Source organism: Pseudomonas sp. HLMP (genome assembly GCF_046365545.1).
Lineage (GTDB): Bacteria > Pseudomonadota > Gammaproteobacteria > Pseudomonadales > Pseudomonadaceae > Aquipseudomonas > Aquipseudomonas guariconensis_B.
Window position 1 is genome coordinate 4,872,267 of the sequence record NZ_JBDLLR010000001.1, and the last position, 56,420, is coordinate 4,928,686.

Annotated in this window: 47 protein-coding genes and 1 pseudogene (1 of these 48 only partly in view); 12 read left to right on the plus strand and 36 right to left on the minus strand. The window is 66.8% G+C overall.

Annotation, left to right across the window (positions count from 1 at the left end):
• Window positions 1-50 precede the first annotated feature (50 nt).
• From ABFA30_RS22580 to ABFA30_RS22610, 7 genes and pseudogenes are all read right to left on the minus strand, one after another.
• Window positions 51-893: a hypothetical protein gene (locus ABFA30_RS22580; protein WP_410045974.1), complete on the minus strand. Its 843-nt coding sequence runs from the start codon at window positions 891-893 to the stop codon at window positions 51-53.
• Complete coding sequence (locus ABFA30_RS22585) at window positions 890-1,465, minus strand: DUF4123 domain-containing protein (protein WP_410045975.1); 576 nt, start codon at window positions 1,463-1,465, stop codon at window positions 890-892. The genes ABFA30_RS22580 and ABFA30_RS22585 overlap by 4 nt, the downstream gene beginning before the upstream one ends.
• Window positions 1,462-2,355 (minus strand): type VI secretion system Vgr family protein, encoded by an 894-nt coding sequence (locus ABFA30_RS22590; protein WP_410046067.1) that lies wholly within the window; start codon window positions 2,353-2,355, stop codon window positions 1,462-1,464. Before ABFA30_RS22590 ends, ABFA30_RS22585 begins: the two co-directional genes overlap by 4 nt.
• Before the next feature lie 14 nt (window positions 2,356-2,369).
• Window positions 2,370-3,272, minus strand: a pseudogene (locus tag ABFA30_RS22595) (type VI secretion system Vgr family protein); the annotation flags it as partial.
• A gap of 494 nt (window positions 3,273-3,766) precedes the next feature.
• Window positions 3,767-4,954: a hypothetical protein gene (locus ABFA30_RS22600; RefSeq protein WP_225787964.1), complete on the minus strand. Its 1,188-nt coding sequence runs from the start codon at window positions 4,952-4,954 to the stop codon at window positions 3,767-3,769.
• Between the two features lie 84 nt (window positions 4,955-5,038).
• A complete protein-coding gene (locus tag ABFA30_RS22605) occupies window positions 5,039-5,506 on the minus strand; it encodes a VOC family protein (protein ID WP_253081378.1) in 468 nt (155 codons plus the stop codon).
• 184 nt (window positions 5,507-5,690) lie between these two features.
• Entirely contained in the window at window positions 5,691-7,310 is a 1,620-nt protein-coding gene (locus ABFA30_RS22610; protein ID WP_410045976.1) for an NADP-dependent glyceraldehyde-3-phosphate dehydrogenase, read from the minus strand.
• 138 nt (window positions 7,311-7,448) lie between these two features.
• Between ABFA30_RS22610 and ABFA30_RS22615 the strand changes: the two genes are divergently transcribed.
• On the plus strand, window positions 7,449-9,668 hold the full coding sequence (locus ABFA30_RS22615; RefSeq protein WP_410045977.1) for a putative bifunctional diguanylate cyclase/phosphodiesterase: 2,220 nt from the start codon (window positions 7,449-7,451) through the stop codon (window positions 9,666-9,668).
• Here ABFA30_RS22615 and ABFA30_RS22620 read toward each other — a convergent pair.
• The 19 genes from ABFA30_RS22620 to ABFA30_RS22710 all read right to left on the minus strand — a co-directional run bounded on the left by ABFA30_RS22620 (window position 9,656) and on the right by ABFA30_RS22710 (window position 31,662).
• Entirely contained in the window at window positions 9,656-12,082 is a 2,427-nt protein-coding gene (locus tag ABFA30_RS22620) for a TonB-dependent siderophore receptor (RefSeq protein WP_410045978.1), read from the minus strand. The genes ABFA30_RS22615 and ABFA30_RS22620 overlap by 13 nt on opposite strands.
• Before the next feature lie 106 nt (window positions 12,083-12,188).
• Window positions 12,189-13,124: a DUF4880 domain-containing protein gene (locus tag ABFA30_RS22625; RefSeq protein ID WP_410045979.1), complete on the minus strand. Its 936-nt coding sequence runs from the start codon at window positions 13,122-13,124 to the stop codon at window positions 12,189-12,191.
• Window positions 13,121-13,636, minus strand: coding sequence for a sigma-70 family RNA polymerase sigma factor (locus tag ABFA30_RS22630; RefSeq protein ID WP_225787957.1), 516 nt, complete (start codon window positions 13,634-13,636; stop codon window positions 13,121-13,123). The genes ABFA30_RS22625 and ABFA30_RS22630 overlap by 4 nt, the downstream gene beginning before the upstream one ends.
• A gap of 109 nt (window positions 13,637-13,745) precedes the next feature.
• Window positions 13,746-14,546 (minus strand): ChbG/HpnK family deacetylase, encoded by an 801-nt coding sequence (locus ABFA30_RS22635; protein WP_410045980.1) that lies wholly within the window; start codon window positions 14,544-14,546, stop codon window positions 13,746-13,748.
• A complete protein-coding gene (locus tag ABFA30_RS22640) occupies window positions 14,518-15,684 on the minus strand; it encodes a GNAT family N-acetyltransferase (RefSeq protein WP_410045981.1) in 1,167 nt (388 codons plus the stop codon). The genes ABFA30_RS22635 and ABFA30_RS22640 overlap by 29 nt, the downstream gene beginning before the upstream one ends.
• A 3-nt stretch (window positions 15,685-15,687) precedes the next feature.
• Complete coding sequence (locus ABFA30_RS22645) at window positions 15,688-16,377, minus strand: GNAT family N-acetyltransferase (protein ID WP_253081382.1); 690 nt, start codon at window positions 16,375-16,377, stop codon at window positions 15,688-15,690.
• A 34-nt stretch (window positions 16,378-16,411) separates the two neighbouring features.
• Window positions 16,412-18,346, minus strand: a complete 1,935-nt coding sequence (locus ABFA30_RS22650) for a hypothetical protein (RefSeq protein WP_410045982.1) — start codon at window positions 18,344-18,346, stop codon at window positions 16,412-16,414.
• Window positions 18,343-19,647 carry an oligosaccharide flippase family protein gene (locus tag ABFA30_RS22655; protein ID WP_253081383.1) on the minus strand — a complete coding sequence of 435 codons (1,305 nt, stop codon included), beginning with the start codon at window positions 19,645-19,647 and terminating at the stop codon, window positions 18,343-18,345. The genes ABFA30_RS22650 and ABFA30_RS22655 overlap by 4 nt, the downstream gene beginning before the upstream one ends.
• Window positions 19,644-20,654, minus strand: coding sequence for a polysaccharide deacetylase family protein (locus ABFA30_RS22660; RefSeq protein WP_225787951.1), 1,011 nt, complete (start codon window positions 20,652-20,654; stop codon window positions 19,644-19,646). Before ABFA30_RS22660 ends, ABFA30_RS22655 begins: the two co-directional genes overlap by 4 nt.
• Before the next feature lie 9 nt (window positions 20,655-20,663).
• Window positions 20,664-21,800, minus strand: coding sequence for a glycosyltransferase (locus tag ABFA30_RS22665; RefSeq protein ID WP_410045983.1), 1,137 nt, complete (start codon window positions 21,798-21,800; stop codon window positions 20,664-20,666).
• Window positions 21,793-22,758 (minus strand): glycosyltransferase family 2 protein, encoded by a 966-nt coding sequence (locus tag ABFA30_RS22670; RefSeq protein ID WP_225787949.1) that lies wholly within the window; start codon window positions 22,756-22,758, stop codon window positions 21,793-21,795. The genes ABFA30_RS22665 and ABFA30_RS22670 overlap by 8 nt, the downstream gene beginning before the upstream one ends.
• Complete coding sequence (locus ABFA30_RS22675) at window positions 22,755-24,125, minus strand: O-antigen ligase family protein (RefSeq protein WP_410045984.1); 1,371 nt, start codon at window positions 24,123-24,125, stop codon at window positions 22,755-22,757. Before ABFA30_RS22675 ends, ABFA30_RS22670 begins: the two co-directional genes overlap by 4 nt.
• On the minus strand, window positions 24,122-25,225 hold the full coding sequence (locus ABFA30_RS22680; protein ID WP_410046068.1) for a glycosyltransferase family 4 protein: 1,104 nt from the start codon (window positions 25,223-25,225) through the stop codon (window positions 24,122-24,124). The genes ABFA30_RS22675 and ABFA30_RS22680 overlap by 4 nt, the downstream gene beginning before the upstream one ends.
• Complete coding sequence (locus tag ABFA30_RS22685) at window positions 25,210-26,784, minus strand: GumC family protein (protein ID WP_225787947.1); 1,575 nt, start codon at window positions 26,782-26,784, stop codon at window positions 25,210-25,212. Before ABFA30_RS22685 ends, ABFA30_RS22680 begins: the two co-directional genes overlap by 16 nt.
• Window positions 26,785-26,797: 13 nt before the next feature.
• Window positions 26,798-27,835 (minus strand): polysaccharide biosynthesis/export family protein, encoded by a 1,038-nt coding sequence (locus ABFA30_RS22690; RefSeq protein WP_253090836.1) that lies wholly within the window; start codon window positions 27,833-27,835, stop codon window positions 26,798-26,800.
• 21 nt (window positions 27,836-27,856) lie between these two features.
• Complete coding sequence (locus tag ABFA30_RS22695; protein ID WP_253081388.1) at window positions 27,857-28,504, minus strand: CpsD/CapB family tyrosine-protein kinase; 648 nt, start codon at window positions 28,502-28,504, stop codon at window positions 27,857-27,859.
• A gap of 1 nt (window position 28,505) precedes the next feature.
• Window positions 28,506-29,252: a sugar transferase gene (locus tag ABFA30_RS22700; protein ID WP_225787944.1), complete on the minus strand. Its 747-nt coding sequence runs from the start codon at window positions 29,250-29,252 to the stop codon at window positions 28,506-28,508.
• Window positions 29,249-30,313 carry an NAD-dependent epimerase gene (locus ABFA30_RS22705; protein ID WP_225787943.1) on the minus strand — a complete coding sequence of 355 codons (1,065 nt, stop codon included), beginning with the start codon at window positions 30,311-30,313 and terminating at the stop codon, window positions 29,249-29,251. Before ABFA30_RS22705 ends, ABFA30_RS22700 begins: the two co-directional genes overlap by 4 nt.
• Window positions 30,310-31,662 carry a UDP-glucose dehydrogenase family protein gene (locus ABFA30_RS22710; RefSeq protein WP_225787942.1) on the minus strand — a complete coding sequence of 451 codons (1,353 nt, stop codon included), beginning with the start codon at window positions 31,660-31,662 and terminating at the stop codon, window positions 30,310-30,312. The genes ABFA30_RS22705 and ABFA30_RS22710 overlap by 4 nt, the downstream gene beginning before the upstream one ends.
• 384 nt (window positions 31,663-32,046) lie before the next feature.
• Between ABFA30_RS22710 and ABFA30_RS22715 the strand changes: the two genes are divergently transcribed.
• Entirely contained in the window at window positions 32,047-33,738 is a 1,692-nt protein-coding gene (locus ABFA30_RS22715; RefSeq protein WP_253081389.1) for a sulfatase-like hydrolase/transferase, read from the plus strand.
• A 71-nt stretch (window positions 33,739-33,809) separates the two neighbouring features.
• Here ABFA30_RS22715 and ABFA30_RS22720 read toward each other — a convergent pair whose 3' ends face one another.
• Window positions 33,810-34,751: a LysR substrate-binding domain-containing protein gene (locus tag ABFA30_RS22720; RefSeq protein ID WP_225787940.1), complete on the minus strand. Its 942-nt coding sequence runs from the start codon at window positions 34,749-34,751 to the stop codon at window positions 33,810-33,812.
• A gap of 146 nt (window positions 34,752-34,897) precedes the next feature.
• Here ABFA30_RS22720 and ABFA30_RS22725 point away from each other — a divergent pair, with 146 nt between their 5' ends.
• The 3 genes from ABFA30_RS22725 to ABFA30_RS22735 all read left to right on the plus strand — a co-directional run bounded on the left by ABFA30_RS22725 (window position 34,898) and on the right by ABFA30_RS22735 (window position 38,840).
• Entirely contained in the window at window positions 34,898-36,274 is a 1,377-nt protein-coding gene (locus tag ABFA30_RS22725) for an L-serine ammonia-lyase (protein ID WP_410045985.1), read from the plus strand.
• Between the two features lie 176 nt (window positions 36,275-36,450).
• Window positions 36,451-38,352 (plus strand): acyltransferase family protein, encoded by a 1,902-nt coding sequence (locus tag ABFA30_RS22730; protein ID WP_410045986.1) that lies wholly within the window; start codon window positions 36,451-36,453, stop codon window positions 38,350-38,352.
• Between the two features lie 182 nt (window positions 38,353-38,534).
• Window positions 38,535-38,840, plus strand: coding sequence for a helix-turn-helix domain-containing protein (locus ABFA30_RS22735; RefSeq protein ID WP_410045987.1), 306 nt, complete (start codon window positions 38,535-38,537; stop codon window positions 38,838-38,840).
• Window positions 38,841-38,946: 106 nt separating this feature from the next.
• Here the strand turns inward: ABFA30_RS22735 and ABFA30_RS22740 are convergent, their stop codons facing one another.
• The 3 genes from ABFA30_RS22740 to ABFA30_RS22750 form a co-directional block, all read right to left on the minus strand.
• Window positions 38,947-40,242 carry an NAD(P)/FAD-dependent oxidoreductase gene (locus ABFA30_RS22740; protein ID WP_253090835.1) on the minus strand — a complete coding sequence of 432 codons (1,296 nt, stop codon included), beginning with the start codon at window positions 40,240-40,242 and terminating at the stop codon, window positions 38,947-38,949.
• 14 nt (window positions 40,243-40,256) lie between these two features.
• On the minus strand, window positions 40,257-41,345 hold the full coding sequence (locus ABFA30_RS22745) for a polyamine ABC transporter substrate-binding protein (protein WP_368815952.1): 1,089 nt from the start codon (window positions 41,343-41,345) through the stop codon (window positions 40,257-40,259).
• A gap of 131 nt (window positions 41,346-41,476) precedes the next feature.
• On the minus strand, window positions 41,477-42,835 hold the full coding sequence (locus tag ABFA30_RS22750; RefSeq protein WP_225787934.1) for a glutamine synthetase family protein: 1,359 nt from the start codon (window positions 42,833-42,835) through the stop codon (window positions 41,477-41,479).
• Between the two features lie 148 nt (window positions 42,836-42,983).
• On the opposite strand from ABFA30_RS22750, the gene ABFA30_RS22755 reads away from it, so the two are divergent.
• Window positions 42,984-43,886 (plus strand): helix-turn-helix domain-containing protein, encoded by a 903-nt coding sequence (locus ABFA30_RS22755; RefSeq protein ID WP_410045988.1) that lies wholly within the window; start codon window positions 42,984-42,986, stop codon window positions 43,884-43,886.
• 43 nt (window positions 43,887-43,929) lie between these two features.
• Here ABFA30_RS22755 and ABFA30_RS22760 read toward each other — a convergent pair whose 3' ends face one another.
• Window positions 43,930-45,315 (minus strand): aldehyde dehydrogenase family protein, encoded by a 1,386-nt coding sequence (locus ABFA30_RS22760; RefSeq protein WP_410045989.1) that lies wholly within the window; start codon window positions 45,313-45,315, stop codon window positions 43,930-43,932.
• Window positions 45,316-45,421: 106 nt separating this feature from the next.
• Here ABFA30_RS22760 and ptrR point away from each other — a divergent pair, with 106 nt between their 5' ends.
• The 3 genes from ptrR (at window position 45,422) to ABFA30_RS22775 (ending at window position 47,890) form a co-directional block, all read left to right on the plus strand.
• Complete coding sequence (gene ptrR / locus ABFA30_RS22765; protein ID WP_225787931.1) at window positions 45,422-46,288, plus strand: putrescine utilization regulator PtrR; 867 nt, start codon at window positions 45,422-45,424, stop codon at window positions 46,286-46,288.
• Window positions 46,289-46,367: 79 nt separating this feature from the next.
• The gene (locus ABFA30_RS22770) at window positions 46,368-47,114 is read left to right on the plus strand and encodes a phytanoyl-CoA dioxygenase family protein (protein ID WP_368815950.1); all 747 of its coding nucleotides are present in this window, start codon (window positions 46,368-46,370) and stop codon (window positions 47,112-47,114) included.
• 254 nt (window positions 47,115-47,368) lie between these two features.
• Window positions 47,369-47,890: an acyloxyacyl hydrolase gene (locus ABFA30_RS22775; protein WP_410045990.1), complete on the plus strand. Its 522-nt coding sequence runs from the start codon at window positions 47,369-47,371 to the stop codon at window positions 47,888-47,890.
• Window positions 47,891-48,064: 174 nt separating this feature from the next.
• Here the strand turns inward: ABFA30_RS22775 and ABFA30_RS22780 are convergent, their stop codons facing one another.
• Window positions 48,065-48,955 carry a universal stress protein gene (locus ABFA30_RS22780; protein WP_225787928.1) on the minus strand — a complete coding sequence of 297 codons (891 nt, stop codon included), beginning with the start codon at window positions 48,953-48,955 and terminating at the stop codon, window positions 48,065-48,067.
• 78 nt (window positions 48,956-49,033) lie between these two features.
• Window positions 49,034-49,624 carry an NTP transferase domain-containing protein gene (locus ABFA30_RS22785; RefSeq protein WP_253167760.1) on the minus strand — a complete coding sequence of 197 codons (591 nt, stop codon included), beginning with the start codon at window positions 49,622-49,624 and terminating at the stop codon, window positions 49,034-49,036.
• A gap of 238 nt (window positions 49,625-49,862) precedes the next feature.
• Here ABFA30_RS22785 and ABFA30_RS22790 point away from each other — a divergent pair, with 238 nt between their 5' ends.
• Window positions 49,863-50,327 carry a (2Fe-2S)-binding protein gene (locus ABFA30_RS22790; protein WP_225787926.1) on the plus strand — a complete coding sequence of 155 codons (465 nt, stop codon included), beginning with the start codon at window positions 49,863-49,865 and terminating at the stop codon, window positions 50,325-50,327.
• A 1-nt stretch (window position 50,328) separates the two neighbouring features.
• Window positions 50,329-52,491 (plus strand): molybdopterin cofactor-binding domain-containing protein, encoded by a 2,163-nt coding sequence (locus ABFA30_RS22795; RefSeq protein ID WP_410045991.1) that lies wholly within the window; start codon window positions 50,329-50,331, stop codon window positions 52,489-52,491.
• A 3-nt stretch (window positions 52,492-52,494) separates the two neighbouring features.
• On the opposite strand, the gene ABFA30_RS22800 is transcribed toward ABFA30_RS22795, so the two are convergent.
• The 3 genes from ABFA30_RS22800 to ABFA30_RS22810 all read right to left on the minus strand — a co-directional run bounded on the left by ABFA30_RS22800 (window position 52,495) and on the right by ABFA30_RS22810 (window position 55,739).
• Window positions 52,495-53,634 carry an XdhC family protein gene (locus tag ABFA30_RS22800; RefSeq protein WP_410045992.1) on the minus strand — a complete coding sequence of 380 codons (1,140 nt, stop codon included), beginning with the start codon at window positions 53,632-53,634 and terminating at the stop codon, window positions 52,495-52,497.
• A 167-nt stretch (window positions 53,635-53,801) separates the two neighbouring features.
• On the minus strand, window positions 53,802-54,728 hold the full coding sequence (locus ABFA30_RS22805) for a LysR family transcriptional regulator (protein WP_253101384.1): 927 nt from the start codon (window positions 54,726-54,728) through the stop codon (window positions 53,802-53,804).
• A 108-nt stretch (window positions 54,729-54,836) separates the two neighbouring features.
• Window positions 54,837-55,739 carry a LysR family transcriptional regulator gene (locus ABFA30_RS22810; RefSeq protein WP_410045993.1) on the minus strand — a complete coding sequence of 301 codons (903 nt, stop codon included), beginning with the start codon at window positions 55,737-55,739 and terminating at the stop codon, window positions 54,837-54,839.
• Window positions 55,740-55,866: 127 nt separating this feature from the next.
• On the opposite strand from ABFA30_RS22810, the gene ABFA30_RS22815 reads away from it, so the two are divergent.
• On the plus strand, window positions 55,867-56,420 hold the 5' portion of the coding sequence (locus ABFA30_RS22815) for an oxidoreductase (RefSeq protein WP_225787921.1). Its footprint extends 277 nt past the window's final position; the window shows 554 of its 831 coding nt (coding positions 1-554); it begins with the start codon at window positions 55,867-55,869; the stop codon falls past the right edge of the window.

A 56,420-nucleotide genomic window follows, 5' to 3' on the forward strand; every position in this document is an offset into this window, starting at 1 on the left:
CGTTGCGCACGCCCTGGCGCAGCCTTTCCAGGCCGGGGGGTAAAAGGGGGTCAGACATGCGAAGGTGTGTCCTTGAGTGCGCGTTGGTGAGCGGCCAGTTGCTTGCCCAGCACCTGCCACCTCTGGCGTGCGGAGCCCTGTTCGTCCAGCGACGTGACCCAGGTGGCGAACAGCGGATTGAGGTAGAAATGGCGTCCGAAAGCGATCGCCAGCAGGACGTGCAGCAGCACTTGGTTGCGGGGGAGTGCCGGGAGGTGTTTCAGGTCATCGGAAGGCTGTGGCAGGCGCTTGCCGTAATGCCGATAGGCCAGGATCTCATTGCCATTGAGTTCCTTGTGTTGCAGAGGGCGGAGCCCATAACGCTCGCAGGCATCCGACTCATATTGGCAGTAGCAGTCCTCGTGCGTGTCCGAAGGTAGGCCGCGCAGGGCCATCAGCTGGGTGATCGAATGCCAGAGCCTGTCGTCGTCCTTGGCATCTTCACGCCAGCCCGACATGGCCAGGATGATGTCGTGCATGTGGGGCAACTGGGTTTCGAGCTGCTGACGGTGGGCGATCGCCTGCTCGGCCAGCAAGCCGAGCCGCTCATCCTGGGCCAGCCCGCCAGCTTGGGTGCCAGGCCACAGCGGTTGGCAGGCGAGGTCGTTCCACCAGCCCAGCCCGAGGAGGAAATGAGTAAGGACCAGCACGCTGTATTCCCGGGTGCTGCTGTACCCCTCGTGGCAGACCAGGTTGCCCGCCTGGGCGACCAGCGCGTGGATGTGTGCGTGGCGGGTATGCAGGCGGGGTAGCGTGGGGCCAAGGGTATCGAGTAGATACTGGGCCAACTGGCGGTTCGTGGCGTGCAGCGCGGCCTTGTGGAGCGCATCGAGGTCCAGGGGTGGCAATTTCATTGGCCGCCCTCCCGCTCAGGGCGCAGCCAGGCCAGGTAGCCCTCTTGCTCGCAGGCGTCTTCCGCTTGCTCGAACAATGGCTGGACGCCGAGTGCCAGGTCTGTTGCGGGGTCATGGAAATAGAGCCTGAGTACGCGCCCATGGTCGAACAGCCTGGCCAAGGTATCGGCGTGCTGTGCCAGTGATCCCACATACAGGCTCAACGACCGCGGGTCGCCAAGGCGTAGAAAGTACCGTTGCTTGCCTTGCTGCACCTTGCCGAAGCGGCGTAGGTGCTGCGCCAGTGCCTCCAGTGGCAAGGTGGCCTCGAACGCGGTGAAGGCGAGCGAGCCGTCCAGTGTGCCGAGCCACGTGTCCAGGTCACTACCGGGTTTCAGCGGGAAGAGTATCGGCGCATGCTTTTCCAGCCCGGGATTCTGCTCCAGGTACCAAAGGCACTGGTGTTCGATGGCATGGAACTCCAGGCGGCCGAGCAAGCCTGGGGTGGTAGAGGCTTCGGCCAGCAGGAACAGGCTGTCGCGACCTGCATCACCTATTGCTGCATGATCGCTCAATCGCTGATGCAGGCTCATGCGTCGTCCCTATCGGCAAAGGGGCATTCTTCGATCAGGGGAGAGCCTTCACGGATGGCCGCTTCAATCGCTTCGAGCTGCTCTTGCACCGGCGTCAGGTAGGTGACGTTGCCTTTGAAGCGGATGTTGGGCGCTTCCAGGGTAATGCCGTCGGCATCGAGGATGATCTTGCCGCTGGGGCCGCGGATATGGATGCGCTCGGTACCCTGAAGCATGTAGGACGGTGTCAGCAGGCGTTGGGCTGTCCGGGCTTCCACGCTGCGTGCGCCTTCGACGATGAGTGACTGGTTACCGCCGATGCTCAGGGAATGATCGGTTCCGATCGTGTCGTGGCTCGCGTTGCCGATGGAACGCACTTCATTGCGGTCGATCGTGGTGAAGAGGTCTTGCTGGACATGGTCGCGCCGGTCTCGCCCCGTCGTGGTCGATTCGTCACGGGCAACGCTCGAGCTGCAGTCGCGGCCGGTGGCAATCTTGCGGTCGTTGCCGACGGTGAGGGTTTCATCGTGCTGCACCTTGGTGTTCAGGTCTTTTTGCGCATGGATGAACACTTCCTCCTGCCCCAGCTCATCCTCGAAGCGCAGTTCATTGAACCCCTTGCCCTTGTGGGTCTGGCTCTTGATCGTCATGCGCGTCTTGTGCTTGGGCAGTTCGTAGGGCGGTAGCTGGTTGCCGCAATAGGTGCGCCCGATGATCATCGGTTGGTCGGGGTCGGCGTTGACGTACTGGACGATCACCTCTTGCCCGATGCGCGGGATGGCCATCGAGCCCCAGCTACCCCCGGCCCAGGCTTGCGACACCCGCACCCAGCAGGAGCTGAACTCGTTGTCCTTGCTTTCCCGGTCCCAGGGGAAGCTGACCTTGACCCGGCCCCACTCATCGCAATAGATCTCTTCACCGGGCGGGCCGTGAGGCGGGTTTCGGTGAAGGGCTTGCCGACCGCATCGCGTTTGTAGCGGCCGGGGTAGTCGAAGCGTTCATACGCCAGCGCCGGGTGAACGACCTCAGGGGCGTTCGCGGCATGTTCCTGGCGGTAGCCAGGGTTGGTGAAGGTGTAGTCGCGCTGCACCTGGCGTGTGCTGCGCACCTGTTCGCTGTAGCGCAGGCGTCGCAGGCAGGGCCTGGGTTGGTCGCCGCCGCTGTTGGCCAGGTACAGCACGGTGTGGGGAGCGGTGGGTTCATCGTCCTCGAAGAAGCCGTCATCCTCGTCGTCGTGCTCGCGGGCCCCTCGGCTGATCAGCCCCAGCGACAGCAGCCGGTCGGTGATGAGCAGCTTGTGCTGCTTGGCACTGTGCTCGAAGCGGTAGACGAAGCCTTCCTCGGCGGCCAGGCGGGTGATGAACTCGAGGTCGGTCTCGCCGGCCTGGACGCAGAACTCGCGAACCTGGTGCTCGAAGCTGGTGCCCAGCTCGAACTGGGTGATGCCCTGGCGCTTGAGCATCAGTTCGAGGATCTGTGGGACGCTCTTTTGCTGGAAGATGCGCCAGTTCGAGCGCAGGCTGGCGCGGGCCAGCTGGGGTTCGACGAGGGCGTGGTAGTAGGTGCGGTGGAAACCGCTCTCGCCCTGGCTGAAGCTGCTGACCAGGCCGTGCACGTAGCGCAACGGGCGTTCACCGCGCCAGAGGGTGAACAGGGCGGGTTTGTCGAGCAGTTCGCCGAAGGCGACATCGTCGTCGAAGCTGACCAGCTCCAGGTGCAACGTGAAGGGTGTGCTGAGGGCTTCGTGGAGCTTGAACGACACCACCTCGAACAAGGCGTTGCCAACAAGGGGCTGGAAGCTGTAACGCAGATCGGATTGGTGAGACATGGAAGATCCTTATCCAGATTTACCGAGCACCCGCTGTGAAAAGAGAGCATTCGGTAACGAAACAAGGTAAGGACCGTAAGTGGTGGATAAGAAGAAGTCTTGCCAGCAGATTCCTAGGTTGTTGTGGGAGATTTCGCTATTTATGTAGGTGTGCGCCTAACTCAACGCTTGGTTGCCAAGATCGCTATATTGTTTGGCTTCACTAGGCAAAAGGAATTCGCACAACGGTGATGTTTGCCCCCCGAGTTCATTGATGGGGCGTTACTGGCGGTGTGATTGGCGAACTGGCAGGCGAACGTATTTATGACTTTACCCATGATTGATGTGAACAGCTGGTCTATAGAGATTCAACTTGCTTTTATGATCAGTCCATTCGTGATCGGACTGCTCGGCGTCGATGGCTCGAACAACAAAAACGCTTCTGGGGAACGACGAGCGTCAAATCACGCTGGATGCTCGTCTCCGCAGCCCTGAATGAGAGGCGGCCTGGCCCCTCAACGCTCACGCATGAAGAACCCCGCCACATACTTGCGAAAGGTCTCCAGGCTCTTGAAGTCGGCATAGCGCTTGAAATTCTCGGCATCCGGCTCGGGCCCGGCCGGCTGCTCCAGCAGCGACACCGACAGCACCCGGTCCTGGTCGGAGGTCAGCACCAGTTCGTCCATCACCTGGCCGCCGATCACCGGGCGGCGCATCAGCACCTTGACGCCCTTGCTCGCCATCCAGTCGACCAGCGACACCAGCGCCTTGAGTGGCTCGCGTTCCTCGTCGCGATACACCGGGAACAGGTGCCCACGGGACAGCACCGGTACGCTGGCCACATGGATCAGCTCATAGAAGTGACTGCCGGCGCTGGTCGGCGAATACAGCGCCAGGGCCAGCAAGGGGCCGGTCGCCCGGTTGCCGCCCCAGTACAGGTGGTGACCCTGGAAGTCGAAGCCATCCTCGCTGCGGGCATTGAACAGCTTGCGCCCCTTGATCTGGTCGACACAGTCGAGCAGCAGCCCGTGGCGGCGGTGGTTGCCGAATACCGTGGCCTCGCGCAGGCGGGACTTGAGCATCATCATGTGCTTCATGTCCAGGCGGGTTTCCAGGTAGTTGCTGGCCGGGACCCGCTCCAGCAGCGGATACCGGCCAGCGACGCTGCGCAGCTCGGCGAACTGAGCGGTGAGGTCTTTCTTCAGGTGGGTGGCGTAGACGTTCAAGCCACTGGCTTCGATCCAGGTCAGCAGCAGCGACAGCAGGCGCTGCTGTTCGCGCCGCTCGTTGGCCTCGGCCGAGCCGCTGGCTGTTTCGCTGGCCCGGCGGAAATCGCCGAGCAGCCGCAGCGGTGTATCGGGCGGTAGCCAGGCTGCAGGTTGCACGGTCTCGGTGACACGCTCGGTGGCCTCGCGCTCGGCCTTGCTGAACGGGCAACCAGGGGCATGTTCGGGCGTGTCCGGGTTGTTGCGCAGGAACAGCGTGCCGGTGTTGCCGTTGAGGGTGACATTGAGCACCGGCACGGCATCCTTGCGGCAATCGCAGGCCAGCCACTGGTTGGCGCTGCGCACTTTCATCAGCCATTGATTGGCCTGCAACAGACGTGGGCCGGCGAGGGTGCCGGTGACGAAACCGGCCAGCAGTTCTTCCTCGGCCGGCGTCAGTGTGCGCACCTGGGTGGCGTTCTTTTCGATGATTCGCATGAAGCAGCTCCAAGCTACAAGCCTCAAGCTTCAAGCAAAGCCGCGCGGCATTCAACTTGAAGCTCGCAGCTTGCAGCTTGCCGCTCAGTTACCGGCGAACAGCTTGGCGGCGCGGGCGCGGATTTCCTCGGGGCTGAGGTCTTCCTTGTGGGTCGAGACGAACCACAGGTTGCCGAATGGGTCCTTGAGGACACCGCTGCGGTCGCCATAGAACTGGTCCTGCAGCGGGCGCACCGCGGTGGCACCGGCGGCGACGGCCTGGGCATAGACCTTGTCGCAGTCCTCGACATACAGGTGCAGGCCGATGGCCGTACCGGAGACCGACTGGCTGGCGGCCAGGCCGTCTTCCATGTCGCACGGGTCGGCGAGCATCAGCGAGGAGTCGCCGATCTTCAGCTCGGCGTGGCCGATGCGGCCGTCGGGGCCGTCGAGACGGAACATCTCGACCGCGTCGAAGGCCTGCTTGTAGAACTCGATGGCCTTGGCTGCGCCCTGGATGCCCAGGTACGGGGTGATGCTGTGTTGCCCTTCGGGGATGGGTTTGACTGCCATTGCCAGGTCCTCCTTCTTGGGGTGGGCTCATGCATGAGACGAAACTGTATGCTTGTACAGTTTCGCCGAATACGCAAATGTCATTTCCCCATTAGTGGCGGTGCCTTCAAGGTCTTTGCGTTCTAGTCGTCAGTTACATTGTTGGAAAGAATGCTGGGGCTGCTATACGCCCCAGCTGGCCCGGCTAGAAAATGTAGTCGGTCGTCAGGAAACTCGACTGACGGTTGCGGATGATCTCGCTGATCAGTTCCTTGTTGGCGTCCTGGAACTTGGTCGCCACCAGGGTGCGGATGGAGAACACTCGCAGGGCGTCGTGCACCGACAGCGTGCCTTCGGCGCTGTTCTTGCGGCCGTTGAACGGGTAGGTGTCCGGCCCGCGCTGGCACTGGGCGTTGAGGTTGATGCGCCCGACCTGGTTGGCGAAGGTGTCCACCAGCATGCCGATGGTGTGCGGGTCGTTGCCGAACAGGCTCAACTGCTGGCCATAGTCGGAGTCGAGCACGTAATCGATCACCGTCTGCAGGTCGCGGTAGGGCACCACCGGCACGACCGGGCCGAACTGCTCCTCATGGTACACGCGCATGTCGCTGCCGACTGGGTAGAGCAGGGCCGGGTAGAAGAACGAGCCACGGCTGTGGCCGCCGCCCGGGTTGAGCACCCGCGCGCCCTTGGCGGTGGCGTCGGCCACCAGGCCGTCGAGGTAGTCGACCTTGCCAGGCTCGGGCAGCGGCGTCAGGGCCACGCCTGGCTCCCAGGGCATGCCCGGCTCGAGGGCGGCGAGCTTGCGCTGGAACTTGTCGAGGAACGGCTCGACCACATCCTCGTGGACGAACAGGATCTTCAGCGCGGTGCAGCGCTGGCCATTGAACGACAGGGCACCGGTGACCGCTTCCTCGACCGCGTTGTCCAGGTCGACCTGGGGCAGGACGATCCCCGGGTTCTTGGCATCGAGCCCCAGGGCGGCACGCAGGCGGTGCGGGCGTGGGTGCAGCTTCTTCAGGTCGCTGGCCGCCTTGTGGGTGCCGATGAAGGCGAACACGTCGATCTTGCCGCTGGCCATCAGGGCGCTCACCGTCTCGCGGCCACGGCCATAGATGACATTGATCACCCCTGGCGGGAAGCTGTCGCGGAACGCCTCCAGCAAGGGGCGGATCAGCAGCACACCGAACTTGGCTGGCTTGAACACCACGGTATTGCCCATGATCAGCGCCGGGATCAGGGTGGTGAAGGTTTCGTTGAGCGGGTAGTTGTAGGGCCCCATGCACAGCGCCACGCCCAGGGGCGCGCGGCGGATCTGGCCGAGGGTGCCCTGTTCCAGCTCGAAGCGGCTGGAGCGGCGGTCGAGGTCCTTGAGGGCGTCGATGGTGTCGACGATGTAGTCGCAGGTACGGTCGAATTCCTTCTGCGAGTCCTTGAGGTTCTTGCCGATCTCCCACATCAGCAGCTTGACCACCGCCTCGCGCTGCTCGCGCATGCGCGCCAGGAAGGCTTCGACATGCTGGATACGCTCGGCCACGCGCATCGTCGGCCAGGCGCCGCGACCCTTGTCGTAGGCCTCGACCGCGGCGTCCAGGGCGGTGAGGGCGGTCTCGGCATCGAGCAACGGAGCACTGCCGAGCACCACCTGGTGTTCGCCATCGCCGTCCTTGATCCACACTGGACTGCGTACCGTGGCCAGCGGGCCGTCCCAGCGCCTGAGCTGGCCGGCGACCAGGTAGTCGCGTTGCTCCAGGGGCTCGCCCAGGCGCCAGGCCTCGGGGATGTCACAGGCTTCGGGAAACAGCGAATCGAGCAGACGGTCCATGGGTACTGCACCTCACTTTTTCTTGGGGGTGAAACGCTTCAGCTTGCGAGCATGCACCCTGGTGAAGAAAAACACCAGTCTGGCTCAACATTGGCGCCACCGCGCCGATACAGGATGAATAGACCTCGGCCGCCGCCCATGAGAACCCTCCCTACCCCCCTCGATGAACCGGCGCCTGCAAAAGGGACATTGCGGCGTACCCTCGGTCGCCTGCTACCGGTCGGCTTCGCCCTGGTGGGCATCGGCCTGTCGGCGCTGCTCGGGCACCTGGACCAGCAGCGCCGGGAGAGCGAGCAACTGGCCAACCTCAGCGCACGCCTCTCTGGCGTGCGTGCCGCCCTGGAGGCACAACTGCGCGCGGCATTCGGCGAGGCCGAGGGCATCGCCCAGTTGATCGCCGCCGATGGCCGCATCAGCGCCGGGCACTTCCACGGCATGGCCCGTGGCGCGCTCGACTCGGTACCCTACATGCGCCATGTCGCCCTGGCACCGGCGGACGTGGTGCGCGATGTCTATCCGCTGGAGGGCAACCAGGCGATCATGGGCCTGGACTACCGCCACCTGCCGGACCAGTTCCCCCTGCTGCAGTCGGCCCGCGAACACCAGCAGGCGGTGCTGGCCGGGCCGGTCCAGCTGTACCAGGGCGGCCGGGCGCTGATCTACCGGCGCCCGGTGTTCATCACCGGCAAGCGTGGGGTGAAACTCTACTGGGGCAATGTGTCGATCGTCGCCGATACCGACCGCCTGCTGTGGGCGGCAGGGCTGGGGCCGGAGCTGGAGATCCAGCTGGCCGTGCGCGGAGGCGATGGCAAGGGCGCCGACGGGGCGCTGATCTGGGGCGATGCGCGGCTGTTCGACGACCCCTTGCTGAGCCAGACGGTCGAGGTGCCGGGCGGGCACTGGCAACTGGTGGCCGCGCCCCGCGATGGCTGGCCGACCCTGGGCCTGTTCGCTTCGCCGCTGTTCTTCTTCGCCTTGGGCTGCACCGGGCTGTTCAGCCTGTTCGTCGCCCAGCTCAGCGGCAATCATCGCCTGCTGCAACAGCGCAACCGCGAGCTGCGCCAGTCCCAGGCCCGCTTCGAACGCCTGGCCCACTACGACACCATCACCGGTTTGCCCAACCGGGTGCTGTTCCAGCAACAGCTGGCCCAGGCGATCGCCCAAGGCGAGGGCCTGGCGGTGCTGATGCTCGATATCGATGGCTTCAAGCAGGTCAACGACAGCCTTGGCCATGCCATGGGCGACCTGTTGCTGCAGCAGGCCACGGCGCGTTTCCTGCAGGAGTTGGACACCCCGGACCGGGTCTGCCGGCTGGGCGGCGACGAGTTCGTGTTCATGCTCCAGGGCAGCCAGGAGCAGGTCAGCCACCAGGTCCGTGCCCTGTTGCACTGCCTGCAACGGCCCTTCGATCTCAACGGCAATGCCGCGTTGGTCACCGGCAGCATCGGCCTGGCCTGGTGCCCGCGGCATGGCGAGGACGTCGACAGCCTGTTGCGCCATGCCGACACCGCCATGTACGTGGCCAAGGAGAGTGGGCGCAACGCCTGGCGCCCCTATCATCCCGACATGACCGAGCGTCTGCAGCAGCGCCTGGAGCTGGAACGCAACCTGCGCCGGGCCTTGCAGCACAACGAGTTCGAGCTGTGGTACCAGCCCAAGGTCGACCTGTTCAGCGGGCGCCTGGAAGGGATCGAGGCATTGCTGCGTTGGCGCGACCCGGAGCACGGTCTGGTGTCGCCGGGGGCGTTCATTCCCCTGGCCGAGCGCACCGGACTGATCATCCCCCTGGGGGAGCGGGTCCTGGAGCTGGCGTGTGCGCAACTGGCAGCCTGGCGGACCGAGGACTGCCTGCCTGGCCCGCTGGCGGTCAACGTGGCGGCCCTGCAGATCGAGCGCAGCGACTTCGTCAGCAGCCTGGCCACGGCCCTGGCGCGCCATGACCTGGCGCCGCATCTGCTGGAGGTGGAAATCACCGAGAGCCTGTTGATGGAGAGCCAGCAGCAGGCCTGCGCGGTGCTGGCCCGGTTGCAGGCGATGGGGGTGACCACGGCGGTGGACGACTTCGGCACCGGCTACTCGTCGTTGGCCTACCTGCGCGCCTTGCCCATCGACCACCTGAAGATCGACCGTGCCTTCATCAAGGACCTGCCCGATGACGACGACGCGGTAGCCGTCGCCCGGGCGATCATCGACCTGGGCCATGCCCTGGGCTTTCGTATCACCGCCGAGGGCATCGAGACCCAGGCCCAGTACGACTTCCTGCGGCATGCCGGCTGCGACCAGGGGCAGGGCTTTTTGCTGGGCCGGCCGATGCCGGCCCAGGCGTTGCAGCGCTGGCTGCTCGACTACCAGCGGTAGGTCAAGGTGGCCAGCAGTGTCCGGCGCTGGCCGTAGTAGCACTGCAGGGCGTTCTGGCAGAACGCCACGTAGCGTTTGTCGAACAGGTTGTTGGCGCTCAGGCGTAGGTCGGCGCCATCCAGGCGGCCATCGGCCTTGCCCAGGTCGTAGTGCAGGCTGGCATCGAACAGGGTGCGGCCCGGCATTTCCAGGGTGTTGGCCGCATCGCCGTAGGCCTTGCTCATGTAGCGTGCGCCGAAGCCTATCCCGGCGCCCTGCAACAGGCCGTCGCCCAGGGTGTGGTCGAGCCACAGCGAGGCCTGGTGCGCAGGTACCTGGACCAGTTCGTTGCCCTTCAGGCTGCTGCCGTCAGCTGCGGTATTGGCCTTGGTGACGCGCGAATCCATGTAGGCATAGGAGGCCAGCAGGTCCAGGCGCTCGTGCAGGCTGGCCTTGGCGTCCAGTTCCAGGCCGCGCACTCGTGCCTCGCCGGTCTGCACGTTGAAGCCGGCGTGGGTGGGGTCTGGGTCGGGCGTGGTGATGTTCTCCTGGGTCAGCTCGAAGGCCGAAAGCGTCACGAACGCGTTGCTGCCTGGCGGTTGGTACTTCACGCCCACCTCGTACTGCTCGCCGGTCATCGGCGTGAAGGGGCGCCCGGAGAAGTCGGTGCCGTCCAGCGGCTCGAACGAGGTCGAATAGCTCAGGTACGGCGCCAGGCCGTTGTCGAACAGGTAGGCCAGGCCGATGCGGCCGGTCGGCTTGTCTTCGCGCTGCTTGCTGCGGTTTTCGCCGGCCAGGCCGCTTTCGGTGCGGGTCGAGACCCAGTCCTGGCGGGCGCCGAGGGTCAACAGCCAGTTGTCCAGGCGGATCTGGTCCTGCAGGTACAGGCCGGTCTGTTCGCGCTGCTGGTGGTAGTCGATCCGGGGAATCAGCTCGGGCACCGCCTGGCCGTAGCGCGGCGCGTAGATGTCCAGCGGGGTGGTGTAGAGCCCCGAGGCGAACTGGTATTCGTCGGTCAGGGAGAGATAGTCCACGCCTGCCAGGAAGCGATGACCGAGGCGGCCGGTGGTGAAGTCGGCCTGGGCGAAGGTATCGACGGTGACGCTGCGCGCCTGGCCTTCGCCACGGGTGGCGACACGGCTGAGTTCCCGGCCGTCGGCGCTGAGCAGGTAGCCGGGGCTGGCGCTGTTGTCGATCTGCACGCGGTTGACCTGCAGGTTCTGCTGCAGGCTCCAGACGTCGTTCAGGCGGTGCTCGAGCAGGTAGCCCAGGGAGAACTGCTCGCGCTCGTAGCCGTCGAAGCCGGGCTCGCCCAGGTAGCGGTTGCGCGGCAGGCGGCCGTTGGCGCCGGCGTGCAGGCTGGCGTCGGCCGGCAAGGCGACGTAGTCGGAGATGCTGCGGTCTTTCTGGTAGTGGCTCAGCAGCGTCAGGCGGGTGTCTTCGCTGGGCTGCCAGGTGAGGGCCGGTGCGATGAACTCGCGCTTGTCGTAGCCGTGGTCGACTTCGCCCTGGCTGTCACGCAGCAGGCCGGTCAGGCGGTAGGCGAGGGTACCGTCGTCGTCCAGGCCGTCGCCGAAGTCGAAGGCGCCCTGGGTGCGGTCGTTGCTGCCGGCCTGTAGCTGGATCTCGTGCACGGGCGAGAAGGTCGGGCGCTTGCTGACCAGGTTGGCCAGCCCGCCGGGGGTGTTCTGGCCGTAGAGCACCGAGGCCGGGCCCTTGAGCACTTCGATGCGTTCCAGGCCATAGGGCTCGATGCGCATCATCGCGGCGCTGTAGGCACCGTAGGGCAGGCGCGAGCCGTTGAGGTTGTAGCGCAGGAAGAAGCCACGGCTCTGCAGGACGTCGTTGCGGCTGTCGCTGTCGCCGAAGGAGGCGACCACCCCGGGGGTGTAGCGCACGGCCTCGGTGACGTTCTGCGCGCCCTGGGCCTGCATCTGGTCACGGGTGACCACGTTGACCGTCTGCGGGACCTCGAGCAGCGCACTGTCGCTCTTGGTGCCGGTGGCGCTGCGCGTGGCCACGTAGCCGCTGACCGGCCCCCAGGCCTGTTCGGCGGCCGTGGCGTCGATCATGACTTCGCCGAGGTTGACCTGGTCGGTGCGTTGCCGGTCCAGGGTCAGGATGCCGCCGGGGGTGACCTGCAGCACCAGGCCGGTGCCGGAGAGGGCACCGGCGATGGCTTGCTCGGCGGTCATGTGGCCCTGGATGGCCGGTGCAAAGAAGCCGCGTACCCGTTCCGGCGCATAGACGATGGTGCGCCCGCTCTGCCGGGCGACCTGATCGAGGGTGGTGGCCAGCGAGGCGGCGGGCAGGTCGAATGTCCAGGTCTGCTGGCGGCTGTCGGCCTGGGGTTGGGCGCAGGCGACGCCCACCGGCAGGCAACAGGCCAGTGCCAGGCAGAGCGGGGCGAGCAGGAAGGGGTGGCGTGGGGGCATGAAGGGCTCCATAGGTCGGTCGGGTCCGCGTTTTTCGTGCGGCTTCAGGACCTATGTGTGACGAGAGCGCGAAAGCGATATAGGGAGATGAAAAAAATTGATCTGGCTAACCCCGCAACTCGATGCGGGTCCACCAGCCCAAGGTCTGTTCGATCCTCAGCGGCATGGTCTGCTCCAGGGCGCGCAGGGCGCCGTCGCTGTCATCCAGGGGGAACAGGCCCGATACCCGCAAATCAGCGGCCTGCGGGGCGATTCTCAGGATGCCCCGGCGGTAGGGCCGCAAGGCCTCGACCAGCTCGCCCAGGCTCCAGTCATCGACGCTGAGCCAGCCGCCGGTCCAACTGCTCTCGCCGCGTCGATGCTCGGCCAGGCGCTGGATACCGGCGACATCGAAGCGCACGCCATGCCCCTCGCCGAGCGTCGCCTCGGCGCTGCCCAGGGTACGAATGGCGACGCTGGAGGCCTGTACCCACACCCGGCTCGCCTGCGCCTGCAGGGCAACCGTGAAACGGGCATCCGTCGTCTGCACCTGGCCGTCCGGGGTGCGCACGGTGAACGGCCGGGCGCCCGCGACGACCTGCAACTGCAGCTTGCCCTTGCGCAGGCGGACCTCGCGGGCCTGGGCATCGAAGTGCAGGTCGGCGGCACTGCAGGCATCGAGCAGCAGCCGGCTGCCGTCGGGGAGGGTGCGGGCGAGCCGCTCGGCGGTGCCGCTGCGCAGGTCGGCAGCCAGTTCCTGCGCCAGGTCGGTCTTGCCCAGCAGGTAGCTGCCCAGGCCGAGCCCGGCCATGGCCAAGGCGCCACGCAGCAAGTGGCGGCGGTCGAGGCTGGGCGCCGACTGCAAGGTCTGGCGCAGTGCAGGCCCGCCCTCGGCCAGGGGCGTCAGGGTCAGCGCCAGATGGCCCTGGACCCGTGTCCAGGCCCGGACATGGGCCGGATCGGCGGCCAGCCAGGCCTCGAAGGCCTGCTGCTCGCGTGGGGACACCTCGCCGGAGCCCAGGCAGGCGGTCCATTCGATGGCCTGTTCGATGGCCTTGCTCACGACAGCAGCTCCTGGCAGCACAGCTTGAGCCCCTTGGCTACGTACTGCCGAACACGGATGGTCGAGACGCCAAGCTGCGCAGCGATGTCGGCGTACTTCATGCCGTCGAGCTGACTGCAGAAGAACGCCGCGCGCGCCCTGGGCGACAGGCCGTCGAGCAAGGCGTCGATGGCCAGCAGCGTTTCCATCGCCAGCGCCCGTTCCTCGGCCGAGGGCGCGGTCGCCTCGGGTTCCTGCGCCAGGGCCTCGAGGTAGGCGCGTTCCAGGTCGCGCCGGCGCCAGCTGGCATAGACCAGGCGCTTGGCGATGGTGGTGAGGAACGCACGGGGTTCGCGGATGCTGTGTGGCGCGGGATGGGCAACCACTTGGACGAACGCTTCGGCGGCCATGTCTGCCGCGTCGTGGCGGCAACCCAGGTGGGCCCGCAGGCGCCCGAGCAGCCAGCCGTGATGCTCGCCGAACAGGCGATGCAGGACGTGCTGGCGCAGGGAGGAGGTATCCGGTGACGACATGGGCGAGGCAGGTATGACATGAAATGAGAAGGATTATTATTTATTCCCGCCCCATCAGACAATATCCCGACGCCCCCGGCCTGCCGACCGGGGACGCGCCGGCAGGGTTTCAAGCCGGTTCGACTTCGCTGGGGCAAGGTTTCTTGCCCGGGACCAGCGCCTGGTAGCCGATCCTGCCGACCGCGCCCAACTGCGAGTCGACCAGGGCCTTCAACGACTCGCCGCTGGCCAGGTAGGCATCGCCGAAGTCATGGCCGCCCAGGGCGCTGGGATGCGCCACCACCTCCAGCACCCCCGCCTTGGGCGCCAGCCCCGCCTTCAGGTCCACGGGCGTGCAGACATAGTCCGCGCTCGCCCCGCTGAGCTGGCGCAAGCGCCTGTTGAGCAGCGTCTTGAACAGCCGTTTCAACGGGCCGATGTTGTGCCCCAGGTTGCGCGCCAGGCGCACCGGTACGCCTTGCTGGCGGGCGAAGCGGGCGACGATCTCGCCGATCGGCCAGATGTTGTGCACGTGCTGGTGCGAGTCCAGGTGGCTGGGCACCAGGCCGTGGTCCAGGCAGTGCTGCCACTGGGCCTGCAGCTCCTGCTCGACCGCTTCGCGTTCGCTGCGGGACAACCGCAGCGTGCGGCGCTTCAGGCGCAGGTCGAACTCCCCATGGGGGGCGCAGAACCGTTGTTCGGCGAGGATCGCCTGGCTCAACGGCCGCCCATAGGTCAGGTTGAAGTGCAGCCCGATCCGCCCCTTGAGCGCTGGTTGCTGGGCCAGCACGCAGGCACCGGCGAAGGCGGGCATGTTGGCCATGGCCGTGGCCGAACTGATCAGGCCCGCCTGGAAGGCATGCAGGATCACGGCGTTGGTGTGGGCGCTGAGGCCGAAGTCGTCAGCGTTGACTATGACCTGGGATGGCATCCGGGCTCTCCTGTGGGGGATGGGGGACAACATCGCCCGCGGCCGTGGCCGCGCGCTTGCGCAGGCGTGGCTTGAGCCACTGCCAGCAGCGCAGGGCCAGGCCCAGGGCGATACCGTCGAGGCGCCAGCTGTAGCAACTGATGCGCCACTGTTCGAGTTGGCCTGTCATGCGTTCGTAGAGCTGGTGGCTGGAGTTCTCGAGGCTCACGCGCGAGGCATCGACCCAGGTCCAGCCGTCTTCCAGGCCCCAGTGGATCCACTCCTCCAGCAGCACGCGGCCGCTGCCCAGGTCGCGATGCTCGGGGACGAAGGCCAGGTTGTAGTCGTAGACCCGGCCACGCTCCAGCAAACCCAGGCGATAGCTGATGCAGCGCCCGTCCAGCTCCAGCAGCACCAGGCACACCAGGCCTTCGGCAGCCAGGGCGGTGAAGGCCTGGTACATCCACTGGCGGCGCGTGTCGCCGGAGAAGATGCCGACCTCGTCGTCGCCTTTCCAGCTGGCCGCCTCGACGGCGCTCACGGCGTCGAGCAGCGCGACGATGTCTTGCGGCGTGGCCAGGACCCGCCGCACCAGGGCGCCGCAGGCCTTGATGCGCTTGCGCGCGCGGCGCAGTTTGTAGCGCGGGTCGCCGCTGACCTCCTGGCGGTCGGCCTCGCTGATGCGGTGCACCGGTACCTTGCAGGTCAGGCGCCGTTCGTAGGTCGAGCTGGCCATGGCCCATTGGCGCAACCAGTCGTCGCCGTCCTCGCCGGGGACTTCGCCAAGCTGCAGCAGGGCGTGGGGCAGGCGCTTGCGGATGACCTGCAGCACCTGCCTGGCGCAACGCTCGGGCAGGTCGACGAGCAGGGCGATGCGGTCGCTCAGTGGATGGCCCAGGTGCCGCACCACCGGCACGTTCAGGGGGCCGAAGGGTTCGCGCTGGCGCACCAGGGGCAGGCACAGGCACAGCCGGCCGTCCTGATGCCCCAGCAACACCTGCAACTGCTGGCCTGGCTGCAGGGCGGCCTCGGCGGCGCGCAGCCAGCCCAGGTGGTTGAATGGCGTGCTGCCGGGCAGGCGGCGGCGCAGCGCCTCGTAGCCGGCGGCGGGAAAGTCGTCGGTGCACAGCGAGGCGCACCAGCTCAGGTCCAGGCCCATGGCTCAGGACGCCGTGGCCGTGGTGCCCTCGGGCACCGGCTTGCGCAGGGGCTCCAGGCGCGACGCCTGGTAACGGGTTTCGCGAAAGAACTTCCAGCGGCCGAACAGGCAGTACACGTTCATGATTCGTCCTTGCTCCTGGTAGCCCATGCGCAGGTGTAGCTTCAGCGCCGGGATGTTGTGTTGCTCGCACACGTCCACCACCTTGTTGCAGCCTTGGGCGGCCATGGCCTTCCACAGGGCCAGTTGCAGGTCCACGGAGAGCTCGGTGCCCCAATACTTGCGGATCAGCTCGCCGCCGAACTCGAAGAATTCGCCGGGCCCCACCGGGAACCAGCAGCCATAGAAGTGCCGGTCGTGGTAGTGCCGCGGGCTGCCCCAGATGAAGGCCACGGCATCGCCGTCGTCGTCGAGGAACATCAGCCCGGTGTGGCCCTCGGCGGCCAGCTCGCGCATGGTCTCGACCCGGTCGCCGAAGTGCCGGGCAAAGGCCTGTACGTTGTTCGCCGTGATCGTCTCCACGCGCAGGGGCGGGTAGGGTTTGAGCCGGTGCGGTGGCACCGGGGTCTCCAGGTCGCGCTCCATCCACAGCAGTTCCCAATGGTAGAAGACGTAGTGCCGGAAGGCGCTCGCCAGTGTGTCGCGCAGTCCCTTGCGCTTGATGCGGTCCTGGAGTTTGCTCAGTACGTGCATGGTGCCTCCTGATGGCTGCAGGTCGAGGCGCGCCTCATGGCGCGCTCCAGGTCAGGGCGAACAGCGTCTGCCCTGGCAGTTGAAAGTGCAGGGTGCCGTCGCGGCAGGTGAAGGCGGCCTGCCGGGCCTGGCTGTCGGGGCCGAACAGTTGCAACTGGCCTTGCGGGCACTCGCGGCGCGCCGGTGTCCCGGCCAGGGTCAGGCCCACCTGCTGCACGCGCTCGGTTTTGTTGACACCTAGCAGGCTGCGCTGGCGGCCTTCGGCCATGGCCAGGGCATCGACTTCGAAGGCGTCGTTGTCCAGGCTCAGCACCTGGGTTAGCCAGTGACGCTGGATGAACTGCTGGGCGAGCCCCACCGGCTTGAGTTCGAAGTGGTCCTCGCCGAGCACGCGGACCATGCCCTTGGGCCACTCCGGCTCGTCGGCCACATGGAACCAGTTGAGCATGTCGAGCAGGCCATCGGCCGAGGCGTTGACCACCACCGAGGCCCACCACAGGCTGGCGTAGTGGGTGTCCTGGTCGTAGCGGCTCAGGCTGGAGCCGCTGGACATGTTGGTCTGGTCCAGCAGCAGCGCCTTGCGCGGCCGGCCCTGGTCGTCCAGGCCAACCAGTGCGGCGGCCTGGCGCACGCTGTCGCGGTAGCTGCGGGTGGCCAGCAGGTCGCGGACCATCCACTCGTGCCAGGCCAGCGCGTCGATCTGCGCGTCGTGTTCGGCGAGCAGGCGCCGCGACCAGTCCAGGCCGATGCGCTGGCGGCTGCCTTCGTGGAATGGCCCGTTGACCAGGTTCGAGCTGGCCGGCATGGCGATGCGCACCCCGGCCTCGCGGGCACCGGGGAAGCGCTGGACGCGCTCGAGCATGGCCTGGAAGTAGCGCCGGTAGCTGGCGTAGTCGCTGTAGTTGAGGTTCGGCTCGTCGGCAAACGCCAGGTAATGCAAGGCCTTGCCGCCCAGCTCGCGGGTGGCGGTGAGCCAGGCGTCCAGGCCATCGTCGCTGGTGCGGTCGGCAGCCAGCACCGAGCGCCGTCCGGTGCCCGAGAGCAGGGTGATGTCCTGCGTGATCGGGTAGCGCTGCTGGTAGAAGCGCCGGAAGTCGTTTTCGTAGTTCGGCTTGCGCGCCAGCAGGTCGAGCAGGCTGTAGTAGCCGGCGGCCCGGGGCTGCAAGGCATCGAGCACCGCATGGCTGGAAGGGGGCGGCATCACGTAGGGCAGGTTGACGCCCAGGCTGGGCGTCGGGCCCAGCACCCTGCCGCCCAGGCGCAGGGCGACCTGGCCCTCGGCGCTCGGCAGTGGGCCGAGGTCTGCGGCGCGCTGGGCGAACAGGTTGGCGCTGCCGTCGAGCCAGAACGCCGCCTTGCCCCGGCCTTGCAAGTGCAGGCGGTAGGTTTGCGCGGTGCTGGATACCGGCAGTGCCAGTTGGTCGAATTGCCAGTAGGCGCGGTAGGGCTTGAGCGTCAGCTCCAGTTGCCGCTCGTCGCCCAGGCGCTGCACCTGCAGGCCGCGCACGCCACCGTGGTACTTGCCGGCCAGGGTGGCCTGCACACCGGCCGGCACCTGGAAGAACAGCGTCACACCCGGCCCCACTTCGGCGCTGAAGTGCACCTTGGCCGGGGCGAACAGGGCGCGGGTGCCGTCGCTGTACTCGACTCGGTAGCGGCGGAAGCTGTAGCCGGGGATCTCCAGGCGGTAGGCGTTGTCGCTGGCAGGCAGCGGCCAGCGCTGGTGGCCGCGGGCCTGCTCGGGGGGGATGTGGCGCTCGGCCTGCAACTGGCCCTGGCCGTCGAGCAGGTAGATCCGTTCATGGTTGGCCTCGGCCTGCCAGGCCGGTCGCCAGCGGATGTCCAGGGTGTCGCCGCGGGGCGCGAGCAGGTAGAGGCTGCCATCGCGGATATCGCCCCACGACAGCGGTGCCGCCTGCGCGGCAGTGCCTAACGTCAGGCTGGCGAGCAACAGGGCCAGGTGCTTCATGCCGGCCTCCGTTGCAGCATCTGGCGCAGCGGCGCCAGGTCGCTGGGCAGCACCAGCAAGGTCTGCCACAGGGGAACGCCGCTGAGCCGGCAGTACAGCACCAGCATCGCCACCGTCACTGCCAGGTAGGCGATGGACGAGGCCAGCGCGGCGCCGACGATGCCGAAAGTGGGGATCAGCACCACATTGAGCACCAGGTTGAGCGCCGCCCCCAGGCCCATCAGCAACGACACCGTGCCGGGGCGGTTCTTGCCCAGCAGGTCCAGGCGCAGGATGCTCGCGTAGCACAACCCCAGCAGCCCCGGCAGCAGGGCGAGCAGGGCCGGGTAGGCCGGCTGGTACTCGGCACCGAACAGGGTGACGATCAGCCACTCGCCGATCAGCGCCATGCCCAGGCAGGCGCCGAGCATCACCGTGGCGGTCAGGCGCAGGGCCAGCGGGGTCAGTCGCTCCATGCCGGCATCCTGCTGCAGCAGGCGTTTCATCAAGGGCGTGGTGACCGCCTCGGGGACGATCAGCAGCAGTTCGGCGGCCGCGCTGGCCATGGCGTAGTGGCCCAGGGCGGTGCTGCCGAGCAGGGCGCCGATGAACAGGTAGTCCGAGCGCAGGATCATCTGCTGGAACAGCACGTCCGGGTGGCTCCTGGCGCTGTAGGCGAGCAGTTCGCGCTGGCCGCGGAAGTCCCAGCGCAGGCGGATCGAGTGCTGGCGGCCGAGCCAGTACAGACCCAGCAGCGCCACCAGGCCCAGGCCGCCAAGCCAACTGATCAGCGCCGCCTCCAGGGCCGCGTCGTGCCACATCCAGAACAACCCGACGAACAGCAGCAAGGGCACCAGCGACTCGGTCAGGCGCAGGGCGTTGAAGGCGCCGACGCCGCCGGTGCTGTTGTGCAGGGTCAACAGGCCGCTCTTGAGCACCGTCAGCGGCACCGCCAACAGCAGCAGCCAGGCCAGCAGGCCGAGCTGGGCGGTGGCCTCGAGCTCGGTGCCGAAGGTCCGCGCCAGGGCCACGCACACCAGGGTCAGCGCCCCGGCGATCAGGCAACCGTAGACCAGCACCTGGCTGAGCAGCAGGCCCAGGCTGCGTTGCTGGGCCGCCTGGTAGCCGACCGCGGTGTTCAGCCCACCGCTGGTGAACGCGCTGATCAGGTCGGGCAGGGTGCTGAGCAGGGCGAACAGGCCACGTTCGCTGGGGCCGAGGATGCGCGCCAGCAACACGTTGCGCAGCAGGCGCAGGGCGATCATCGCCACTTTGGTGCCCATGCTCAGCAGCATGTGGCGCAGGTAGCTGTTGCGATTCATGCCGTGCCTCCGCGGCTGATGCGCCAGGCCAGCAGCGAAGGCCGGCTGGCGGTGCGCTGGCTGACCCCGATGCGTGGCAGGGCCAGCGGGTCGTCATGCCCCTGGCAGATCCCGGCGCGGGTGCTCAGGGCATAGGGGTAGCGGTGCGCTGCCAGGCGCGCGCGAACCCGGGCGTCATGGTCGCCATTGGGGTAGCAGTACACCGGCAGCGGCTGCGTGCAGCCTTGCTGCAAGGCCTGGTGGCTGCGGCTCAGCTCCTCGTCCAGGCGCTGGTCGTCGAGTCCCGGCAGCAGCGCGTGGCTGGCACCGTGGGGGCCGAAGCGGATCAGCCCGGTGCTTTCCAACTGGCGCACCTGGCGCCAGTCCAGGGCCTGGGGCTGCGACTCGGCCGGGCAGGCGTCGGTCAGCAGGCACAGTGCCTGTGGGGCGAGCGACTTCAGGCTTTGCAGGTAGCCGGCCAGCACCTGGCTGCGGGCATGGGGGCGCTCATGGATGAAATAGGCCGCCGGCACTGGCCGGCCGACCTTGCGCAGTTGTTCGATCAGGGCCTGGCGCGGCGCCTCGCCATGGCTGCCCCACAGGGTCTCGCCCAGGCTCTCCCACCAGAAGCGCTGGCGGCTGCCGATGTAGTCGGTGGACAGGAAGATGCTCGCCGGCACCTGGTGCCGTTGCAGCAGTGGAAAGGCATGCAGGGCATTGTCGCGCCAGCCGTCGTCGAAGGTCAGGGCGACCTTGGGCCGTTGTGTGCCACGGGGGTGTTCATGGGCCTTGAGCAGGTCCATCAGGTGCACGCAGTCGAAGTGCCGTGGCAACCAGCGCAGCAGGCACTCGAAGGCCTGCGGTCCGACGCACAGTTCATTGCGATGGGGCAGGGCCGCGCTCGCGTCGTCGGGCAGCACCCGGTGCAGCATCAGGATGACCCCGGCGCCGCGCAGCTGGCTGCGGCCCTTGGGCGAGTTCAGGTACAGCCAACCGCCGGCACGCTTGAGAGTGGTCTTGATCGGCATGACAGGCACTCATCGGGTCTGGTTGGGGGTCCATTGGTTGTAGCTGTGCCCGCGCAGGAACTGCCACAGGCCGACGCTCATGCCGGCCAGGGTCACCAGCACGAAAGCGGCGAGGCGAAACGGCCTGGGCAGGCGATGGCGCACATCCAGCAGGCCGGCCACGGCGATGGCGTAGCCGAGCAACTGGGCGGCCAGGGTCAGGCGGTAGAAGCCATGCTCGTCGAGCAACCAGAAGTTGACCAGCAGCAAGGGCAACAGCAGCACCGGGGCCAGGCGGCGGACCAGCTTGTGGCTGATCAGCGCGATGGCGTACAGACCGTGGCGCAGAGGGGCGAGCAGTTCACGCCGAGCGGCGAGGCTGATCAGGCCGCCGACGGTGACGCGCTGGCGGCGGCTGAACTGCCGCTCGGCTTCGTCGACGCCACAGTCGAGCACCGTGGCTTGGTCGACATAGACGACACGCTTGCCGGCGACTGGGGCACAGGTATTGATGTAGAAGTCGTCGTTGACCCGTTCGGGGATCGGCTGGTACAGCTCGCGGCGCAGCGCCTGCAGGGCACCGTCGGCCGAAACCGTGCAACCGGTGCGATTCTCCACCCGGCGCAGCCAGGCTTCGTAGCGGCGGTAGAGGCTTTCGCCCAGGCTCAGGCCCTTGCCCGCCACGGGGATGATCATCTTGCCTACCGTGCCGCCGACGTCGGCGTCGGCGAACGGCGCCAGCAGTGCGTCGAGGGTGCCGTCGACCCACTGCACGTCGCAATCGGTGAACACCAGGATGTCGCCCGTGCAGTGGGCGACCGCGGCGTTCAGCACGCTGTTCTTGCCTTGGCGCGGCAGGTCGAGCACCAGGATGCGTGGGTCGTCGAAGTTGCGGGCCAGGGCCACGGTGCAGTCGCTGGAGCCGTCGCTGGCCAGGACGATCTGCAGGCTGGCGACGCGACAGTCGTGCGCCAGCAGGTTGCGCAGCTTGTCCTCGACGTGCCGCTGCTCGTTGTGCGCGGCCACCACCACGCTGACGTGCTGCGCTGGCAACGGCGCGGGGCGGCGCCGGGGGAAGAACGGCCCCATGGCCGTGAGCAGCAGCGGGTAGCCCAGCCAGGCATAGAAAGGCAGGAGCAGGCATAGCCAGAAGATGAATTCAGCCACGAGCGGGCCTCCTTGCGTTGCAGTTGAACAGATTGAGCACCAGGGCCGCGCCGGCCAGGTGCAGGCGGATCCAGTGCAGCCCCCACAGTTGCAGGATGAACAGCGGGTCGCGGTGCTTCAGGCTCTGGCGCAGGCTCAGCGCCAGGGCGGGCAGGGCGCCGACCAGCAGCAGGAGCAGGGCGGTGTGCCCTGAGCCGGCCAGGAGCAGCGACAGGGCCAGGGCATCGAGCAGCCAGATCGCCAGCGACAGCAGCGGGAAGCGCAGCAGGCGCAGGTTCAGGCCATGGCTGCGCAGCAGTTGCACGTGGCTGCCCTGGCGCCAGAGCTCCTTGCCCAGCCATTCCGCCCAACTGCCCTCGAACCCCCAGTGCAGCACCACCGGCTGGCGCAGCACCCGCAGGCGGGCGCCGGCCTGGTGCAGGCGCAGGGTGAAGTCCTTGTCCTCGCCGGTGCGCAGGCGCTCGTCGAAGCCACCGACGCGTTCGAACCACTGGCGCTGCATCAGCAGGTTGGGGGTCGGCAGCCAGGTGCTGTCCTGCACTGTCTGCCCGGCGCGCAGCGTGCGGCGCTGCCAGGCATAGGCGAACCAGGGCGCCTGGCGCGGGGTATCGCAGTCCAGGGCGAAGACATCGCCTTCGCCACGGCGGTGCAGTTCGAGCAGGCGGCCGAGCCAGTCGGCGGGCACTTCGATGTCGGCGTCGAGAAACGCCAGCCACTGCCCCTGGCTGGCCCGCGCGCCATGGTTGCGCAGGGCGCCGATGGCCATGCCTGGCAGGCTCAGCACGCGCGCGCCATGGGCCTGGGCGATACGCGGCCCGGCGTCGCTGGAGCCGTTGTCCACCACCAGCACCTCGCAGGCCAGGCCTGCCTGCGCGGCGGCGGCCTGTACCGCCTGCAAGGTCCGGGCGATGTGCCGGGCCTCGTTGAACATGGGGATGACGACGCTGACCAGGTTCATGCCACGTCCCCCACCGCCCGCGTTTCGGCGGCCTTGCGCCAGGCCACGCTGGACAGCGCCAGCATCAGCCACAGGTACTTGTGGCTGGGGGCGCTGAGGAACATCAGGAACAGCGCCAGGGCAAGCATGCTCATGGTCAGGTGGGTCATCATGTCGGCCTGGTCCTGGTCGCCGGCGGCCTGCCAGGCGGCGCGCGCTCGCCAGAAGTTGCGCAGGGCCAGGGCGATCATGCCGACGAACAGCAGCCCGGCTGGCAACCCGGTTTCGCTGACGATCTCCAGGTAGGTGTTGTGGGCCCGGCGGTAGAGGTCGGTGACCTTGCTGTTGACCGGGGCGAAGGCCTTGGAGAAACCGGTGCTGGCATAGTGCAGCGGGAAGGTGCCAGGGCCGGTGCCCAACACCGGGCTGTCGCTGATCATCTCCCTGCCCACCACCAGGTAGGAGGCGCGGCGGCCCAGGGACTCGTCCTTGTGCGCATTGACCCCGGACTTGAGCAGCACCAGCGACTGGATACGCTCGACGTAGCCGGCCGGCATCAGCGCCGCCCCCAGCGGCAGCACGATGGCCAGGCCGAGCATGGCGAACCCCAGGTGCCGCGGGCGGATGCGCCGCAGCTGTTCGCGGTAGTTGTAGAGCACGATGACCAGGCTGATCATCAGCACCACCAGGCCCGAGCGCGATTCGGTCTTGGCCATGCCGGCCAGCAGCAACAGGCAGCAGGCGGCCCAGAACAGCTTGACCGGCACCTGGCGGCCCTTGATCGCCAGCCACAGGCTCATCGGCATGGCCACGGTGATCAGCATGGCGAACAGGTTGGGGTCGAGCATCGCGGTGGCGCGGCCCTGTTCCTGGTACTTGGTGGAGAGGATGGCGAACAGGCACATCACGCACACGCTCAGGCTCACCAGCCGCGCCAGCATGGCCAGGTTCAGGTCGCGACCGACCAGCAGGGCGATGACGAACACCACCAGGCCGACGATCAGTTCACGCAGGTGGCCCAGGGACAGGGCCAGGTTGTCGCTGGTCCACAGGCTCAGCAGGTACAGCACCAAAAACGGCAGCAGCAGGCGCCAGTGGCTGCTGCGCAGGCGTTCGCCGGGCAACTGGCGCACGGCCAGTTGCAGGGCCAGGATCAGCGCCAGGCCGACCCCGACCAGCTTGGCGCCGGAGAGCAGGCCGTCCTTGAGCAGCCCCTCCAGCGGGACCAGCGTGGCGATCGCCAGCAGCCCCCAGGCCGGGCGCCGGTACAGCACCAGCGCACCGGCCAGGGCGAGCACCGCGCCCGGCGCCAGGTAGGGATAGGGGCTGGCCAGCAGCACCAGGCACAGCAGGCCGGCCAGGCTGACCAGCGACAGTGGGATGATCATGTGACAACCTCCTGTGCCGCGCCCTGGTAGACCTGGGCCCAGTGCAGTGCCAGGGTCGGCAGGTGGTAGCGTTCCTGCTGGGTCTGGCGGGCACGGGCCACCAGTTCGGCGACCTGCGCCGGGTCGTCGAGCAGGGCTTGCAGGTGCCGCCCCAGCTCGTCGACCGCCAGCGGTCGGGCCAGCAGGCCGTTGCGGCCGTGTTCGATGACATCGGGGATGCCGCCGACGCCGAAAGCCACCACCGGCACGCCTTCTTGCATGGCTTCGAGCAGGATCATCGGCGTGCCTTCGGTGCGCGAGCTGATCACCAGGGTGTCCAACCGCGCCATCCAGCTGCGCATGTCGTGCTGAAAGCCCGGCAGGCTGATGCGCTCGCCCAGCCCGGCGGCATCGATGCGGGCCTGCAGCGCGGCGCGTTCCGGGCCATCGCCGAGCATCACCGCCTGTAGCCGGGGGTGGCGCTGGCACAGCGGGATCAGGGTGTCGAGGAACAGGTCCGGGCCTTTCTCGCGGCTCAAGCGGCCCACGTAGCCGACCAGCCACTGGCCGTTGCCGTGGACACGCCTGGGCGCTGCGGCGGCCTGCGGCAGGCCATTGGGGATCACCTGCAGCTTGCCGGCCGCGACCCCCGCCTGACGCAGCAGCGCGGCGATGCTCTCGGCCACGCAGACCACCCGCTGCACCTTGGGTGTGCGGCACAGCTGCAAGGTGAGCCAGGTGTAGAGGCGCTGCTTGCGGTTGCTCGGGGTGAAGCCGTGCTGGGTACTGACCAGCGGCAGGCGCCATAGGGTCGCGCCCAGCCAGCCGAACACCAGGCCCTTGAAGTTGTGGGTGTTGATCAAGGGCCGTTCACCCCGGTACTGGTGCAGCTGTGCCAGCAACTGCACCAGGCCCTGGCACGATTGACACGCGACGCCGGCCTCGCGAAAGCGCGCCACCAGCTGCGCCGGGGCATCGAGGAACAGCACCCGATGCTGGCCCGGCGTGGCCTGGCAGTGGTCCAGCAGCATGCGCTCGGCACCGTAGAACCCGCCACTGCTGAGCAGATGGAGGATCGGCCGGTGGCCGGCGGGCACGGCGGCGTTCAATTGCGCACCCAGTGCATCAGGCGTGGCAGCGACCAGGACCGATGCGGGTTGGGCAGGGCCGGAGCCTGGTCGTTGATCACCAGCAGCACCGGCAGGTCCAGTTGATGGGCGATCTGCGCCGGATGCTTGAAGCGATGGTCGAAGAACTCCTTGATGTAGACCAGGGCGATCGACAGCAGGATGCCCGTGAGCAGGCCGAACGGGATGATCAGGCCAGGTTTGGGGAAGGCCGCGGTGGTCGGCTCGTACGGCGCGCTGAGGATCCTCGCGTTGGACTGGCTGCCATCGAGCAGGCCCTGGCCACGGCTTTCCTCGTAGCGCTGGGCGTAGGTGGAGAAGGCCTTGTGCAGGGCATCGATCTCGGTGTCCAGCTGGCGGGTCTTGCTCTGGGTCTCGCGCAGTTGGTGGATGCGCGCCTTGTAGTCGGCGATGCGCTGGGTCTTCTGGTCGATCACCTGCTGAGTCACGGCCAGGTCCTGCTGGCGTTCGCGGATACGGTTGTCGACGATCTTGAGGAACTGCTGGCGGGTGCGGCCGATCTGCTCGCGCAGCAGCAGCATGGGTTCGGCGCTGGCCTGGAACACGGCCAGGTCGGCGCCGTAGCGGGCCACCTGGCTGGTCAGCTGTTCACCCAGTTGCTTGATCTCGCGGTCCTCGAAGGCCACGTTGTCGACCGTGGTGGTGAAGGTGTAGGGGAAGCTGTAGTCGGTCATCCTGGCCTTGTTGGCCATGGCCATGCTGCTCTTGAGGTAGTCCAGCCACTGGCGGTTCTGCAACTGCCGGTCGCGGTACAGGTTCAGCGCCTGCTCCTCGGTGTTGATGGCGTTGAGGCGGAAGGTGATCTCCTCTTTCGGGTCCGACGAGCCGACCGCTTCGAGCAGGCCGAGGCGCTGGCTCTCCAGATCGCCCAGGCGGGCCTGGTAGTGCAGCTTCTTCTGCTCGTAGAAGGTTTCCGGCAGTTCGTTGGACTGCAAGTCCTGGCGGTTCTTCAGGAAGTTGTCGAGCAAGCGCTGGACGAACAGGGTGCCGAGCTTGGGATCGTCGGCGCTGTAGATCACCGAGATCACGTTGGAGCCGGGCAGGGTCTCGACGGTGAGTTCCTTGATCGCCTGGTCGGTGAGGTCATCCAGCGCGGTGTCGCGCTGTTCGGCCACCTCGTTGCCGAACAGGCGCTTGAGCGGGTCGGTCACGTGTTCGCGCAGGGGCACGGACACATAGCGCTGCAGCAGGCCGGGCTCGGCCTGGTAGTGGCCTTCCTGGCGCAGCTGGTCGATGGTCTGGCGGATCAGCGTCGGCGAGCGCAGGATGTTGCTCTCGGTCTCCATGTCGGCCAGCGAGGGCGGGATGAAGCGGTCGGCTTCCTGGGTCAGGGACGAGCTGGTGTCGCTCTGCGAGAGCTTCTTGGACTGCACGATGACCTCGGCGGTGATGTCGTAGCTCTGCTTGAGCACCAGCGGCAGCACCACGGCGATCACCGCGAAGATCAGGAACACCCGTTTGACCAACTGGCGGTTGGCGAAGAAGATCCGGAAGAACTCATGCACGTAGTTCTCTTTGGGTTGCGTAGTCATGGCGTTCTCCCGGTCATTCGGCGTCGATTTCGCGCCGGTCGTTGTTGTCGTCCTTGCTGTCCAGGCGATAGCTGAAGTTCACGCCCATGCCCTGGAACAGGATCACGTCGGCCAGTTGCCGGGACAGTTCGCCAGCGCTGGCCAGCTTGGTCTTGGGCACGTAGAGCATGTCCTCGGGCTGCAGGTAGGCGATCGCCTGGCTTTTCCCCGACAGCGCTTCGTCGACGTCGTAGTTGTAGGCCTGCACGGTGTTGCCGTTGCGCCGCATGATCACCACCGAGCCGAGCCTGGCCTTGATGGTCGGGCCGCGTGCCAGGGTCAGCGCCTCGAGCACCGAAACCGGGCGGCGGATCGGGAAGGCGCCGGGCTGGCCGACCTCGCCGAGCACGTAGATCTCGTTGACGGCGGTGGACTTGAGCAGCACATCGACGGTCATGCGCCCCGGCAGGCTGGCGTAGCGCTCGTTGAGGTAGTCGCGCAGCTGGTTGACGGTCATGCCCTGCAGCGGGATCGAGCCGATCTCGGGGAAGGTCGCGCGCCCGTCCATGCCCACGGTGATGTCGCGGCTCATGCCGGTGCCGGGGTGGGTCAGGGCATCCTTCATGGTGCTCATGGGGCTGAGCACGCGCACCGTGACCTGGTCGCGGTTGCGCTGGAACACGCGCTTGTTGCGATAGGCCTGCTGGATGGCGTTCTCGGCTTCGGCGGTGCTCATGCCGGCGATGTTCACGCTGGTGTTGGTGCTGGGCAGGGTGATGCTGCCGTCGGGCTGCACCAGTTGGCTGCCATTGAGGTTGCCGGCGGCGAGGAAATTCAGGTCGACGGTATCGCCGGTCTGGATGCGGTAGGCCCCCGAGCTGCTGCTACTGCCGAGGTGGAAGATCACTTCCAGCACGTCCTGCGGGCGCAGCACCTGTTCCTGGCGGGCGATCTCGGTGTTCTGCGCCTCGGCGGGCGGCGCGGTGAGGATCTGTACCGGCATCTGCCGGGCTTCCTGGCTGGCGCAGCCGGTCAATGCCAGCACGCACAGGGCAATCGATGGGTATTTCATGGTGGGTATCCTGTGCTGGCCTCAGAGGTTGTCGTACAGCCACTTGGGCATGTAGTACTTGCGCTTGTTGAACACGCTGCCGATCAGCCGCGCGCCGGCCTGGCTCAGGCGCTGGGCGGCGGCCTGGGCGACTTCCCAGCGCGTTTGCTCGCCGCACACCACGAGGATCACGCCATCGACCAGGGGGCCGATCACCAGGCTGTCGGCGCTGGCATAGACGGCTTCGCCGTCGATCACCACGAAGCGGTACTGGGCCGCGAGCTGGCGCAGCAGCACGCGCAGGCGTTCGGGGTCGAGGCGGTCGCGGCCACGTATCCAGGTGCCGCCGGGGAGCATGTCGAATGCCTGGTCGGACAAGCGCACGATGCAGTCCTCGGCCAGTGGCGGGGTGTCCTGGTCGAACAGCAGGTCGGTGAACCCGCGCAGCTTGCCCAGGCCCAGTTGCTGGCTGAGGCTGTTGGCACTGTTGCTGCTGTCGATCAGCAGCACGCTGCCCGCGCTCATCAGGGCCAGTTGGCTGGCGAAGGCCAGGGTGCTGGTACTGGTGCCGCTGCCGGTGTTGGCCGCGGTCAGCAACAGGGTGCGCTGGTCGAGGTCAAGGACAGTGGCGGTCAGGTTGGTCTCGCTCGGGGTGGCGATACTCAGGCTTCTCGAAGTGGAACCGTCCATCTCAACTTGCTCCGTGGCCAGTGAAGACTTTGAACGGAGTCTTGAAGAGGATCTTCAGGTCCAGCATCAGGCTCTGTTCGTTGATGTAGCTCAGGTCTAGCTCTACGCGTTGGTCGAAGTCGATGTTGCTGCGCCCGGAGATCTGCCAGAGGCCGGTCATGCCGGGGTAGATGGACAGCCGCGCGAGGTGGTTGTCCTTGTAGCGGTAGGCGTTGAACGAGGTGGGGCGCGGGCCGACCAGACGCATGTCGCCGGTGACCACGTTGATCAGGTTGGGCAGCTCGTCCAGGCTGCTGCGCCGCAGCCAGCCGCCGACCGAGGTGATGCGCGGGTCCTTGTCGATCTTGAAGTCGATGGCATCGGCGCCGTGCTTGTTCAGGTGGCGCAGCGACTCCTTCAGTGCCTCGGCGTCGGCGACCATGGTGCGGAACTTGAACATGCCGAACACCCGCCCGCGGTAGCCAGTGCGCTTTTGCACGAAGAACACCGGGCCCGGGCTCGAACGCTTGATCAGCACGGCGAGCACGATGAACAGGGGTGATAGCACCAGCAGCAAGGCCAGTGCGGCGAGGCACGACAGCACGCGGTTGGTCCGCGACAGGGTCCACGGTCGCCCACCGACGCGGCCGGTAAGCCAGCCGCGGCCCTGCATGTGGATGGCCGCGTCGATGCGCTGCCGGTGCAGTGGGTCCATGCGTTTGTCCTGGTGCAGCGCCTGCAATTGCGCGCTTCTGGGTTGTCCCGTCATACCGCCCTCCGTTGATCCGCCTGCTCGCCTGCCGGGGTGGTCGTCGTGGCGTTGGGCGCGCAGTACTCTTGAAACCAGGCGATGAATCGCCTGAGCCCTTCATCGAGGGAAACCTGTGGAGTGAAGCCGGTGACCCGGGCCAGGGCGCTGGCATCGGCGCAGGTGGCCAGCACGTCGCCCGGCTGCAACGGCAGCAGCTCGATCACTGCATTGCGTTGCAGGTGCTTCTCCAGCAGCGCCAGGTAGTCGAGCAGTTCCACCGGGCGCTGCCCGCCAATGTTGTAGAGGCGCCAGGGCGCCTGGCTGCTGGCCGGGTCGGGGGCATGGGGGTTCCAGTCCGGGTCGCCTGCCGGCGCCCGTGGCATCAGCCGCACCAGGCTTTCGACGATGTCGTCGATATAGGTGAAGTCGCGCTGGTGGCGGCCATGGTTGAACAGCTGAATCGGCCGGCCTTCGCTGATCGCCTTGGCGAACTGCATCGGCGACATGTCCGGGCGGCCCCAGGGGCCGTACACGGTGAAGAAGCGCAGGCCGCTGCAAGGGATGCCGAACAGGTGGCTGTAGCTGTGGGCCATGGCCTCGTTGGCCTTCTTGGTGGCGGCGTACAGTGACAGCGGATGGTCGACGGTGTCCTGCACGCGGTACGGGGTCTGCCGGTTGGCCCCGTACACCGAGCTGGACGAGGCGTACAGCAGGTGCTGCACTGGGTGGCGGCGGCAACCCTCGAGGATGTTGAGGAATCCGACCAGGTTGCTGTCGATGTAGGCCTGGGGGTTTTGCAACGAATGGCGCACGCCGGCCTGGGCGGCCAGGTGCACCACCACCTCCGGGCGCTCCATGGCGAACAGCCGGGCCATGCCGTCGCGGTCGCTCAGGTCGAGGTGGCGCAGGTTGAAGTCGCCGCCTTGCTGGCGGACCCAGAGCACCCGCGCATGCTTGATGGCCGGATCGTAGTAGTCGTTGAAATTGTCCAGCCCCACCACCTGGTGGCCGTCGCGCAGCAGGCGCAGGCAGGTGTGGGCACCGATGAAACCGGCCGCGCCGGTGACCAGCACTTTCATGGCGCACCCACTTGTGGGGCGACCTGGCGCAGGCCGATGCCGCTGTAGAGCAGGCCATGGGCCGCCACCTGCTCGGGGTTGTACAGGTTGCGTCCGTCGACGATCACCCGTTCGCGCAGCTTGCTGGCCAGCAGGGCGAAGTCGACCACGCGAAAGTTCTTCCATTCGGTGCAGATCACCAGGGCATCAGCGTCCTGCAGGGTGTCGTCGCGGGTGGCGCACAACTGCAGGTCGTCACGGTAGCCGTAGAGGCGCCGGCATTCGTCCATGGCCTCTGGGTCGTAGGCGCGCACGGTGGCGCCTTCGGCCCACAGCGCTTCCATCAGGTAGCGGCTGGGCGCCTCGCGCATGTCGTCGGTGTTGGGTTTGAAGGCCAGGCCCCAGAGCGCGATGGACTTGCCGGCCAGCGGCGTGCCCAGGCGCTGCTTGAGCTTGGCGAAGAGGATCTGGCGTTGCCGGTCATTGACCTCGGTGACGCTCTGCAGCAGGCGCAGCGGCATACCGCTGCGCTCGGCGGTGTGCAGCAGGGCCTTGAGGTCCTTGGGGAAGCACGAGCCACCGAAGCCGCAACCGGGGTAGATGAAGTGATAGCCGATGCGCGGGTCGGAGCCGATGCCCCGGCGCACCGCCTCGATGTCGGCGCCCAGCTGCTCGCTGAGGTTGGCTAGCTCGTTCATGAAGCTGATGCGCGTGGCGAGCATGGCGTTGGCAGCGTACTTGGTCAGCTCGGCGCTGCGGTTGTCCATGAACATCAGTTTTTCGTGGTTGCGGCAGAACGGGGCGTAGAGCTCGGCCAGTTGGTCGTGGGCGATCTCGTCGCGGGTGCCGACGATGATGCGGTCCGGGCGCATGCAATCGGCCAGGGCACTGCCTTCCTTGAGAAACTCGGGGTTGGACACCACGCGCACCTGCAACTGGCCCTTGCCCAGGCGCTGCAGTTCCTCGCGGGCCAGGGCCAGGACCTGGTCGGCGGTCCCCACCGGCACGGTGGATTTGACGATCAGGGTGCGGTCCTGCTCCATCAGCGCGACGATCTGGCGGGTGACATCGAGCACATGGGAGAGGTCGGCCGAGCCATCCTCGTCGGGCGGGGTGCCGACGGCGATGAAGATCAGCTCGGCGTGGCTGACGGCATCGCTGGCCTGGGTGCTGAACAACAGGCGACCGTCCTTGATGTTGTCTTCCAGCAGCTCCGACAGGCCTGGCTCGCTGATCGGCGGCACGCCCTGGCGCAATTGGTTGATCTTGTGGGCGTCGACATCCACGCACAGGACCCGGTGGCCTACATCTGCCAGGGCCGCCGCCTGTACCAGACCGACATAACCAGTACCAAAAACGCTCACGTCCATGCGCAGTGCCTCGTATGGATGAGTAATAGGGATGAAACAAGGTGGTGAATTCGGTATAGCTCAGCCGTCCGGTTTTGCGTCAAAGCAATGGCATGTTTCGTTGAATTTACAAGCGCTGAGCGAGAGGGCCATCTGCCATCAACCCTTTTCCAATCCGTGAGTTAGCGTGGAAAGCTACTGGCAATTGGCCGGTTAGCAAACCGATGAACGGTCAAAGGCCGCGAAAAACGTGGGCTGTACGTGATAGAGAGTCTCAAGGATGAGTCACTTGTACCGCCAAAATACAGCGTGACGTTAACGCCGGAAAATTGACTTTCTCGGCTTGTGATTTGTTACAGGGCTGCTACGGTTTGAAGGGAAAACCATGACCGGAGTGGCCGAATCATGCGCGCAGGGATCAAGGGATTGTTGCTGGTCGCCTACCTGGCGAGCTTCCACACGTATTACCAGGAGCGGATGGAAGCACTGGGCATCGGCCCTGCATTGCTGATGTACCTGGGGCTGTTCGCGATCACGACCGTGGCCTTGCTGTTGACGGCCTGGATACGTCCTGCCTGGGTACGCTGGCCACTGGCCGTGGCGTTGACGGCCAGTGCGGTGTTCTTCGATGCCTACACCCGCATCACCGATTCGTACCTGACCTACAGCGCGTTCGTCTCCATGGTCTATTCCGGCGGCTTCATCCACGAGGCGCTGCAGCAGTACCAGCAGGCGATCAGCGTGGCCCTGGCCAAGGGGCTTTTGCTGCTGTTCGGCATCGGCCTGCGGCCGGGCGCCGTGCCTCGTTTGCCACGGCTGGTGCCGGTCGCGGCACCGTTGCTGGCCTTGCTGCTGCTGATCGGCATCCTGTTCGTGCGTGCCGGCGAAGGTGCCCGTGGCCTGCCGGTGATGTACACGCCGCTGGCCTACCTGAGCCTGTTCACCTACGAGTCGCTGCACGACAGCGTCGGGCCGCGCCAGCCGGTGACCCTGGCCCGTTCGGGGTCGCCCCTGGCACGGGACATCGTGCTGGTGATCGACGAAAGCGTCGCCGGCAACTACCTGGACCTGAACACCCCGGCGGGGGTCACCAGTCACCTGGCCCAGGCGCAGCCCGGGGTGGAGATCTTCAACTACGGCTATGCGGCGGCGGTGGCCAACTGCAGTGCCGACACCAACGTTACCTTGCGCTATGGCGGGACCCGCGCCGATTACCTGCGGATCAACTCGACCGGCCCATCGATCTGGCAGTACGCCAAGCAGGCGGGGCTGGGCACGGTCTACATCGATGGGCAACGTACCGGCGGCAAGCTGCAGAACCTGATGACCGAAACCGAGAAGCGCGACATCGACCGCTTCGTGCAGTTCGACGACACGCCGGTGATGCAGCGCGATATGGCCGCGTTGCAGACACTGGTGCAGCTGCTGCGGGACGACCAGGCGCAGTTGATCGTGATCAACAAGGTCGGCGCCCACTTCCCGGTGCACGACAAGTACCCCGACGCATTCATGCAGTACCAGCCGGCGCTGCCGCGTGGGCGCTTCGCCGACGTTGCCGACACCGGCACCCGCGAAGGTTTCGATGGCCGGCCGCAGGACTGGGTGCTGTATCGCAACTCGTACCGTAACAGCCTGCTGTGGAGCGTGGGCGAGTTCTTTCGGCGCCTGTTCGCCGAGGGCGACCTGAGCCAGGCGGTGGTGATCTATACCTCCGACCATGGGCAGGACCTGCATGAGCGGGGCGATCCGGGGTTGAACACCCATTGCGGCAGCGACCCGGTGGCGGAGGAGGGGTTGGTGCCATTGGTGGTGATCCAGGGCCAGGGGGTGAAGTCGCTCGACTGGCGCGCGCACCTGGGCGACAACCACAACGCTTCCAGCCACTACAACATCTTCCCGACCCTGCTGGGCCTGATGGGGTATGACCGGGCAGGGGTGACGGCGATGTACGGGCGGGCGCTGGATGTGGCGACCGAGGACCCCTTCACCTTCAACGTGCGATTCAATGCGCGGCTGGGGGCGAAGCCGGATTTCCGGCGTATCGACCTGGGGCGGATCGTGACGCCCAAGCCGGACAAGGTGATCGCGGTGCAGTAGTCATCCTGGGGCCAGGTGCCATCCCGAGGTCATTAGGGCCGCTTCGCGCCCCAAAAGGGGACAGCACCGCGTCACGCCAACGCCAGGGGATGCAACGCCCGGAACCCTTGTGCCTCTTCCACCAGCCAGTCATGCACCGCCCGTGCCCCCGGTTGGCCCAGGCCCCCCGGCGGGTAGTGCAGCATGTAGCGCTTGTGATTGGCGATCGGCATGCCGAACGGCACGATCAGCGCCCCGCGCTCGAGCTCGTCGTTGAGCAGGGTGCGCCGGGCGATGGCCACACCGACCCCGGCAATGGCTGCCTCGATGGTCAGGTGGTTGCGGTTGAAGGTGTGCCCGCGGCGCACATCCAGCCCACCTGCGCCGATGCTCTGCAGGTAGAACTCCCATTCGGCGTATTCCGAGCTGCCACGCCAGGCGGTGATGTCGTGCAGCAATGGGTAGTGCACCAGGTCCGCAGGGCCATGCAGGGGCGGGCGCCCGCGCAGCAGGGCCGGCGAGCACACCGGGAAGATCTGCTCCTCCAGCAGCGGGGTCGAGCGCATGCCCGGGTAGCTGCCATCGTTGAGGTCGATGGCCAGGTCGAAATCGTCCGGGTGCAAGGCCTGGTTGCTGTCCTCGGCCACCAGGCGCAGCTCGATGTCCGGGTAGCGCTGCTGGAAGCGCGGCAGGCGGGGTGTCAGCCACTTGGCCAGGAACGAGGGGATCGATCGCAGGCGCAGGGTGCCGCGGATCTCGCCGGCATCCAGGCGCAGCAGTTCGGCTTCGATGCTGCCATAGGCTTCGGTCACCGTCTGCGCCAGGCGCTGGCCCTCGGCGCTCAGCTCCACGCCACGGGCCCGGCGCAGGAACAGGCGGTAGCCCAGGCGCTCCTCCAATTGGCGCATCTGCTGGCTGACGGCACCGGGGGTGATGTGCAGTTCCTCGGCGCAGCGGGTGAACGACAGGTGCCGCGCCGCGCAGGAGAATACATGCAGCCAGACGAACAGCTGGCCATTGAGTTGTCGTCGCATCGTTTAGTTAGGCTAAAGCCTTGCTTAGGAACTTTCGTTGGTCATTGGCGGGTGTGCGCGGCAGTATCGCGCAAATTCGCAATACCGTTCAATTTTTCCAGAGAGCCGTGTCACGGCGCAGTCGCCCGTCACGGTCAGGCATTAGCATGGCTATCAGTGTTTTCGACCTTTTCAAGATTGGCATCGGCCCCTCCAGCTCCCATACCGTCGGCCCGATGCGTGCCGCGGCCACTTTCGCCCAAGCCCTGCGCGAGCGCGGGCTGCTGGCGCAGGTGAGGCGTGTCGAGGTGCGCCTGTACGGCTCGCTGTCGGCCACCGGCGTTGGCCATGCCACCGACCGTGCCTGCCTGCTTGGCCTGATGGGCCAGTGGCCGGACCGTATCGAGCCGCAGAGCATCGAGCCACGCATCGAGCAGTTGCTGGATACGCAGCGGCTGATGCTCGACGGCAGTCACCCGGTGGCCTTCCAGTATGCCCGTGACCTGCTGCTGCTCGACGAGAACCTGCCGTACCACCCCAACGCCATGCGCTTGCACGCCTTTGGCGAGCACGGGCAGCGCTTCAGCCAGACCTACTATTCCATCGGCGGTGGCTTCATCGTCGAGCAAGGCGAGATCGATGCCCCCGAGGCCAATGCCGACCCGGTGCGCCTGCCCTATGAATTTTCCAGCGCCGCAGAGCTTCTGGCGTTGTGCAGGGCGCACCGGCTCAGCGTCAGCCAACTGATGCTGGCCAACGAATGCGCCTGGCGACCGCAGGCCGAGGTGCGCGAGGGCTTGCTGAAGATCTGGGCGGCGATGGGCGAGTGCGTCGCCAACGGCCTGCGCAACGAGGGCATCCTGCCTGGGGGGCTCAAGGTCAGGCGCCGCGCTGCACGCTTGCACCGCAGCCTGCAGGAGGCGGGCAAGCCCAACGTGATCGGCTCGACCCTGAGCGCCATGGAATGGGTCAACCTGTTCGCGTTGGCCGTCAACGAAGAGAACGCCGCCGGCGGGCGCATGGTCACCGCGCCCACCAATGGCGCGGCCGGCATCATCCCGGCCGTGTTGCACTACTACATGAAGTTCAACCCCGGCGCCAGCGACGACGATGTGGTGGCGTTCCTGCTGGCCGCGGCGGCGATGGGCATCCTGTGCAAGAAGAACGCCTCGATCTCCGGCGCCGAAGTCGGTTGCCAGGGCGAGGTCGGTTCGGCCTGCGCCATGGCCGCCGCGGGCCTGGCCGAGGTGCTCGGGGCGACCCCGGCGCAGTTGGAGAACGCCGCCGAGATCGCCCTGGAACACAACCTGGGGCTGACCTGCGACCCGGTCGGCGGCCTGGTCCAGGTGCCGTGCATCGAGCGCAACGCCATCGCCGCGGTCAAGGCGATCAATGCGGTGCAGATGGCCCTGCGCGGCGACGGCGAGCACTTCATCTCCCTCGACCAGGTGATCCGCACGATGCGCGATACCGGCGCCGACATGCACGACAAGTACAAGGAAACCTCGCGTGGCGGCCTGGCCGTGGCCTTCGTCGAGTGTTGATGGAGCCAGAAAAATGACGATTCGCGCCAGGGTTTTTCAAAGGTTACCCTGACTAGGTGTACGGTTGTCGGGTTTTTGACTTTTCGCCTTGGCGAGCGCGCAAATCCAGCCTACAACTGTGAGATGGCACATTGCCTCTGGGCATCCGTCTCCAAAACCTAGGGAAGGCTTGGCGCATGACTCGTGAAAAGTACCGCACCGATATCGACGGCTTGCGCGCGGTGGCGGTGATCGCCGTCTTCGTGCATCACCTCAATACCGCGTGGCTGCCGGGCGGCTTCATCGGTGTCGACATCTTCTTCGTGATCTCCGGTTTCCTCATCACCTCCCAGGTCTTCGCCGAAGTGCGCGAAGGCCGCTTTTCCCTCAGGCGGTTCTACCAAAGGCGGATCAACCGTATCGTGCCGGCGCTGGCCACCGTGCTGCTGGCCAGCGTGGTGGTCGGCGCCTTCCTACTGTCGCCGGTCGACCTGATGCGGCTCAACGCCACGGCGTTGTTTTCCCTGCTGGGGGTGTCGAACTTCTATATCTGGATCACGTACGGCAACTACTTCGCCGCCGACGCCAGCGAAGCGCCTTTGCTGCACACCTGGTCGCTGGGCATCGAGGAGCAGTTCTACGTGGTCTGGCCGCTGCTGGTGGTGCTGGTGTACCGGCTGGCTCCCCGCCACCTGCTGCTGGTGCTGGGCGTGGGGGTGGCGCTGGCCGTGGCGTTCTCCCACTACGCCACCGGGATGTTCGCCACGGCGTCCTACTACCTGCTGCCCACGCGCTTCTTCGAGCTGATGCTCGGGGGTTGGCTGGGCCTGTACCTGCAGCAGCCACGGGCCATCGGTCGTGTGCGTGCCGGGGTGTGCACGGTGCTTGGCTACCTGCTGATCGGCGTATCGCTGGCATGGCTCGGCGAAGGTGCGCCGTTCCCTGGACTCAACGCACTCTGGCCCTGCCTGGGTGCGGCCTTGCTGATCTACGCCGGGGCGGGTGGGGCACGGTCGCCGTTGTTGAGTAGCCGGCCGATGGTGTTCATCGGGCTGATCTCCTACTCCCTGTACCTGTGGCATTGGCCGTTGATCGCCTACCTCAACTACTTGGGCGTCCCCATTACCCTGGGCGTGGGCGGCGCCGTGGTGGTGGTCGCGGTGCCGCTGTCCTGGCTGTCCTGGCGCTATGTCGAGGTGCCGATGCGCCGCAGCGGGGTGCAGCTGCGCTTTGCCCAGGTGTTCTTCCGGCGCTTCGCGGTGCCGGCGCTGGGCTTGGTGCTGGTGGCAGGGGTGACCCAGCAGTTCGAAGGGTTCCCGCAGCGCTTCAGTGCCAAGGTCGAGAGCCTGGAGGCCATGACCTTGAGCAAGCCTGCCGAGATCCGCCGGGGCTGCCATGTGGTCAATGCCCTGTACACCACCGGGCCCAAGGACGACTGCCGCCTGGGTGCCGAGAAGCCGGCCATCGACGGCATCCTGGTGGGTGACTCCTTCGCCAACCATTTCTCGGGCATGGTGGACATCCTGGCGCGGCCAGACAACATCAGCCTGATGGACTACACCATCGACAACTGCCTGCCGGTGCTCGGCTACACCGGCGGCATGTCGCCTGTGTACGCGGCCCATTGCGACTTGCGCAATGCGCGGGTGTTCGACCTGATCGAGCGCAACCGCTACCGCTATGTGGTGCTGGCGGGCAGCTGGCCGCGCGACGAAGCGGCCAAGGGCATCATCGAGGACAGCATCCGCCATGCCGTGGAGCACAGCGGCCAGGTCATCGTGATCCTCAACAACCAGCCCATCGACAAGGCCGCCACCTGCCCGATCCGTCGGCTAATGTTCGACCTGCAGCGCCAGTGCGAGACCGACGAAAGCAGCCGGCCCCACTACTGGGCGCAGATCCGCGCCAAGTACCCCCAGGTGCGCTTCATCGACCCCAACCAGGTGATCTGCCCGGGCCAGCGTTGCAGCCCGTTGATCGACGGCAAGCTGCTGTACCTGGACAACGCCCACCTCAACGAGGTCGGCTCGCGCTTCATCGGCCAGACGCTGCTGGAGCGGGGGTACTCGTTGTTGCGTGACCCTGTGGGGCGGTCGTGACCGGCTGTCGAGTGCGTCCTGCGGGGCGGGTGATGGGCTGATTTCCTACATGGTTCTCTGAAATACCAGACTTTGGCTTTTTGATCATTTCTGGAAAATATGCCCGTTACGGGCATATGTCGGATCCGTGGTGAGCGAAAGCTTTGCGGATGCCCTGGCCAGCAGTGTGATGGAGGTCTGTTGTGACCAGCAAACTGATTGAATCCTGGCGCGACGACCTGTCCGCTCTCCACGAGACCGGAGCCGTTGGCAAGGTCACGATGCGTGAATTCGAAGCGATCTGCCCGGCGCCGGTTCGCGACTTCAGTGCGCTCGATATCAGGCGGTTGCGCGAGACGCTCAATTTCAGTCAGCCGGTGTTCGCACTGCACCTGCACACCTCGACTTCGACCATTCGCAAATGGGAGCAGGGTGAAACGCGTCCTGCGGGGCCTGCCTTGAAGTTGCTCAATGTCATCGCCGACAAGGGGCTGCACGCCATTCTCTGAGGTTGCTCGACCTCGTCGCGAGACGCCGGCGGGGCCCAGGGTTCGTCAGGCTGCTGACGCTCCCCAGGGCCCCGAACTGCGGTAAACGAATTGACCGTACAGGCCGCTAGCCGAGCACCTCGCGCAACCGATACCACAGCATCCCCAGCGCCAACAGCGGCGAGCGCAGCGCCTTGCCGCCGGGGAAGGTCAGGTGTGGCACGGCGCTGAATACATCCAGGCCCTGGCTGTGGCCGACGGCGATGGCCTCGGCCAGCAACTTCGCGGTCCAGTGGGTGACGTTCAGGCCATGGCCGGAATAGCCTTGGGCGTAATAGACGTTGGGGTGCTGGCTCAGCCGGCCGACCTGGGGGAACCGGTTGGCGGTGATGCCTATCATGCCGCCCCACTGGTAGTCGATGCGCACGTCGGCCAGTTGCGGGAACACCTTGAGCACCTTCGGCCGCATGTAGGCGCCGATGTCCTTCGGGTCGCGCCCGGAATAGTGACAGGCACCGCCGAACAACAGGCGCCGGTCGGCGGTCAGGCGATAGTAGTCCAGGCCCACTTTCTGGTCGCACAGGGCCATGTTCTGGGGGATCAGCGTGCGCGCGATGCGCTCGGGCAGCGGCTCGGTGGCCACCACGTAGCTGCCGGCTGGCAGCACCTTGCCGCTCAGGCGCGGCTCCAGCTCGTCCAGGTGGGCGTTGCAACCCAGCACCAGGCTCTGCGCCCGGACCTTGCCGTGGGCGCAGTGCAGGGTCACGGTGCTGCCGTGCTCGATGCGCAGCACCGGGCTGCGCTCGAACAGGCGGGCGCCGAGCCCGTGCGCTGCACGCGCCTCGCCCTGCACCAGGTCGAGCGGGTGCAGGTGGCCCGAGCCCATGTCCACCAGGCCACCGGCGTACTGGTCGCTGGCGACTACCTCATGGATGCGCTCGGGGCCGACCAGGCGTGTCTCGTGGGCGTAGCCGAGGGCTGCCAGGTCGTCCAGTTCGTGCTGGAAGGCGGCGAACTGCGTGGGGGTGTTGGCCAGCTCGCAGAAACCCCAGCGCAGGTCGCAGGCGATGCCGTACTGCTCGATGCGCCGGGCCACCAGCGCCACCGAGTCGATCCCGGCCTGTTGCAGGTAGCGCACGCCGTCCTGGCCGACGTAGCGGGCGAACCCGCTGACGTCGTGGCCGATGCCGCGGATCAGTTGGCCGCCGTTGCGCCCGCTGGCGCCCCAGCCGATGCGCCGGGCCTCCAGGAGGATCACCGAGAGGCCGCGTTCGGCCAGTTCCAGGGCGGTGTTGACCCCGGTCAGGCCGCCGCCGACCACGCAGACATCGGCGCTCAGCTCGCCTTCGAGCTTGGGGTAGGGCGCCAGGTCGCGCGCCGTGGCGGCGTAGTAGGAGGTCGTGTGTTCGTAGGTCTGGGACATGGTGCGGGCTCGGCTTAGCGGTTGGATTTGATCTTGCTCCAGGAGCGGGTCATGAGCCGCATGATCTTCGGGCTCTGGGTGTTGGAGACGTACAGCTTGTCCAGCACCTCCTGGGGCGGGTAGATCTCGGGGTTGTCCACCAGCGACGCGTCCATGTAGGCCTTGGCGTCCGGGTTGGCGTTGGCGTAGCCAACGGCAGCGCTGACCTTGGCGATCACCTGCGGGTCGAGCAGGTAGTCGATGAAGGCCAGGGCCTGTTCGGGGTTGTTGGCATCCTTGGGAATGGCCAGCAGGTCGAACCACAGGTTGCTGCCTTCCTTGGGAATGCTGTAGGCGACCTTCACCCCGTTGTTGGCCTCCAGCGCGCGGTTGGCCGCCTGGAACACGTCGCCGGAGTAGCCGAAGGCCACGCAGACATCGCCGTTGGCCAGGTCCGAGACGTACTTGGAGGAATGGAAGTAGGTGACGTACGGGCGCAGCTCCAGCAGCTTGGCCTCGGCCTTGGCATAGTCGGCAGGTGCCTCGCTGTTCGGGTCCATGCCCAGGTAGTGGAGCATGGCCGGGAACATCTCGTCGGGCGAGTCCATGAAGGCCACGCCGCACTGCTTGAGCTTCTTCAGGTTCTCTGGCTCGAACAGCACCGCCCAGGAGTCGATGCGCTCGATGCCCAGCACCGCCTTGACCTTGTCGACGTTGTAGCCGATGCCATTGGTGCCCCACAGGTAGGGCACGGCATAGGTGTTGCCCGGGTCGTTGCGTTCCAGTTGCTTGAGCAACGTCGGGTCCAGGTGCTTCCAGTTCGGCAGCTTGCTGCGTTCCAGCGGCATGAAGGCGCCGGCCTGGGCCTGGCGGGCGAGGAAATGGTTGGAAGGCACCACCACGTCGTAGCCGGTGCGCCCGGCCAACAGCTTGCCCTCCAGGGTCTCGTTGGAGTCGAACACGTCGTAGATCACCTTGATCCCGCGGCTGGCCTGGAAGTCGGCCAGGGTGGTGTCACCGATGTAGTCGGTCCAGTTGTACACGCTGACCGTCGGCTGGGCCTGGGCGGTCGCGCCGAACAGCAGGGTGAGTGCGGTGGGAATCAGGGATGGTAAATGACGCATGTCGACACCTCGTTGGTCTTGTTCTTGGGTTCGGTGTAACAGGGGCTGCGCTGCAGCCCATCGCCGGCCAGCCGGCACCCACGGCGCCCTGGGCAGGGCGCATGACGGGTGGGCACCGTTGGCCCTGTGGATCAGACGCTCAGCAGCAGGAACTCACGCTCCCACGAGCTGATCACGCGCTTGAAGTTCTCGTGCTCGGCGCGCTTGACCGCCACGTAGCCACGGACGAACTGGCGGCCCAGGTAACGCTGCAGGGTCTGGCAATCCTCCATGTGCTGCAGCGCGTCCTCGATGGTGATCGGCAGGCGCAGGTTGCGCCGCTCGTAGGCCCGGCCCTGGACCGGCGCGCTGGGCTCGATGCGCTCGACCATGCCCAGGTAGCCGCACAGCAGGCTCGCGGCGATCGCCAGGTAGGGGTTGGCGTCGGCGCCGGGCAGGCGGTTTTCCACGCGCATGGCCTCGGGGCTGGAGGTGGGGACGCGCAGGCCGGCGGTGCGGTTTTCCTCGCCCCACTCGACGTTCACCGGCGCCGAGGTGTCCGGCAGGAAGCGGCGGAACGAGTTGACGTTCGGCGCGAACATCGGCAGCACCTTGGGGATGTACTTCTGCAGGCCGCCGATGTGGTGCAGGAACAGCTCGCTCATACTGCCGTCATCGTTGGCGAACACCGGCTTGCCGGTGGCGATGTCGACCACGCTCTGGTGCAGGTGCATGGCGCTGCCCGGCTCGTCGGTGATCGGCTTGGCCATGAAGGTGGCGGTGACATTGTGCTTGAGCGCCGCCTCGCGCAGGGTGCGCTTGAACACGGTGATCTGGTCGGCAAGGTCGAGGGCGTCGCCATGACGGAAGTTGATCTCCATCTGTGCCGGGCCGTCCTCGTGGATCAGCGTGTCCAGGTCCAGTCCCTGGAGTTCGCACCAGTCGTAGACGTCCTCGAACAGCGGGTCGAACTCGTTGGCCGCGTCGATGGAGAACGACTGGCGGCCGCTTTCGGCGCGGCCCGAGCGGCCCAGCGGGGCCAGCAGGGGCAGGTCCGGGTCTTCGCAGCGCTGGGTCAGGTAGAACTCCATTTCCGGCGCCACGATCGGTTGCCAGCCCTGGTCGGCGTACAGCTTGAGGACTTTCTTGAGGACGTTGCGCGGCGACAGCTCGATGGGGTTGCCCTGCTTGTCGAACGTATCGTGGATGACGATGGCGGTGGGTTCGAGGGCCCAGGGAATCTGGTACACCGCGGCCGGGTCGGGGCGGCAGACCATGTCGATGTCGGCCGGGTCGAGCAGGTCGTAGTAGATATCGTCGTCGACGTAGTCGCCGGTGACCGTCTGCAGCAGCACGCTCTCGGGCAGGCGCATGCCTCGCTCGTGGAGGAACTTGGCGGTGGGCGCGATCTTGCCGCGGGCGATGCCGGTCAGGTCGCTGATCACGCATTCGACTTCGGTGATCCGGTGTTCTTTCAGCCAGGCGGACAGCTGATCGAAGGGGGCGTTCATACAGACCTCTTGGTTGGGTTTTGGTGGCACTTCGCGCAGGAAACTTCCCAGGAAAAGCGCTGAGGGCTATCTTGTCCGCAGCCCCCTGGGTGGATCTATCCACTTTTTTCTCGATGAATGCACCAAAAGAGTGCATGAAGGATGCCGCGTGACAACGCCCAATGCCTTGCAGGTCCAGGCTTTCCATACCCACGACGTGACCGAACAGGTGCGCGTGACCCCCGGTTGGCAGCAGCAATACCGGCAGATGTCCCCGGGGCATTTCAATGGTCAACTGCGCTGCCTGTGGCTCGATGGCGTGGAGGTCTACGAGGAATGCCTGAACACCCGGGTCGAGCAGTTCTTCCACGCCCCGAGCGGTGCCCTGGCGTTCTGCTTCGACCGCAGCGACAACAGCCTGTACCTGCTCAACGAAGACAGCCGCAACATCTGGATCACTCCGGAGAACTACCAAGAAGTGGCGGTGGTGTTCGACCAGACGTTTCTGGCCCGCCATGGTCTGGACCTGGCGCGCCTGGAAGGGTTGTTCATGGTGCCGCTGGGCAGTGGGCAGAATGCCTTGTTCGGCAGTTGGCTGAGCGCGACCCTGACGCGTCTGGCCGGTGCCGACTGCCCGCTGCAAGGGCAGCCCCTGGCCGAGCAACTGCTGGAAGATTGCCTGTTCATCCTCGACAACGCCTGCCAGCGCCTGCAAGGGCAGGCCCTGGGCCGGCGTGACGAGGAGCGGGCGATCATGCGCCGGGTCAGCGAGTGGGCCGCCGACTGCCCGGAAGAAACCCTCAACCTGGTCGAGCTGGCGCAGGTGGCCGGGGTTTCCCTGCGCCAGTTGCAGCAGGCCTTCAAGGCGTTCACCGGCATGCCCCCGGCGCACTGGCTGCGTTTGCGCAGGCTCAACGGCGCACGGCGCGACCTGCTGCGGGGAAATGCGCAGATCACCGTGGCCGAGGTGGCCATGCGCTGGTCGTTCTGGCACCTGGGGCGGTTTTCCGACAGCTACCGGCAGTTGTTCCGGGAGTTGCCGAGCGAGACCTTGAAGCGTAGGCGAGGGTAAGGCTGCAAAGCAGCCTCCATGCGCCAAGGCCCGGCCGAGTGGATCAGTCGCGATCCAGCCACACCGTCTGCACGTTGCAGAACTCGCGCACGCCGAAGTGCGACAGCTCCCGCCCGAAGCCGCTTTTCTTCACGCCACCGAAGGCCACGCGGGGGTCGGAGGCGCAGTAGCCGTTGATGAACACGCCACCGGTGTCCAGCGCCTCGGTCATGCGCTCGGCCAGGGCCAGGTCGGCGGTGTAGATCGTCGAGGCCAGGCCGAACTCGCTGTCGTTGGCCAGCTCCACTGCGTGGTCGGCATCGCGGGCGCTGATGATCGCTGCCACCGGGCCGAACAGCTCCTGCCTGAAGGCCGTCATGGCCGGCGTCACGTCGGCGAAGACCGTCGGGGCGTAGAAGTTGCCGGTACCCTCGAGCTTGTGACCGCCGAGCAGCAGGGTGGCGCCTTCGGCCAGGGTGGCCTGGACCTGGCCGTCCAGCTCGTCGCGCAGGTCATAGCGGGCCATCGGGCCGATGTAGGTATCGTCCTCCAGCGGGTTGCCGACCTTCAGCTGGCGCGTGGCCTCGACGAACCGGCGGGTGAACTCCTCGACGATGCTGGCTTCGACGATCAGGCGCTTGGCCGCGGCGCAGACCTGGCCGGTGTTCTGGTAGCGACCGATGACAGCGGCCTTGACCGCCGCATCCAGGTCCGCATCGGCCAGGACGATGAACGGATCGCTGCCCCCCAGTTCGAGCACGCACTTCTTCAGCGCAGCGCCGGCCTGGGCACCGATGGCCATGCCGGCGCGTACGCTGCCCGTCAGGGTGACGGCGGCGATGCGTGGGTCCTGGATGGCACGGGTGACGCCTTCCGGGGCGACATTGATCACCTCGAACACGCCCTCGGGCAGCCCGGCCTGCTTGAACAGCCCCAGCAGTAGGTAGGCGCTGCCCATCACGTTCGGCGCATGCTTGAGCACGTAGGTGTTACCGGCCAGCAATGCCGGGACCGCGCCACGCAGGACTTGCCAGAGCGGGAAGTTCCACGGCATCACCGCCAGGATCGGGCCCAGCGGGCGGTATTCGATGCGGGCCTTGTCGATCTGGGTCGGTTCCGGCGCGAGCATGGCCGGGCCGTGCTCGGCGTACCACTGGCACAGGCCGACGCACTTGCTCACTTCGCCACGGGCCTGGGTGATCGGCTTGCCGATCTCGCGGGCGATCATCTGCGCGAAGGCTTCCTGGTTGGCCAGCAGGGCGGTCGCCAGGGCGAGCAGGTATTCGCTGCGCTGACCCAGCGACACTCGGCGCCACTGGGCAAAGCCTGCCTTGGCGCGTTGCAGCGCCGCTTCCAGTGCGGCGTCGGTGTCGAAGGGATAGTGGCCGATCCGTTCGCCGCTGTACGGGTCGACGGAAATGGCATGGGTCAGGCTGCTGATCTCGCTCATGGCGGGCTCCTCGTTGTTGTATCCGACTGGCGCCCAGACTAGTGGTGTGCGGCTTTAATGAAAACTGAATAATAATGAGCGAAACATTCACGATTGGAGAAAGACCGTGGACCTGGTGCAACTGGAGATCTTCAAGGCCGTGGCCGAGCATGGCAGCATCAGCGCCGCCGCCCAGCATATCCATCGGGTGCCGTCGAACCTGACCACCCGTATCAAGCAGTTGGAAGAAGACCTGGGCGTGGCGTTGTTCATCCGCGAGAAGAGCCGTCTGCGCCTGTCGCCGGCTGGCTGGAACTTCCTCGAATACACCCGGCGCATCCTCGACCTGGTGCACGAGGCGCGGCTGACCGTGGCGGGGGAGGATCCCCAGGGCACCTTCGCCCTCGGCTCGCTGGAGAGTACCGCGGCAGTGCGCATCCCGGGCCTGCTGGCGGCCTACAACCAGCGCTACCCCAAGGTCGACCTGGACCTGTCCACCGGCCCCTCGGGGACCATGCTCGAAGGCGTGCTGTCGGGGCGCCTGGTGGCGGCCTTCGTGGATGGCCCGGTGCTGCATCCGACCCTCGAGGGCATGCCGGTGTTCGAGGAGGAGATGGTCATCATCGCGCCGCTCAACCACGCCCCGGTGGGCCGCGCCCGTGACGTCAACGGCGAGAACATCTATGCCTTTCGCGCCAACTGCTCGTACCGCCATCACTTCGAGAACTGGTTCGTCCAGGACAACGCCGTGCCGGGCAAAATCCACGAGATGGAGTCCTATCACGGCATGCTCGCCTGCGTCAGCGCCGGTGCGGGCCTGGCACTGATGCCACGCAGCATGCTCGACAGCATGCCCGGCTGCAGCACGGTGAGCGTCTGGCCGTTGTCGGAGGACTTCCGCTACCTCAAGACCTGGCTGGTATGGCGGCGGGGCACGGTGTCGCGCAGCCTGAGCATGTTCGTCAAGCTGCTGGAGGAGCGCCGGGCCGCCTGACCGACGGCCCGCCATGGTTCGAACGCAGCGGCCCTGGGGGCGTCGAACAGGGTGTAGGCGATTTTCCGGGAGCCCCCTCATGAGCCTGGATGTCCAGCTGCAAGCGTTGCACGACCGTGGCTATGTGCTGCTGCCCCGCGTCCTCGAACCCTTGCAGATCGCCTTGCTGCGTTGCGCCATCGATGACCTGCAACCGATCCATTGGGACTACCAGGGCCTGCTGGAACACTACAAGTGCGTGTTCAACCGCGACCCACTGTGGTTGCCGTTTCTCGACCTGCCGCCGGTGATCGCGCTGGCCGAGGCTGCGCTGGGCCAGGACTGCCATGTGATCGGCCAGACCGCCTGGCGCAGCCATCCCGGCTACCCGGGCATGGGCCTGCACCTGGACCACCTGCCCATGGCGCTGCCGGACTGGGTCCGCGCGCGGCAGGACTTCAGCCTGCCGATGCAGATCCTCACCGCCCACCTGTACCTGTGTGACATCGACGAGGCCATCGGCCCGACCTGGATCGTGCCCGGCAGCCATCGCGCCGGGCGCCCGCCGCAGGCAGGCGAGGACAGTTGGCAGGGGCAGGGCGCGCGCCCGGTCCTGTGCCAGGCGGGCGATGCATTGGTATTTCGCAGTGACGTCTGGCACAGCGGCGGCGCCAACAGCAGCGCCGGGCAGGTACGCGACATGCTCCAGGTGCACTACGGCCGGCGCATGGTGGCGCAGAAGTTCTCGCCGTACCTGGCATGGCAGTTCAATCCCGAGGTGCTGGCGGCGGCCACGCCACGGCAGCGGCGCCTGCTAGGGGAACATGAGGAGGCAGAGTACGACTGAGCGGGTCGGGAACTGTCATGCGCAAAAAGCGAAACTACTTACACAAATGGAACAGTGTGTCTTAGCCAATAGTGGCATATGCCTTTCAACTTTCCGTTTATCTGGTCGATAATCCGAAAAGTATTACGCCTTGTTACCTGGTTGGATGCGCCGGGTTAAACAAGCGAGAACGAGGGGCACGAGCCCCCGATTGCCAACAGGCCGCAAGCCGTGGGGGCCGGCCTGTCCGTGAAGACCATCAGGAGATGTCATTGATGAAAACCCGTCTCGCCGCTTCGTTGGCCGCCGCTGTGCTGGCTTTCGCCGGCGCCAGCCTGGCGCAGGCCGCCCAGGTTTCCGGTGCCATTGGTGCCACCGGCCAGGGCGACATGACCTACCGTGTCGGCCTGTCGTTCGACTGGGACAAGAAGTGGTTCGAAAGCAGCACCGGCCACCTGACCGGCTACTGGGATGCGGCCTACACCTATTGGGAAGGTGGCGAGGCCAGCGGCGCCCATTCGCTGTCGTTCAGCCCGGTGTTCGTCTATGAGTTCAGCGGTTTCACCTACACCCCGTTCATCGAGGCCGGTATCGGCCTGGCGGCATTCTCCAAGACCGACGTCGGCGACCAGCGCCTGGGCTCATCGGTCAACTTCGAGGACCGCCTCGGCTTCGGCCTGAAGCTGCCGGGCGAGCAGAAGGTCGGCTTGCGTGCGATCCACTATTCCAACGCTGGCCTCAAGCAGCCGAACGACGGCATCGAGTCGTACTCGCTGTACTACAGCAAGGGCTTCTGATCGGCGTTGCTCCCCAGGATGGGAGCGTTGGGGCCGCTTCGCGCCCCATCGCTGGCAAGCCCCACAAATTTGGCGCCGACCTCAAGAACGGCGCGGCCCTGGGAGCCGGCTTGCCGGCGATGGGCTGCACAGCAGCCCCCTATCGTTTGCTGACCGGCATGGGGACCAGCCGCCTCAGCGCACCGCTTTGATCGCCAATACGTTGCACAGCGAATGCTCGATCACATGGGCCGTGGTCCCGCCGAGGAAGGTCTGCATGGCATCGTGGCGGTGGTTGCCCATGACGATCACATCCATCCGGCTCTGGCCGACGAACTGGGCGATCGCCCGGATGGCCGGCCCTTCGAGGAAATGCCGGCGCTCCAGGTCGATCTGGTGATGATCGCCCAGGCGGTTGAAGGCTGTGCGCTGCGCTGTGCGTACGCTGGCGTCGAAACCGGGCATGGTCACCGTGCCGGCACCGAAATCGGCGATATGGGTCTTGGCCGCGTCGCACACGTGCAGCAGGTGCAGCTCGGCGTTGCATTGCAAGGCCAGGGCATGGGCACTGCGGATCACCTGCTCGTCCAGGTGCTCGCCGGCGCCATGGCTGTTGAGGTCGACAGCAGCGGCGATCTGCCGGGGCAAGGGCAGGCGGATCTCGCTGACCAGGTGCACGGCGACCGGGCTGTCCTTGAGCAGTTGCCAGTCCAGTGGCGTGACCAGCAAGCGCTTGAGCACCGGTTCGTGCTGCACGTCCTTGACCAGCAGGTCGCATCCCAGCCGCTCGACCTGTTCCAGCACGCTGGCCAACGGGTCGCGGGTCAGCAGCAGTTCGGTGGACACGTCCAGGCCGGCGGTGCGCAGCTGTTCGGCCTCGTCGGCCAGCCATTGGCGATTGTGCTCGAGCAGTCGCTCGCGCTCGCGGCCATCGCTCATCAAGCCGAAGGTGTCGACATCGTCGACGAAGACGTTGATATCCAGCAACGCCCCGCTGGATTCGGCCAGCGCCGCCGCCCGCTGCAGGGCGGGTGTGTGGCGCATCTGCGGGCCAAGCATGACGAACAATCGCTTGAACTGGCTCATCTCACACCTCCACGTACGGCAGCCCCCCGTTCATGCCGGTGCTGGTTGTCCGGGCCAAGTGGCGCGGGAATTCCTTCTTCAGTCTAGACGCTGGCCGCTACTCGGCAGGTCGGCAGGGCGGTCGATGTCCAGCAGCACACCTGGGTCGGCCACGTCCACCGTGCGTACCGCCCCAGGGTGGGCCTGCAGCACGGCGCGGGCGCCGTTGTCGCCCTCGAGCTGGCACAGCGCGGGCCAGAAGGCGCGGCCGAACAGCACCGGATGCCCTGGGCGGCCCTGGTAGGCGGGGCGGCAGATGTGCGCGGCGTCGGCACAGGCGAGCAGGGCCTCGAAGGTGGCCGGGCGGATGAAGGGCATGTCGGCGAGGAACAGGGCCAGTACCTGTGCATCGCTGGCCTGGGCGATGCGCTCGACGCTCGCGGCGATGCTGTGCCCCAGGCCCAGGCGGCTGGCGCCGGACTGCAGCACGCGCACTTTGGCCGGCAGCGTGGCCGGGGCGCGGTCGTCATCGCGCAAGGCCAGCCAGACCTCGGCCAGCCGCGCGCAGGGCAGGGCCAGGCTGGCTTCGAGCAGGGTCTGGCCGGTGTCCAGGCGCTGCTGGCGCTTGTCGCTGCCGAAGCGTTGGCTGTGGCCGGCGGCCAGGACGAGGGCGACAGCGGTGGTGGTCATGCGGGGCTCCTTGGGTGTGGGCATCACCGTACTGTGCAGGGCACGCCGATGCAATCGCGGGCTGGCAGCGTTGCCGTGATCATTAAGTTTGCCTTCATGCCGCTTGCAGCCTTGCGCGGTTTTTCCCTCGCGCTCCAGTCACTACCCTTTACAGGTTACCCGCCCGAGGCCGCGAAGGCCGGGCCCAGAACGATAACGACAAGCCGTGAGCGCCCAACACCCCCGAGGAGATCGTCCAATGGTCCACACCCTGAAGATCAACGGCCATGAGCATCAGGTGGAGGTCGAGGACGACACGCCGCTGCTCTGGGTCTTGCGCGACGTGCTGGGCATGACCGGCACCAAGTTCGGCTGCGGCCTGTCCCTGTGCGGGGCCTGCACGGTGCACATGAACGGCTCGGCGGTGCGCGCCTGCATGATGCCGGTCGGCGCCCTGGCCGGTGCGGACATCACCACCATCGAAGGCATTGGCCAGACCGAGCTGGGCAAGCGCGTGCAGGCCGCCTGGCTCAAGCACGAAGTGGTCCAGTGCGGCTATTGCCAAACCGGCCAGATCATGTCGGCGACCGCGCTGCTGGCCAGCAACCCCACGCCGGACGATGCCGCGATCGACGGCGCCATGTCCGGCAACATCTGTCGCTGCGGCACCTATGTGCGTATCCGCCAGGCGATCAAGACCGCCTCCGGCCAGGTGGAGGTGTGACATGACCCGCCATGAACCTGCCCCAGGCCTCAGCCGGCGTGGTTTCCTCAAGGCCAGCGCCGCTGTCGGCGGCGGGCTGCTGATCAGCTTCGCCTTGCCGCTGGGCGTGCGTGCCGTGCAGGCCGAAGCGGCAGCATTCGCGCCCAACGCCTACGTGCGCATCGATCGCCAGGGCCATGTCTACCTGACCATCCAACCGGTGGAGATGGGCCAGGGCACCTACACCTCGATGCCGGCGTTGATCGCCGAAGAGCTGGAAGTCGGCCTCGACCAGGTCACCGTCGAGCATGCTCCGGCCGACGACAAACGCTACGCCAACCCGGTGCTGGGCTTCCAGGTCACGGGGGGCTCGACCTCGGTGCCGGGCAACTGGAAGCCGCTGCGCGAGGCGGGCGCGGCGGCGCGTATCCTGCTGGTAGCCGCAGCGGCCTCGCAGTGGAAGGTCGACCCAGCCAGTTGCCGGGCCGAGCAGGGCAAGGTGCTGCACCCAGGCAGTGGCCGCCAGCTGGCCTACGGCGAGTTGGTGGATGCCGCCGCCGGCCTGCCGCTGCCGGAGCAGATCCCGCTGAAGGACCCGAAGGACTTCAAGCTGATCGGCACGCCGGCGCCGCGTACCGATTCGCCAGACAAGATCAACGGCCAGGCGGTGTTCGGCATCGACGCCCACCCGGACGGCATGAAGGTGGCGGCGATCCAGTTGTGCCCGGTGGTCGGCGGTACCCTGGCCGAGCTCGACCCGGCGCCGGCCCTGGCGGTCGCGGGTGTGCGCCAGGTATTGCACAGCGACAACGCCGTGGCGGTGGTGGCCGATCACATGGGGGCGGCGCGCAAGGGCATGGCGCTGCTCCAGCCGAAGTGGAACGAAGGTGCCAACGCCGGGATGTCCAGCGCGCAGATGCTCGAAGCCATGCGCAAGGCGGCCGAACAGCCGGGGGTGCAGGTGCGGGTCGAGGGGGATGCCGCCTCAGCCCTGGCCAAGGCCAGCAAGCGTATCGACGCGGTGTACCAGGTGCCCTGGCTGGCCCATGCTTGCCTGGAGCCGGTCAACTGCACCGTGCATGTGCGCAAGGACGCCTGCGAACTATGGCTGGGGAGCCAGGTGCCCGCCCGGGCCAAGGCCGTGGCGGCGCAGATCACCGGCCTGCCGGAAGAGGCCGTGACGGTCCACAACCACTTGCTCGGCGGTGGTTTCGGTCGCCGCCTGGACGTGGATTTCGTCAGCGACGCGGTGAAGCTGGCCAAGCAGGTGGACTATCCGCTGAAGGTCATCTGGTCGCGTGAGGAAGACACGCGCCACAGCACCCTGCGGCCCTATCACTACAACCACCTCAGCGCGGCCCTGGACGAAGAGGGCAGGCCGGTGGCCTGGACCCACAAGATCACCGGCGGCTCGATCCTCGCCCGCTGGTTGCCGGCGGCCTTCGTCAATGGCGTCGACCGTGATGCCGTGCGCGATGCCTGCGGCCCCTATGCCTTCCCCAACCTGGCGGTGCACTACGTGCGTCACGAGCCGCCGGCGGGGATTCTGCCGGCGTTCTGGCGCGGGGTCGGGCATACCCAGAACGCCTTCATGGTCGAGGGCCTGATGGACGAGCTGGCGCACCTGGCCGGGCGCGACCCGTTCGACTTCCGCTACCCGTTGCTCGAGGCCCACCCACGGGCACTGAAGGTGTTGGAAACGCTCAAGGACAAGTCCGGCTGGGCCGATCCCTTGCCCGCCGGCAGGGGCCGTGGCCTGGCTCTGACCTACTGTTTCAGCACCTACTCGGCGCAGGTGGCCGAGGTGAGCGTGGACGATGCCGGCAACGTTACCGTCGAACGCATCACCACAGTGGTCGACTGCGGCATCGCCATCAACCCTGACAGCGTGGTGGCACAGGTCCAGGGCGGCACCCTGTTCGGCCTGACGGCGGCGCTGTTCGGCAATATCACTTTCAAGGACGGCCGGGTCGAGCAGGGCAACTTCGACAGCTACCGGATGCTGCGCCTAAACGAGACACCAACGCTCGATACCTTCCGCATCGACAGCCCCGAGGCGCCGGGCGGCCTGGGCGAGGTGGCCACGGTGACGGTGGCGCCGGCGGTGGTCAACGCGGTGTTCGCCGCCACCGGCAAGCGCCTGCGCAGCCTGCCCATCGATCCCCAGGCGCTGCGCAAGGCCTGAGGCTCAGCCGTGCAACGCCCCCAGGCCATCGTGGATGGGGGCGTTGCACAGGCGCAGCGGGCGGCCGTCGCGGCCGTTGAAGTGCCCGGCGATCTCCGCCAGCACCGACAAGGCCACGGCTTCCGGGCCCTCGGCGCCGATATCCAGGCCCATGGGGTAGTGCAGGCGTTGGCGGGCGTCGCTGCCGGCGCCGATCTCGTCGAGCAGGCGTTCGGTGCGCTCCCGTGGGCCGAGCTGGCCGATATAGGCGCTGCGATGAGCCAGGGCCTGGGCCAGCCAGTGACGGTCCTGGGCCAGGCTGTGGCTCATCACCACCACGGCGGCATCGTCGAGCAGGGCCGCTAGGTTGACGGGGCGCTGCAGTTCCAGGTGCAGCACTTGCTCGGCCTCGGGGAAACGCTCGCGCCGGGCGAAGTGGCGGCGCGCATCCACCACGCAGACCTGCCAACCCTGCTGCGCGGCCATGTTCGCCAGGGGTTGTGCATCGTGGCCTGCGCCGAACAGCACCAGCCGGCGCGGTGCCGCCAGGTACTCGAACAGCACTTCGCAGCGCTGCTCTTGCCACAGGTAGGCCTGGCTGGCATTGCGGCGCTGCGCGGCCACCTGGTGCAGGTCGAGGGCCAGCCGCTCGACCAGCGCGTCAGGCAGGCCGGGCGGCAGTTGCACGCCCCGTGCGTCGAGGCAGGCCCGTGCACCCAGGCCCAGGCCGGCGAAGGTGCTGTCGATCACCGTGGCCAGCACCGCAGGGGTGCGGCTGGCACGGACCTCGCGCAACAGGCATGCCGGCAGGTAACGGTCGAGCTCGCGGACACGTTCGAGCAGGATATCCACCGTGCCGTTGCAGCCCAGGCCAAAGGCCAGGGCCTCCTGTTCATCGGCATCGCCGTCCCGGACGCCGGTGCTGTAGGTACGCAGCACCGGTTCTGCGCCCTCGGTCAGCCACCAGGCGCGGCGGGCCAGCTCGCCTTCCAGGCAGCCGCCGCTGACCATGCCGACGGTGCCGCCGTGGCGAGCGATCAGCATGCGCGCACCGGGGCGCCGGTAGGCCGAACCCTGGACCCTGACCACCGTGGCCATGACGCTTTCTTCGCCATCCCTGGCCTGGCTGGCCAGGGCGGCCAGCAGCCTGCCGATCTCGCTCATGCGCGTGCTTTCCGCTTCGTTGCCCGAATGCAGATTATTCAACAGGATCGGCGAAGCATTGACGGGGGCTTGCTGCAAGGGGCTTGAAGCAGGGCTTCATAGTGTTCGGCCCTAGCAAATACTGGGGCGCGAGGCGGCCCTGGACGATCACTGAATGAAGGTCCGCATCACGACAGCAACTCCTCCACCAATGGCGCCTGCGCCCATTCCGCGCGCAGGAAGTCGATCAATGCCCGCAGCTTGGCCGGCACCCGGCGGCGATCCGGGTAGTACAGCTGCAAGCCGGGAAAGCACGGGCTCCAGTCCTCCAGCAGGCGCACCAGGCGCCCTTGCGCGAGAAAGGGCTCGATATAGCCATTGATCATGTAGGCGATGCCCAGCCCATCGAGGGCCGAGCGTACGAGGATCTCCGAGTCGTTGAGCACCAGGCGCCCACGCACCTGCAACTCGAAGTGCTCGTTGCCGCGGCTGAAGGCCCAGCGTTCGATCTGCCCGCTGCTGCTGTGGCGAAAACCGATGCAGTCGTGCTCGAGCAACGCCCGTGGATGCTGGGGGCGGCCATGGCGGGCCAGGTAGTCGGGGGCGGCGATGACCTGCGCCTGCAGCGGCGGGCCGACCGTCAGGGCGACCATGTCCTTGTCGACCGCCGCACCGAAGCGGATACCGGCGTCGAACCCCTGGGCGATGATGTCTACCAGTTGGTTCTCCACCCGCAGCTCCAGGCTGATCTCCGGGTAGGTGGCGAGAAAGCGCCGCAGGATCGGTTGCAGCACGATCAGGTAGCTGGCCCGCAGCACGTTCAGGCGCAACAGCCCACTGGGGTGGTCGGCCTCGCGGCCCAGTTCGCGGGAGGCATTGGTCAAGGCCTCCAGGGCCGGCTGGACCCGCTCCAGGAAGCGCTCGCCGACCTCGGTCAAGGCCACGCTGCGGGTGGTGCGGTTGAACAGCACCAGCCCCAGGCGATGCTCCAGGCTGCGAATGCTCTGGCTGACCGCCGAGGGCGAGACGCCCAGGCGCACGGCGGCCGTGGAGAAGCCTTTCTCCTCGGCCACTGCAAGAAAGGTGACCAGGCCATCGAGATGGTCTTGGCGCATGGCGGGATCTCCAGCCGTCGGCAGCCCAGCCACGCGCCAGGCACTCTGCAAGTAAAAACCGCATGGGGGCAAAACGCCAGTGGCCGCAGGAGGGCCTGCAACCTGGCGTTACAAATCGGCGTCGCGCTGGCTGCGCACGAACTCGATGAAGGCCTTCAGGGTTGCCGGTACATGGCGTCGGCTCGGGTAGTACAGGTGCAAGCCCGGGTAGTAGGGCGTCCAGTCCTCCAGCACCTGCACCAGCCGGCCGCTGGCCAGGTGCTCGCGGACCATGTCCTCGAACACATAGGCCAGGCCCACGCCCTCCAGGGCGGCGTCGGGCATCAGGCTGACATCGCCGAGCACCAGTGGCCCCTGCACGTCCACCTCCAGGCGCATGCCACCCCGTTCGAACTCCCAGCGGTACAGCGCACCGCTGGGGAAACGGTGGCCGATGCAGGGCAGGGTGCGCAGGTCGTGGGGTTGCCGGGGGCGCGGATGGCGCTCGAAGAACGCCGGCGCGCCCACCACCACCGAGCGCAGGTAGGGGCCGATGGGCAGCGACACCATGTCCGCCTGCAGGCGCTCGCCCAGGCGTACGCCGGCATCGAAGCCGGCACCGACCATGTCCACCAGGGCATCGTCGCTGGCGATCTCCAGGCGCACGTCCGGGTAGGCGGCCAAAAAACGGCTGGCCAGCGGCAGCAAGGCCAGCTCCACGGCGGCCCGGCCGGCGGTGATGCGCAGCTTGCCAGAGGGGCTGTCGCGCATGCTGTCGAGATCTTCCAGGGCATCGGCGATATCGCGGAAGGCCGGTTGCAGGCGCTGGTACAGGCGCTCGCCGGCCTCGGTCAGGGCCACGCTGCGCGTGGTGCGGTTGAACAGGCGCACGCCCAGGCGGGTTTCCAGGGTGCGCAGGGCGTGGCTCAGGGCCGAGGGCGTGAGCCCCAGTTCGACGGCGGCGCGGCTGAAGTTCAGGTGCCGGGCGATGCACAGGAACAGCGACAGGTCGGCGGTGCTGGGCGATTTCATTGTTGAATGCACCTCACAAGAGCATGCGAAATTCATGGGATTATCACATCAACCGCCCAGACGTACAGTGACCTCACTCATCGACAAGGCCCTGCGCGGTGCAGGGTCGTCTACAGGAGGAATTGACATGCGTACCTGGCTCATCACTGGCGCTTCCCGCGGATTCGGTGCACTGATCGCCCAACAGGCCCTGGCGGCCGGCGATGCGGTCATCGCCACCGCACGCAAGCCCGAGGACATCGAGGCCCGCCTGGGCCAGCAGCCGAACCTGCTGGCCGTGCGCCTGGACGTCACCTGCGAAGAACAGGCCCACCAGGCCGTGGCTGCAGGCATCAAGCGCTTCGGCCGTATCGATGTCCTGGTCAACAATGCCGGTTTCGGGGTGCTGGGGGCGGTGGAGGAAACCAGCGCCAGCGAGACCGAGCGGCTGTTCGCCACCAACGTGTTCGGCGTGCTCAACGTCAGCCGCGCGGTGCTGCCGCACATGCGCCGCCAGCGCAGCGGCCACCTCATCAACATCTCTTCGCTGGGTGGCTACCAGGCTTACATGGGCTGGGGCGTGTACGGCTCGACCAAGTTCGCCGTGGAGGGCATCAGCGAGGCCATGCACCAGGAGCTGGCGCCATTGGGCATCAAGGTGACCGTGGTCGAGCCGGGGTTCTTCCGCACCGATTTTCTCGA

What these genes read in the sequence shown, in the direction of transcription:
- ABFA30_RS22580 (WP_410045974.1), bottom strand. Translation starts at nt 893, where the DNA reads ATGAAATTGCCACCCCTGGACCTCGATGCGCTCCACAAGGCCGCGCTG.
- ABFA30_RS22585 (WP_410045975.1), bottom strand. Translation starts at nt 1,465, where the DNA reads ATGAGCCTGCATCAGCGATTGAGCGATCATGCAGCAATAGGTGATGCA.
- ABFA30_RS22600 (WP_225787964.1), bottom strand. Translation starts at nt 4,954, where the DNA reads ATGCGAATCATCGAAAAGAACGCCACCCAGGTGCGCACACTGACGCCG.
- ABFA30_RS22605 (WP_253081378.1), bottom strand. Translation starts at nt 5,506, where the DNA reads ATGGCAGTCAAACCCATCCCCGAAGGGCAACACAGCATCACCCCGTAC.
- ABFA30_RS22610 (WP_410045976.1), bottom strand. Translation starts at nt 7,310, where the DNA reads ATGGACCGTCTGCTCGATTCGCTGTTTCCCGAAGCCTGTGACATCCCC.
- ABFA30_RS22615 (WP_410045977.1), top strand. Translation starts at nt 7,449, where the DNA reads ATGAGAACCCTCCCTACCCCCCTCGATGAACCGGCGCCTGCAAAAGGG.
- ABFA30_RS22620 (WP_410045978.1), bottom strand. Translation starts at nt 12,082, where the DNA reads ATGCCCCCACGCCACCCCTTCCTGCTCGCCCCGCTCTGCCTGGCACTG.
- ABFA30_RS22630 (WP_225787957.1), bottom strand. Translation starts at nt 13,636, where the DNA reads ATGTCGTCACCGGATACCTCCTCCCTGCGCCAGCACGTCCTGCATCGC.
- ABFA30_RS22635 (WP_410045980.1), bottom strand. Translation starts at nt 14,546, where the DNA reads ATGCCATCCCAGGTCATAGTCAACGCTGACGACTTCGGCCTCAGCGCC.
- ABFA30_RS22640 (WP_410045981.1), bottom strand. Translation starts at nt 15,684, where the DNA reads ATGGGCCTGGACCTGAGCTGGTGCGCCTCGCTGTGCACCGACGACTTT.
- ABFA30_RS22645 (WP_253081382.1), bottom strand. Translation starts at nt 16,377, where the DNA reads ATGCACGTACTGAGCAAACTCCAGGACCGCATCAAGCGCAAGGGACTG.
- ABFA30_RS22650 (WP_410045982.1), bottom strand. Translation starts at nt 18,346, where the DNA reads ATGAAGCACCTGGCCCTGTTGCTCGCCAGCCTGACGTTAGGCACTGCC.
- ABFA30_RS22655 (WP_253081383.1), bottom strand. Translation starts at nt 19,647, where the DNA reads ATGAATCGCAACAGCTACCTGCGCCACATGCTGCTGAGCATGGGCACC.
- ABFA30_RS22660 (WP_225787951.1), bottom strand. Translation starts at nt 20,654, where the DNA reads ATGCCGATCAAGACCACTCTCAAGCGTGCCGGCGGTTGGCTGTACCTG.
- ABFA30_RS22670 (WP_225787949.1), bottom strand. Translation starts at nt 22,758, where the DNA reads ATGAACCTGGTCAGCGTCGTCATCCCCATGTTCAACGAGGCCCGGCAC.
- ABFA30_RS22675 (WP_410045984.1), bottom strand. Translation starts at nt 24,125, where the DNA reads ATGATCATCCCACTGTCGCTGGTCAGCCTGGCCGGCCTGCTGTGCCTG.
- ABFA30_RS22685 (WP_225787947.1), bottom strand. Translation starts at nt 26,784, where the DNA reads ATGACTACGCAACCCAAAGAGAACTACGTGCATGAGTTCTTCCGGATC.
- ABFA30_RS22690 (WP_253090836.1), bottom strand. Translation starts at nt 27,835, where the DNA reads ATGAAATACCCATCGATTGCCCTGTGCGTGCTGGCATTGACCGGCTGC.
- ABFA30_RS22695 (WP_253081388.1), bottom strand. Translation starts at nt 28,504, where the DNA reads ATGGACGGTTCCACTTCGAGAAGCCTGAGTATCGCCACCCCGAGCGAG.
- ABFA30_RS22700 (WP_225787944.1), bottom strand. Translation starts at nt 29,252, where the DNA reads ATGACGGGACAACCCAGAAGCGCGCAATTGCAGGCGCTGCACCAGGAC.
- ABFA30_RS22705 (WP_225787943.1), bottom strand. Translation starts at nt 30,313, where the DNA reads ATGAAAGTGCTGGTCACCGGCGCGGCCGGTTTCATCGGTGCCCACACC.
- ABFA30_RS22710 (WP_225787942.1), bottom strand. Translation starts at nt 31,662, where the DNA reads ATGGACGTGAGCGTTTTTGGTACTGGTTATGTCGGTCTGGTACAGGCG.
- ABFA30_RS22715 (WP_253081389.1), top strand. Translation starts at nt 32,047, where the DNA reads ATGCGCGCAGGGATCAAGGGATTGTTGCTGGTCGCCTACCTGGCGAGC.
- ABFA30_RS22720 (WP_225787940.1), bottom strand. Translation starts at nt 34,751, where the DNA reads ATGCGACGACAACTCAATGGCCAGCTGTTCGTCTGGCTGCATGTATTC.
- ABFA30_RS22725 (WP_410045985.1), top strand. Translation starts at nt 34,898, where the DNA reads ATGGCTATCAGTGTTTTCGACCTTTTCAAGATTGGCATCGGCCCCTCC.
- ABFA30_RS22730 (WP_410045986.1), top strand. Translation starts at nt 36,451, where the DNA reads ATGACTCGTGAAAAGTACCGCACCGATATCGACGGCTTGCGCGCGGTG.
- ABFA30_RS22740 (WP_253090835.1), bottom strand. Translation starts at nt 40,242, where the DNA reads ATGTCCCAGACCTACGAACACACGACCTCCTACTACGCCGCCACGGCG.
- ABFA30_RS22745 (WP_368815952.1), bottom strand. Translation starts at nt 41,345, where the DNA reads ATGCGTCATTTACCATCCCTGATTCCCACCGCACTCACCCTGCTGTTC.
- ABFA30_RS22750 (WP_225787934.1), bottom strand. Translation starts at nt 42,835, where the DNA reads ATGAACGCCCCCTTCGATCAGCTGTCCGCCTGGCTGAAAGAACACCGG.
- ABFA30_RS22760 (WP_410045989.1), bottom strand. Translation starts at nt 45,315, where the DNA reads ATGAGCGAGATCAGCAGCCTGACCCATGCCATTTCCGTCGACCCGTAC.
- ABFA30_RS22770 (WP_368815950.1), top strand. Translation starts at nt 46,368, where the DNA reads ATGAGCCTGGATGTCCAGCTGCAAGCGTTGCACGACCGTGGCTATGTG.
- ABFA30_RS22775 (WP_410045990.1), top strand. Translation starts at nt 47,369, where the DNA reads ATGAAAACCCGTCTCGCCGCTTCGTTGGCCGCCGCTGTGCTGGCTTTC.
- ABFA30_RS22780 (WP_225787928.1), bottom strand. Translation starts at nt 48,955, where the DNA reads ATGAGCCAGTTCAAGCGATTGTTCGTCATGCTTGGCCCGCAGATGCGC.
- ABFA30_RS22785 (WP_253167760.1), bottom strand. Translation starts at nt 49,624, where the DNA reads ATGACCACCACCGCTGTCGCCCTCGTCCTGGCCGCCGGCCACAGCCAA.
- ABFA30_RS22790 (WP_225787926.1), top strand. Translation starts at nt 49,863, where the DNA reads ATGGTCCACACCCTGAAGATCAACGGCCATGAGCATCAGGTGGAGGTC.
- ABFA30_RS22795 (WP_410045991.1), top strand. Translation starts at nt 50,329, where the DNA reads ATGACCCGCCATGAACCTGCCCCAGGCCTCAGCCGGCGTGGTTTCCTC.
- ABFA30_RS22800 (WP_410045992.1), bottom strand. Translation starts at nt 53,634, where the DNA reads ATGAGCGAGATCGGCAGGCTGCTGGCCGCCCTGGCCAGCCAGGCCAGG.
- ABFA30_RS22805 (WP_253101384.1), bottom strand. Translation starts at nt 54,728, where the DNA reads ATGCGCCAAGACCATCTCGATGGCCTGGTCACCTTTCTTGCAGTGGCC.
- ABFA30_RS22810 (WP_410045993.1), bottom strand. Translation starts at nt 55,739, where the DNA reads ATGAAATCGCCCAGCACCGCCGACCTGTCGCTGTTCCTGTGCATCGCC.